Annotated in this window: 42 protein-coding genes, 1 tRNA gene and 1 pseudogene (1 of these 44 running past the window's edge); 26 read left to right on the top strand and 18 right to left on the bottom strand. The window is 41.6% G+C overall.

Annotation, left to right across the window (positions count from 1 at the left end; translation table 11 throughout):
• From FQ608_RS10995 to FQ608_RS10980, 4 genes are all read left to right on the top strand, one after another.
• Positions 1-363 carry the final stretch of a PIG-L deacetylase family protein gene (locus FQ608_RS10995; RefSeq protein WP_158858288.1) on the top strand. It extends 516 nt beyond the left edge of the window, so 363 of the gene's 879 nt are visible here — the last part of the coding sequence; its start codon lies off the left edge, out of view; it ends in the stop codon at positions 361-363.
• 84 nt (positions 364-447) lie between these two features.
• Positions 448-1,206, top strand: coding sequence for an SDR family NAD(P)-dependent oxidoreductase (locus FQ608_RS10990; protein WP_158858287.1), 759 nt, complete (start codon positions 448-450; stop codon positions 1,204-1,206).
• Positions 1,207-1,343: 137 nt separating this feature from the next.
• Positions 1,344-2,204 (top strand): fumarylacetoacetate hydrolase family protein, encoded by an 861-nt coding sequence (locus FQ608_RS10985; protein WP_158858286.1) that lies wholly within the window; start codon positions 1,344-1,346, stop codon positions 2,202-2,204.
• A gap of 123 nt (positions 2,205-2,327) precedes the next feature.
• Positions 2,328-3,881, top strand: coding sequence for a M81 family metallopeptidase (locus FQ608_RS10980; protein WP_234364171.1), 1,554 nt, complete (start codon positions 2,328-2,330; stop codon positions 3,879-3,881).
• Between the two features lie 5 nt (positions 3,882-3,886).
• On the opposite strand, the gene FQ608_RS10975 is transcribed toward FQ608_RS10980, so the two are convergent.
• Positions 3,887-6,382: a mechanosensitive ion channel family protein gene (locus FQ608_RS10975; RefSeq protein WP_158858285.1), complete on the bottom strand. Its 2,496-nt coding sequence runs from the start codon at positions 6,380-6,382 to the stop codon at positions 3,887-3,889.
• Between the two features lie 324 nt (positions 6,383-6,706).
• On the opposite strand from FQ608_RS10975, the gene FQ608_RS10970 reads away from it, so the two are divergent.
• The 6 genes from FQ608_RS10970 (at position 6,707) to FQ608_RS10950 (ending at position 12,066) form a co-directional block, all read left to right on the top strand.
• A complete protein-coding gene (locus FQ608_RS10970; protein WP_158858284.1) occupies positions 6,707-8,194 on the top strand; it encodes a Do family serine endopeptidase in 1,488 nt (495 codons plus the stop codon).
• Between the two features lie 111 nt (positions 8,195-8,305).
• Positions 8,306-9,841, top strand: a complete 1,536-nt coding sequence (amaB, locus tag FQ608_RS10965; RefSeq protein ID WP_158858283.1) for an L-piperidine-6-carboxylate dehydrogenase — start codon at positions 8,306-8,308, stop codon at positions 9,839-9,841.
• Positions 9,842-9,985: 144 nt separating this feature from the next.
• Positions 9,986-10,060, top strand: a tRNA-Val gene (locus FQ608_RS10960).
• A gap of 799 nt (positions 10,061-10,859) precedes the next feature.
• Positions 10,860-11,588, top strand: coding sequence for a RhuM family protein (rhuM, locus tag FQ608_RS10955; RefSeq protein ID WP_234364170.1), 729 nt, complete (start codon positions 10,860-10,862; stop codon positions 11,586-11,588).
• A gap of 2 nt (positions 11,589-11,590) precedes the next feature.
• The gene (locus tag FQ608_RS28035; RefSeq protein ID WP_234364169.1) at positions 11,591-11,812 is read left to right on the top strand and encodes a Fic family protein; all 222 of its coding nucleotides are present in this window, start codon (positions 11,591-11,593) and stop codon (positions 11,810-11,812) included.
• Positions 11,809-12,066 (top strand): immunoglobulin domain-containing family protein, encoded by a 258-nt coding sequence (locus tag FQ608_RS10950; protein ID WP_158858282.1) that lies wholly within the window; start codon positions 11,809-11,811, stop codon positions 12,064-12,066. The genes FQ608_RS28035 and FQ608_RS10950 overlap by 4 nt, the downstream gene beginning before the upstream one ends.
• Before the next feature lie 443 nt (positions 12,067-12,509).
• Here FQ608_RS10950 and FQ608_RS10945 read toward each other — a convergent pair whose 3' ends face one another.
• The 5 genes from FQ608_RS10945 to FQ608_RS10925 all read right to left on the bottom strand — a co-directional run bounded on the left by FQ608_RS10945 (position 12,510) and on the right by FQ608_RS10925 (position 19,553).
• A complete protein-coding gene (locus FQ608_RS10945; RefSeq protein ID WP_158858281.1) occupies positions 12,510-13,151 on the bottom strand; it encodes a hypothetical protein in 642 nt (213 codons plus the stop codon).
• A gap of 925 nt (positions 13,152-14,076) precedes the next feature.
• Positions 14,077-16,887, bottom strand: a complete 2,811-nt coding sequence (locus FQ608_RS10940) for a CHAT domain-containing protein (protein WP_158858280.1) — start codon at positions 16,885-16,887, stop codon at positions 14,077-14,079.
• Positions 16,888-16,914: 27 nt separating this feature from the next.
• Entirely contained in the window at positions 16,915-18,198 is a 1,284-nt protein-coding gene (locus tag FQ608_RS10935) for a S8 family serine peptidase (RefSeq protein WP_158858279.1), read from the bottom strand.
• 16 nt (positions 18,199-18,214) lie between these two features.
• Positions 18,215-18,970: a tetratricopeptide repeat protein gene (locus tag FQ608_RS10930; RefSeq protein ID WP_158858278.1), complete on the bottom strand. Its 756-nt coding sequence runs from the start codon at positions 18,968-18,970 to the stop codon at positions 18,215-18,217.
• A complete protein-coding gene (locus FQ608_RS10925; protein ID WP_158858277.1) occupies positions 18,963-19,553 on the bottom strand; it encodes an RNA polymerase sigma factor in 591 nt (196 codons plus the stop codon). Before FQ608_RS10925 ends, FQ608_RS10930 begins: the two co-directional genes overlap by 8 nt.
• 173 nt (positions 19,554-19,726) lie before the next feature.
• On the opposite strand from FQ608_RS10925, the gene FQ608_RS10920 reads away from it, so the two are divergent.
• A complete protein-coding gene (locus FQ608_RS10920) occupies positions 19,727-19,918 on the top strand; it encodes a hypothetical protein (protein WP_158858276.1) in 192 nt (63 codons plus the stop codon).
• 226 nt (positions 19,919-20,144) lie between these two features.
• On the opposite strand, the gene FQ608_RS10915 is transcribed toward FQ608_RS10920, so the two are convergent.
• From FQ608_RS10915 to FQ608_RS10900, 5 genes are all read right to left on the bottom strand, one after another.
• Positions 20,145-20,558 (bottom strand): GreA/GreB family elongation factor, encoded by a 414-nt coding sequence (locus FQ608_RS10915; protein WP_158858275.1) that lies wholly within the window; start codon positions 20,556-20,558, stop codon positions 20,145-20,147.
• Positions 20,559-21,774: 1,216 nt separating this feature from the next.
• The gene (locus tag FQ608_RS10910; RefSeq protein ID WP_158858274.1) at positions 21,775-22,599 is read right to left on the bottom strand and encodes a ZIP family metal transporter; all 825 of its coding nucleotides are present in this window, start codon (positions 22,597-22,599) and stop codon (positions 21,775-21,777) included.
• A 668-nt stretch (positions 22,600-23,267) separates the two neighbouring features.
• Positions 23,268-23,603 carry a hypothetical protein gene (locus FQ608_RS10905; RefSeq protein ID WP_158858273.1) on the bottom strand — a complete coding sequence of 112 codons (336 nt, stop codon included), beginning with the start codon at positions 23,601-23,603 and terminating at the stop codon, positions 23,268-23,270.
• Position 23,604: 1 nt separating this feature from the next.
• Complete coding sequence (locus tag FQ608_RS27235) at positions 23,605-23,775, bottom strand: hypothetical protein (protein ID WP_199856364.1); 171 nt, start codon at positions 23,773-23,775, stop codon at positions 23,605-23,607.
• 378 nt (positions 23,776-24,153) lie between these two features.
• Positions 24,154-24,657 (bottom strand): hypothetical protein, encoded by a 504-nt coding sequence (locus tag FQ608_RS10900; RefSeq protein ID WP_158858272.1) that lies wholly within the window; start codon positions 24,655-24,657, stop codon positions 24,154-24,156.
• A gap of 74 nt (positions 24,658-24,731) precedes the next feature.
• Here FQ608_RS10900 and FQ608_RS10895 point away from each other — a divergent pair, with 74 nt between their 5' ends.
• On the top strand, positions 24,732-24,995 hold the full coding sequence (locus FQ608_RS10895) for a helix-turn-helix transcriptional regulator (RefSeq protein WP_158858271.1): 264 nt from the start codon (positions 24,732-24,734) through the stop codon (positions 24,993-24,995).
• A 518-nt stretch (positions 24,996-25,513) separates the two neighbouring features.
• Here FQ608_RS10895 and FQ608_RS10885 read toward each other — a convergent pair.
• From FQ608_RS10885 to FQ608_RS10870, 4 genes are all read right to left on the bottom strand, one after another.
• Positions 25,514-27,214, bottom strand: coding sequence for a hypothetical protein (locus FQ608_RS10885; RefSeq protein WP_158858269.1), 1,701 nt, complete (start codon positions 27,212-27,214; stop codon positions 25,514-25,516).
• Positions 27,215-27,925: 711 nt separating this feature from the next.
• The gene (gene dnaA, locus FQ608_RS10880) at positions 27,926-29,356 is read right to left on the bottom strand and encodes a chromosomal replication initiator protein DnaA (protein ID WP_158858268.1); all 1,431 of its coding nucleotides are present in this window, start codon (positions 29,354-29,356) and stop codon (positions 27,926-27,928) included.
• A 108-nt stretch (positions 29,357-29,464) separates the two neighbouring features.
• Positions 29,465-30,382 (bottom strand): bifunctional metallophosphatase/5'-nucleotidase, encoded by a 918-nt coding sequence (locus FQ608_RS10875; protein WP_158858267.1) that lies wholly within the window; start codon positions 30,380-30,382, stop codon positions 29,465-29,467.
• A 5-nt stretch (positions 30,383-30,387) separates the two neighbouring features.
• Positions 30,388-31,152 (bottom strand): 5'-nucleotidase C-terminal domain-containing protein, encoded by a 765-nt coding sequence (locus FQ608_RS10870; RefSeq protein WP_158858266.1) that lies wholly within the window; start codon positions 31,150-31,152, stop codon positions 30,388-30,390.
• A gap of 94 nt (positions 31,153-31,246) precedes the next feature.
• Here FQ608_RS10870 and scpA point away from each other — a divergent pair, with 94 nt between their 5' ends.
• From scpA to FQ608_RS10830, 8 genes are all read left to right on the top strand, one after another.
• A complete protein-coding gene (scpA, locus tag FQ608_RS27890) occupies positions 31,247-34,498 on the top strand; it encodes a methylmalonyl-CoA mutase (RefSeq protein WP_158858265.1) in 3,252 nt (1,083 codons plus the stop codon).
• Between the two features lie 149 nt (positions 34,499-34,647).
• Positions 34,648-36,522, top strand: coding sequence for a DUF389 domain-containing protein (locus FQ608_RS10860; protein WP_158858264.1), 1,875 nt, complete (start codon positions 34,648-34,650; stop codon positions 36,520-36,522).
• A gap of 69 nt (positions 36,523-36,591) precedes the next feature.
• Positions 36,592-37,032: an OsmC family protein gene (locus FQ608_RS10855; protein WP_158858263.1), complete on the top strand. Its 441-nt coding sequence runs from the start codon at positions 36,592-36,594 to the stop codon at positions 37,030-37,032.
• A gap of 274 nt (positions 37,033-37,306) precedes the next feature.
• Positions 37,307-39,529, top strand: coding sequence for a sodium-translocating pyrophosphatase (locus tag FQ608_RS10850; RefSeq protein WP_158858262.1), 2,223 nt, complete (start codon positions 37,307-37,309; stop codon positions 39,527-39,529).
• Positions 39,530-39,933: 404 nt separating this feature from the next.
• Positions 39,934-43,095 (top strand): SusC/RagA family TonB-linked outer membrane protein, encoded by a 3,162-nt coding sequence (locus FQ608_RS10845; protein WP_158858261.1) that lies wholly within the window; start codon positions 39,934-39,936, stop codon positions 43,093-43,095.
• 230 nt (positions 43,096-43,325) lie between these two features.
• Positions 43,326-44,801: a SusD/RagB family nutrient-binding outer membrane lipoprotein gene (locus FQ608_RS10840; RefSeq protein ID WP_158858260.1), complete on the top strand. Its 1,476-nt coding sequence runs from the start codon at positions 43,326-43,328 to the stop codon at positions 44,799-44,801.
• A gap of 133 nt (positions 44,802-44,934) precedes the next feature.
• On the top strand, positions 44,935-45,360 hold the full coding sequence (locus FQ608_RS10835) for a hypothetical protein (protein ID WP_158858259.1): 426 nt from the start codon (positions 44,935-44,937) through the stop codon (positions 45,358-45,360).
• Between the two features lie 194 nt (positions 45,361-45,554).
• Positions 45,555-46,589 carry an N-acetylmuramoyl-L-alanine amidase gene (locus FQ608_RS10830; protein ID WP_158858258.1) on the top strand — a complete coding sequence of 345 codons (1,035 nt, stop codon included), beginning with the start codon at positions 45,555-45,557 and terminating at the stop codon, positions 46,587-46,589.
• Between the two features lie 33 nt (positions 46,590-46,622).
• Here the strand turns inward: FQ608_RS10830 and FQ608_RS10825 are convergent, their stop codons facing one another.
• On the bottom strand, positions 46,623-46,982 hold the full coding sequence (locus FQ608_RS10825; RefSeq protein ID WP_158858257.1) for an Hpt domain-containing protein: 360 nt from the start codon (positions 46,980-46,982) through the stop codon (positions 46,623-46,625).
• Positions 46,983-47,246: 264 nt separating this feature from the next.
• Here FQ608_RS10825 and FQ608_RS28030 point away from each other — a divergent pair, with 264 nt between their 5' ends.
• On the top strand, positions 47,247-47,402 hold the full coding sequence (locus FQ608_RS28030) for a 6-bladed beta-propeller (RefSeq protein WP_158858256.1): 156 nt from the start codon (positions 47,247-47,249) through the stop codon (positions 47,400-47,402).
• 394 nt (positions 47,403-47,796) lie between these two features.
• Entirely contained in the window at positions 47,797-50,067 is a 2,271-nt protein-coding gene (locus FQ608_RS10815) for a Tex family protein (RefSeq protein ID WP_158858255.1), read from the top strand.
• 238 nt (positions 50,068-50,305) lie between these two features.
• Here FQ608_RS10815 and FQ608_RS10810 read toward each other — a convergent pair whose 3' ends face one another.
• Both FQ608_RS10810 and FQ608_RS10805 read right to left on the bottom strand, forming a co-directional pair.
• Positions 50,306-51,418, bottom strand: coding sequence for an AEC family transporter (locus FQ608_RS10810; RefSeq protein ID WP_158858254.1), 1,113 nt, complete (start codon positions 51,416-51,418; stop codon positions 50,306-50,308).
• Between the two features lie 75 nt (positions 51,419-51,493).
• Positions 51,494-52,666 (bottom strand): pyridoxal phosphate-dependent aminotransferase, encoded by a 1,173-nt coding sequence (locus tag FQ608_RS10805; RefSeq protein ID WP_234364168.1) that lies wholly within the window; start codon positions 52,664-52,666, stop codon positions 51,494-51,496.
• Between the two features lie 307 nt (positions 52,667-52,973).
• Between FQ608_RS10805 and FQ608_RS10800 the strand changes: the two genes are divergently transcribed.
• From FQ608_RS10800 to FQ608_RS10785, 4 genes and pseudogenes are all read left to right on the top strand, one after another.
• Positions 52,974-53,222, top strand: coding sequence for a hypothetical protein (locus tag FQ608_RS10800; RefSeq protein ID WP_158858253.1), 249 nt, complete (start codon positions 52,974-52,976; stop codon positions 53,220-53,222).
• 2 nt (positions 53,223-53,224) lie between these two features.
• Entirely contained in the window at positions 53,225-53,992 is a 768-nt protein-coding gene (locus FQ608_RS10795) for an XRE family transcriptional regulator (RefSeq protein WP_158858252.1), read from the top strand.
• Positions 53,993-54,197: 205 nt separating this feature from the next.
• The gene (locus tag FQ608_RS10790) at positions 54,198-55,439 is read left to right on the top strand and encodes a helix-turn-helix domain-containing protein (RefSeq protein WP_158858251.1); all 1,242 of its coding nucleotides are present in this window, start codon (positions 54,198-54,200) and stop codon (positions 55,437-55,439) included.
• 532 nt (positions 55,440-55,971) lie between these two features.
• Positions 55,972-57,671 (top strand): annotated as a pseudogene (locus tag FQ608_RS10785) (hypothetical protein); the annotation flags it as partial.

Genomic DNA, 57,671 nt, shown 5'->3' with positions numbered 1-57,671 from the left:
TATTTTCAGGACAACTTTCAAAAACCCAACCCGTTTTCCGCTGATATTTCGGTGGATATTACCTCGGTAATAGATAAAAAAATCGATGCCATGGATGCACATGTATCCCAGTTTTATGAGTGGCTGCCCTGGATAGGAGGCTATGCGGATGAGGTGCCGGAAGGAACAGAAGAGCGAAAAGCTTGGCTTAGAGACAAACGTTGGAGCAGTGTAAGTCCGGCAGCAAAACCAGCTTTGGAAAAATGGTACGGTGCTTCGAAAGCGTCCCAAGTGAAGTATGCTGAATCTTTTGAAATCTGCGAATATGGTAGCCGACCAACAGAACAGGATATAAAACGGCTTTTTCCTATGCTGGGAAAATAGAGAGATTATCAATCAGAAAGAGAAAGAACCCTAATTCCCAGTGTCAATACTTTTATTTCAATTAACTCAAAAAAATAAACTTCAATGAACAAAAAAAACGTGCTGGTCACCGGTGGTGCCAGCGGGATTGGACTGGCTATCACCAAGCGGTTTGCCAAAGAGGGTGCCAACGTGTATATCCTGGATTATAACAAGGCGTCAGGAGAAAATGTAGCAAAAGAACTCCAATCCGAAGGCTATTCCATTTCTTTTTTTCAAGCAGATGTTTCCAATCAGAATCAAATAAAGGAAGTTGTTGCCCAAATTTCCGGCAACATTGATGTTTTGATAAACAATGCCGGAGTCGCACATGTCGGTAATTTGGAGCAGACCATAGAAAGTGACCTAGACAGACTTTACAGCGTCAATATTAAGGGCGTTTACAACTGCTCGCAGGCAGTAATTGGCCGGATGAAGGAACAGGGAGGTGGCGTGATCATTAATATGGCTTCCGTAGCTGCTACGGTAGGAATTCCGGATAGATTTGCTTATTCCATGACAAAGGGGGCGGTACTGACCATGACGCTATCTATGGCAAGGGACTATGTGGAGCATAAAATACGTGTAAATGCCATTTCTCCCGCCAGGATTCATACCCCATTTGTGGATGGTTACCTCACCAAAACCTACCCGGGAAGAGAACAGGAAATGTTTGATAAGCTTGCAGCAACACAGCCTATAGGAAGAATGGGAATTCCCGAAGAAGTCGCCAACATGGCGTTTTTCCTAGCCTCGGACCAAGCGGAGTTCCTTACTGGAGCGGATTATCTGGTAGACGGAGGATTCTCGCAGTTAAAAATGTAACTGATTGTAACACTATAAATTAAACCCTGAAATCGAGCATGACGAAAGTCGTCACACACTAGGATGATTATTGCCATGCGAGATTCCACCTGCCTGACGGCAGTCAGGTGTGACCTTTGAAAAACAATTATAATCATATGAAACTAATACGATTTGGAAAAGCCGGAAAAGAAAAACCGGGAATAGAAACCGCAGAAGGAAAGCGGCTGGATGTAAGTGCATTTGGAACAGACTGGTCGGAGGAATTCCTCGGGGACGAGTCTGGCGTACAAAAGCTAGCTGAATGGCTGGAAGCGAATCAGGCTTCCTGTCCTGACATTGCTCCTGATGAGCGATTGGGACCACCTGTTTACAAGCCTTCAAAAATCATCTGTGTGGGATTAAATTATTCGCTTCACGCCAAGGAGAGCGGGATGGATGTTCCGCAGCAACCAGTCTTGTTTATGAAAGCGACTTCTTCCCTTTCAGGGCCATTCGATACCATCGTTATTCCCAAAAATTCCGAAGCTACGGATTGGGAGGTCGAATTGGCCATCGTGATCGGTAAAAAAGCCAGCTATGTGTCCGTAGAGGATGCCTATGACCATATTGCTGGCTATGCTCTTCACAACGATGTGAGCGAGCGGGACTTTCAATTAAAACATGGTGGACAATGGGTAAAAGGCAAAAGCTGTGATACTTTTGCCCCACTTGGACCATTTCTAGTCACAAGGGATGAAATCCCAGATCCCAATAACCTGAGACTTTGGCTTAAGGTAAATGGAAAAACTGTTCAAGATAGCAGCACTTCTGACCTGGTATTTAATGTGCCCACCTTGGTGAGCTATATCAGTCAGTATATGACGCTGCTTCCAGGTGACATCATTAGTACGGGCACGCCATCCGGAGTAGGTATGGGCTTCAAGCCTCCGGTTTACCTGAAAGAAGGAGACGAAGTGGAATTAGGCGTTAAAGGCTTGGGTGTTTCCAGGCAAACTGTGGTAAATTACAAAGGCTAATAATCCTTTTCTAAAAATAAAGAGACATGTCGGAAGGCATGTCTCTTTTCAATTTAGAATGGTTTGGATTCTGAAACTATTTGAAATAGGAAATGAAAGCATGGAAAGCTAAATGGAAGGATAATGAGAGACGTTAATAAATATATGCCCAAAAATAAGGTTAGCCTCCTACCAAAAAGTCGAACCTCCGGCAAATTACGCATCGGTATTTTGGGTATTTACCACGAGTCAAATACGTTCTTACCATCCTCAACAGAATGGCCTGACTTTGAAAATGGTCACCTGTTAACTGGCAATAAAATTTGTGAGGAGTATAGATCTGCTTTTCATGAAATAGGGGGGATTTTGGAGGTGTTGGAGAAAGAGGATACCTTAGAAATAATCCCTATTTTGTATGCCGAAGCCACGCCTAGTGGAACGATAAGCTCCGGTACAGCGGATAAGCTGATGGAAACTTTACATGATCAACTGCTTAAATCTCTGCCTTTGGATGGGTTGATGGTGGTGCCTCATGGTGCGGCTGTAGCGGTTGGGATTCCTGATTTTGACGGGCATTGGCTTTCATGGGTTCGTTCTCAGGTAGGTCCGGATATGCCCATAGTTGGCACCATCGATCCGCATTGTAATTTGAGTCAGCAAATGGTGGATGCAGTGAACGCCCTAGTAGCCTACAAAACCAACCCGCATATAGATCAACGGGAAGTTGGCAAAGAGGCGGCTGGAATTCTGCTCGATGCATTGTCAGGTAGGCGCAAACCTAAAATGAAGGCGGTTCAATTGCCTATGGCCATAAGTATTGAAATGCAGCATACCGGTTCCAGCCCCTGCTTGGAATTATATCAATTGTCAGCACGTTTGGCTGCACGACCTGGGATCATGTCTACCAGCATCGTCTTGGGGTTTCCCTATGCGGATGTACCAGAGATGGGCAGCAGTCTGATAGTGGTTTCCGATGGAGATGATGCTTTAGCACTGGTAACCTTGATTGAATTGCAGCGGCATATGGAAAATCATCATTGCGATTTTTCCGGTAAAAAAATCGGATTGGAAGATTTGATTCCTGAAATAAGCGAAGCTGAAAAACCCCTGTTACTTTTAGATATGGGAGATAATGTAGGTGGAGGTTCACCGGGGGACAGTACTTTTTTATTAAAAATTCTTGAGGACAATGAATTGGGTAGATCCTTTGTTTGCATCTATGATCCGGAGGCGGTTGGATTACTTAAAGCATTTAAGCCCGAGGACAATATCTCGGTGAAAGTGGGTGGAAAAACAGACCGCAATCATGGTGACCCTGTACTGCTGAAAGGAAAGTTGCTGAGAACAGTGTTGGGTAAATTTACCGAGAATCAGCCCCGGCATGGAGGCCAGGTGAATTTTGATATGGGGGAGACAGCCATTGTTGAAACTATAGAAGGAAATACAGTTATGGTAACCTCCCGCAGGGTGGTGCCTTTTAGCCTACAGCAACTTATTCAATCGGGTATCAATCCCGAGGATTATCAGATATTAGTAGCTAAAGGAGTGAATGCACCTTTGGCGGCATATATGCCTGTATGTAAACAGCTGATTCGGGTAAATACCCCGGGAGTGACACGTGCCGATATGCAAAACCTGCCGTATAAAAACAGAAGAAAACCCCTCTTTCCCTTTGAACCGATGCCGCTTTCTTTATGAAATGTTTAGATTTCTTCTTTTGAATCAGAAGGCTTGTCAGATATGTCAGTTCTGACATGAATATCCCGCTGGGGAAATGGGATTTCGATGCCTGAAGCGTCGAAGGCTAAATAGGTATCCAGCATGACTTGATTTTTAACTCCGAGCCAGGTGTCGAAATTACTTACCCAAAAAAGCAGCCTGAATTCTACCGCACTGTCGGCAAAGTTGTGTACAAATACCCGAGGCTCTGGTAGGGAGAGAATTTCATTTTTTTTCATAACTTCCAAAAGGACTTCCTGCACCAACTTAAGGTTTGAACCATAAGCGACCCCGATAATGATTTCAATTCTCCTTTTCCGGTCAGAAAGCGTCCAATTGATCAAATGTTGGGACAGAAGATCACCGTTTGGGATAATTACCTCGGATCCGTCATAGGATTGTAATGTGCTGGAACGTATGCCGACTTCCTTTACAACGCCTGATCGGCCGCCCACCTCAATGGCATCTCCGATTTGTATGGGTCTTTCAAATGCCAGGATGATTCCTGATACCAGATTGTTAACAATGGTCTGTAGACCAAAACCAATACCCACACTGAGCGCACCAAGGACAATGGCCAGCTTGTCCAACGAAATCCCGGAAAATGTCAACGCTGCAAAAAAACCAACAATCAATACCGCCAACCGGATCAGCAGGATGGATGAGCCAAGACGCTTATCACGCAAGTCGGCTTTTTCACTGTCCTTAATGGTGGCAAAATAGGCGATATTTTTAGCGAGAACGGAAGCAACCCAAATGACAAGTATAAAAACTAGAATACTCCCGAAAGTAAAAGAACTATTTCCTATGGTGCGTTCTTCGGAAAGGAAGGTTGAAATGGTATTAAAAATATAATCATCAATGGAAAGATTTAACGTCAAAAAATAGACCCACATGAATACAGCTAGGGTTATAAAAATTTTGTTTAATCGGCGATATATGTTTTTGTAGTTGAGATAATTGGTGAATTCTTTTTGGTTGGACTGGGCTACTTCAGACTGAAGGTATAAGGCTTCCATGATCACCAGAACGAACATATACAAACTTATCGCCTGCATGGTACTCAAGGTAGAGGTTACGGCTAATAACTTCCCAAGACTAAACCTCCCGAACAGTTGAAACAAAACTGAAAGTGATTGCATTGAAAGGTAAAGGTAGATTAGGTAGATCAAATATTGGGGATAATGATCGGGCTTTTTGCTGATAAGGTGAAGTGCATTCAGTCCAATGGCAATGCCAATAACGGACAGGCCGATGAGATAAAACCTTTCTTGAAAGGAATGTTCAATCAACTGGTTGCTGACTCCAAAAATAACTAGGCTGAGCACCATAAAAACCCAAAGCCGAAACACCTTGGTAAATAGGACTTGTCTAAGGAGAATGGTAGAGCAAGCTGCCATTCCGAAGAGGCTTGAAAAAATCACCGTGTTTGGTGGATAGGGCAATATATATGGTGTCAAAGTTAATATGCTCAGGAAAGTACATATTAATGGAGAAAATGTAAGATAGTTGGTACGTTCAAGAATGACGGTTGAAAATTCTTTTTCTCTTGAAATGGTTTTTATTAGCCAGGTAAACCATATATAAAGTCCGATACCCAGAAAAATAATGAGTACAGCATAGGAAATATTCCGATTTAGGTAGCTCCTTAAAATAACCTTGTTCAAGGTAAGTGAATCCGTTAATAGGGATAAAATGGGGTCGGATTCGCCTGTGGCCTCTTTTTGCCAAATGTAGGGAGATTCTTTTTGCAATAGGCGACTTCGGATGAGTTGCCGCTTTTCCCTGACCTCGTCTTTTACATCATTGATGCCGATAACCAGACCTGACAATTTGCTTTGAAGATCAATCGCAAAGGAATGATGATGCCTATATACACTGTCAGTTTTGTTCAATCTAGTATATAGTAGGTCCCACTGGAGGTTTAAGATAGGCAGGGCGACAGAATCTACGAATGAAACTCTCTCATTATAACTATTTCGAATTTCTACAATGTTCCTACCTATTTCCAAGTAATTTTCAGTCCTCTTGTTTATTTCATTTTGCCATCGGTTTACTTGAACGCCATATCCGTCCATCAAATTTTCAAGTTCGTTGAGGTATTGAAGGTTGAAGCTTATTTCCGCAGATTCAAAACTTTCGTTAATGCGTTCTATGATGCGTTCAATGATGGGTATTTCAACAGATAAATATGTCGTGTCGTAAACCCTAAGCAGTCGGCTTCTTCCTACCTGGAGTTGTTCAAAATAAGTCTCATTGCGCCGGATTATTTCTTCTAGGGTCAGTGGCCGTTGTGTAAGGGAATCCGACATTATGACAGTATCTGTTTTGTCCAAACCGACACTGCTGATTAAATTGTCCAATGTTTGGGCTTCCGTAGAAGATGAAAGTACAAGAATTAAAATCCAAACCTTCGCAAAAAAGGAAAATAACTGTTTGGCATGGGATGAAAAAACCAACGATTGTGAAATGTGTTTCAAGAGATATAGGTAATTAACAAGAAAATTGCGCAAAAAATATTACATTTAGTAGTTATTTCTTAAAAAAGATTAGACAGAATTGTATGCGTTTAACATTTCAAAAATTGATCGTTGTACAATGTTCTCGAAAAACCAAACATGATGGCATGATTATGGTTCAATAGATGGAATGGTCGGTGATTAGTTGTGATTTGGCCAAAGTATTCCCCATGTTATGGTTAAAAGGTGTTAAAAACTTTAGTTAAACGGGAGGTGGCATCGTTTTGGAAGAACCATTTTCAAAATATTTCGTGGTAATAGTGAATTTAAAAGAAAGGTAAAAAAATGAGCAAAAAACAGTTTTTCTTAGGAATCGTTCTCGCTTCCTTAATAGGAGGGGTCGTCGCTTTATTGGGAGTGAGCTTACTCCAGACAAACCAAACCTCAACAACTGAATTTGCTGAGCGGCAAAGTGCGAGTTTTGTCAATTGGTTAAATGACGACAAGTTTATTGTTCCTGAGGGAATAAACTTTGTGGCGGCGGCTGAGGTGGTAACCCCTGCGGTAGTGCACGTCAGCAGCTCTGTTTCAGTTACTAGCAGGCAAGGGGGGGTAGATCCACTAGAAGAGTTCTTCGGCTTTAGATCTCCTTCACCGAGAGGTGAGGCACCTCCGAGAGAAGGCAGAAGCTCCGGTTCAGGAGTGTTAATTTCTCAAGACGGGTACATTGTGACTAATAATCACGTGATCGAAAATGCAACAAAAGTTGACATCACGTTAGAGGATAATAGAAGGTATGTGGCGAAAGTTGTTGGAACAGATCCAACTACCGATTTGGCCCTGCTGAAAATCGAAGAATCAGGACTTCCTTTTATTCCATTTGGTGATTCAGATATAGCTAAGGTAGGTGAATGGGTATTGGCCGTGGGAAATCCCTACGAGCTTAACTCTACCGTAACAGCGGGTATTATCAGTGCCAAGGCAAGGAATATCCGGATTTTAAGGGATGAGAATAATTTGCAGGTTGAATCATTTATTCAAACAGATGCCGCTGTAAATCCGGGAAATTCCGGAGGACCTTTAGTCAACCTATCAGGTGAAATAATCGGAATAAACACTGCGATTGCTTCCAGAACAGGAGGGTTTAGCGGGTATTCATTTGCTGTACCGAGTGCCATCGTGAAAAAGGTCACTGAAGACTTATTAGAATATGGAACAGTACAAAGGGGACTTATTGGAGTAAGTATTCAGGATATTAGTCCTCAATTGGAAGCTAGCGAAGGAATTAAAATAAAAGCCAGCCGTGGAGTATATGTGGCTGGAGTTAATGAAGGAAGTGGTGGAGAAGAAGCGGGTCTTCAGAAAGGCGACGTGATTATCGGAATTGATGGCTATAATACATATACCACTTCCGCGCTGCAGGAAAGAGTTGCCCGTAAGCGTCCGGGTGATACGGTAGACATCAAATTTCTGAGAGATGGAAAGGAAATGAATGCCACAGCAACGCTGAAAAATTTTTCCGGAACAACTAAAGTAGTTGTCAAAGAAGTGCCAAAACGCGAGGAATTTGAAGGAGTGGTTTTTGAAGACATCAAAAACAATGTGAAGGAAAGACTGGATATTGAGGGAGGAGCTTCCATTACTAGTATAGAAAATGAACAATGGACGGAAGCAGGGCTGAAGCCTGGATTCATCATCACGAAGATTGGTAGAATTAGGATCAACTCCGCGGAAGAAGTGAGCGAAGCACTTAAAAACTACAAAGGTGAGGAAGTGAGTATTTTAGGAGTTTATCCCAACGGGCAGCGATCGTATTACGATATCAAACCTTAATTAAACACGCATTTATTACTCTCTGACAAAAGGCCGTTCTTTAGGGAATGGCCTTTTTCATTCCTATTAGTTTTGACTATTTTTACGGTATCTACATTTTGATTAAGTCCTATGAATTTACTACAGGCGTTATTGTCAAATTTAGGGCTTTCCTCTGAAAATATGGGGACAAGTTCAGGGAAATCATGGTATCCGACTACTGGTGATTATCTTGAATCCTATTCTCCGGTAGACGGTAAGTTGATTGCGAAAGTCATCCAAACAGACTGGAAGTCCTATGATCGATTGCTCTCTGACCTACAAATGGCATTTACAACCTGGAGAGATGTTCCGGCACCTAGACGTGGTGAGATTGTCCGCCAGATAGGCATGGCCTTAAGAGAAAAAAAGGAAGATTTGGGGAGATTGGTTTCCTATGAGATGGGCAAATCCTATCAGGAGGGACTGGGAGAGGTTCAGGAAATGATTGATATCTGCGACTTTGCTGTTGGCTTGTCCCGGCAACTCTATGGACTGACCATGCCTTCGGAGCGGGTTAATCATACCATGATGGAGCAATGGCACCCGCTGGGGATTGTTGGTATTATCTCAGCGTTCAACTTCCCTGTGGCAGTTTGGTCCTGGAATGCCATGATTTCTTGGGTCTGTGGCAATGTATGTGTTTGGAAGCCCTCCGAAAAAACACCATTGACAGCCATTTCCTGTCAAAAAATAGCTGGCGAAGTATTTGCCCAAAACGGATTTCCAGAGGGAATCTCAGGATTGATCTGTGGAGGGGCCGATGTTGGAGCTTGGTTGGCGGAGGATACTCGGATTCAACTAGTGTCGGCAACAGGTTCTACAAGAATGGGAAAATCCGTAGCGGTCGCCGTGGCCAGTCGGTTGGGGAAGACAATTTTGGAACTAGGCGGCAACAATGCCATTATCATCACACCCAATGCCGATCTGGATATTGCAACACGCGGAGCAGTCTTTGGAGCCGTGGGTACTGCCGGACAGCGATGCACGAGCACCCGTCGGCTTATTGTCCATGAGGACGTCTACGAAGCTGTCAAGAAACGTCTTGTTAGTGCCTACGCTCAGTTGAAAATTGGGAATCCGCTGGAAGAGTCCAACCATATGGGTCCATTGATCGACCAGGAAGCTGTAGGCCAATACCTAGCTGCTGTGGAGGAAGTTGAAAAGGAAGGTGCTCAGGTAGTAGTTGCTCCTGGCGTACTGGACGGTTCGGGATTTGAGTCCGGCTGTTACGTACTGCCCTGTATTTTTGAGGTGGAGCCTCATTACCGGATGGTGAAGGAGGAGACCTTTGCTCCAATTTTATATCTGATGAAATATAGATCTTTGGAGGAGGCCATTCACATCCATAACGACGTTCCGCAAGGCCTGTCCTCGGCCATTATGAGTACCGATGTTCGGGAGTCATACCGCTTTCTATCCGCGGCTGGGTCCGACTGTGGGATAGCCAATGTTAATATTGGCACGTCCGGCGCGGAAATTGGAGGTGCATTTGGCGGGGAAAAGGAAACTGGCGGTGGCCGGGAGTCCGGTTCCGATGCTTGGAAAGCCTATATGCGTAGGCAAACCAATACGATCAACTACGGAAACCAGCTGCCCTTGGCACAAGGAATAAGATTTGATACTTGACAGATCAGATTTTTTCAAATGATATTCAGTTACTTGGATGGGAGAGTTAAAAAAATTAAGCGGTATTATTTGACATCAATTGAAATACTGCTACATTTGCAAACCTATTCAGGGAAACAAAACCAAATGAGGTTTTGAAAAATTGGGAGTTTAGCTCAGTTGGTTCAGAGCATCTGCCTTACAAGCAGAGGGTCGGGGGTTCGAATCCCTCAACTCCCACAGATTGAAACCCTAATTGTCTATATTTTAGATAGTTAGGGTTCTTTTTTTTGACTGTGGAGCTAATTATGGGGCTTGATTTTACTTTTTAGTTTCCCGAATTCCCCAGTTTACAAATTCCTTCAAGTCGGACGAGTTTAATTTACAGTTTAGACAAACCAATCAACTTCCGGGTTACATTCATAATTCCAGTCTATACTTTTTCATAAAGACCCTAATATCAGATACATTACGTCTCAATATGTTTTCATAAAGAATCTGAGGATACTGGAATTACCGTCATCAAGACCAATGCGGATAAATCTTTACTTATTTATACCATTATGTGCATATAAGAATATACGATTGGAACTACACAGGAAGTTTTCTATCCCAATAGGTAGATATTTTCATACCTATATTTATTTTTATGTAGATAAAAATATAATTATTCTACTAAATTACAATTCGAAAGCCGTTCATTAAATTCAATCTACAAACCGGAAATTCCGTTTTGGACAACACAAATCCGTTGTGCGTAGTCCTTGCAAGTTGTGTGTTTGTCCGATAAAAGCCTAATGGTTTTTTTCAACCAAACACGGACTCGCCCATCGCCTAAACTACGGCTTTGTAAGGGAGATTGGGAAAGAAAAATCCTCGCAACTCGGATTCTTTTAACCCACAGTTTATAGAAGCCAGTAGGTTTAAGGTGTTAGTTTTACAGCCTCCAAGTCAGCGCCAAATTAGTTAAATTTGGAAATAGCTCCCAAAATTGATGAAAAACATGGAGATTGCAGAATTTAGGGAATACTCAAAAATCATGGAAAGTAAAATCGAAATCTACCAAGGAAGTGATGGCCAGACTCAAATTGAAGTTTTGGTTGAGAAAGAATCTGTTTGGCTAAACAGAAATCAGATGGCTGTCCTTTTCGGGAGAGATGTAAAAACTATAGGAAAACATATCAATAACGTTTTTAATGATGGTGAGTTAGAAAAGGATGCAGTTGTCGCAAATTTTGCGACAACTGCATTAGACGGAAAATCCTACCAAGTAGACCACTATAATCTTGATGTAATTATATCAGTTGGCTACCGGGTCAAATCTGCACAAGGCACGCAATTTCGCCAATGGGCCACCCAGCGACTCAAAGACTACCTCGTGCAGGGCTACGTCATCAATGAAAAAAGATTGGCACAAAAGCAACAGGAAGTCCAAACGCTTAAGGACGGAATTAGGATCTTAAGCCGGGCAATAGAACATAAAGCTAATGATCAAAACTTGGATTGGCTGAACCATTTTGCGAAAGGACTGGAATTGCTGGACGATTACGATCATGAAAATCTAGATACAAAAGGCTTAAGTAAGAGAAATACTAATTATCCCGAACTTTCTGATTACCAAAATGTAATCTCATCTATGAAGTCCGAGTTTGAGTCGGGCGTTTTTGGAAAAGAAAAGGACGGAAGCTTTGAGAGTGCCATTTCACAAATCGGCAAAGGCTTTGGCGAAGAGGACTTCTACCCTACGTTGGAAGAAAAAGCTGCCTAATTGTGAAAAACCATGGTTTCGTTGATGGCAATAAAAGGATTGCCGCAGCTTGTTTTCTTCTCTTTTTACAGTCTAATAACCTATTGCATAACACTGAAGGGATTTCAATCATCAGCAATGATGCATTGGCTAGCTTAACTTTGTTTATCGCATCAAGCAAACCTGAAGAAATGGACACGGTGAAGAAATTGGTAATTAGTGTTCTAAACCGAAATAAAATATGACGCTAGAACAATTTCATTATCTAATTGACAATACCTCCTCCTACGGGATTCAGGACCTCGTAGACGTAACCAAGTCAATTAACAAACTGTCAGGCCAGACCCATGTGTTCACCACGGACATAGACCGGGGCACCATTCCGAAATCCGAATACCAGTGGTTTAACAACGGCGTGCCGCTAAATTCCCGGGACACGGCAAGCCATACCCTAACCGTCTCCGGACTGGGTTCCGGTGATTCGGGAGACTATTATTAAGAAATGAAGAGTTCGTTCGAAGGTTTCCCCAAAAAGTTGCTATAAAGAATTACTTTTCAAATTTAAAATCCGGAATTGAAATGTCTGATGAGGATATTTAAAGCTTTAGAAGTGCGGTAAAGGAATTGGCCGTAGATACCTTAAATTCAGGATATGATAAATTATTGGGTATTGGATACAAAGCTCTTTGATGTATTTATTGTCAATTAGGTCGTAAATAGATTTGCGCCATCCTCCTTTTTTACTTTAGAAGTTTTGGTTTTTTGCAATGCCTCAACCACCATGGTAGCACTGTATGTTACCCCATCATAGTCAAATCTAGATTCAATTCAAGCGACTTTAATTCAGAATAAAGGAAAATCGCTTTGGAAAAAAAAACCATCTATTGTTTTTTATACAATAGATGGTTGATAATTTCAAATAACTGCTGTGTAAAACCTGGTTTATTTAACAGCAACAATGGCATTTAAGGTTTTATTCTTGGGGTTGTAAACCACAGGATATTGGCCTGCGGGAATTGTTTTCCCGCTTACCCCCAGTACTTTTTGCTCTTCGGCGGACAGTAGCAGGCTATTTTTTAATGTGAAGCCCTTACGGTTGATGATCTCGTTCTCAGCATAAAACTGGATACCCACTACGTTTCCTGAAAGAGGGAAAGTCACGCCGTTGGCTTTTAGATTGATGATCTCCGGATTGATTCTTCGGAAATCCTCAAATATTTCTGCTGGAAAATACTTAAAGATGTCCGGAGGGCAACTTAGACAGAAATCGGGGGGCAGCTTAGGGAATTTAGGAAAACACGGAATGCTAACCCATCTTCCCGGTCTACGGCAAACATTCAAATAGCGATAAGTACATCCTCCAGATGCATTCCGAATGTAGTTGAACCAATAAACAGTCGGAATTAGGATCAGCCTACACCCAATCCTGGCGTTTGGGTCTGTATCGGTTGAGTCCGAAAGTGCCAAAAGCTCCGAGGGAGATTCCAAATTAGGAGTAGGATTTAGATCATTCTCATTATGGCAGGCGGCAAAAAGCAGACCGACCAACAGCAGCAATGGATAAATTAAAACTTTGGTTTTCATAATGATAAAATTTAGTAGAGTTTTACCCTATGTGTAAGTCTTGCCTACCTCATCACAGGGTTTACTGAGATAGGGGTTTGAAATAATTTTGGTAAGGAGAATGCAGACACTCATTATTTTTGTGAAATAGTTCCGCTAAATTCTCTTCAATATTGTAGTCGTAGATTTTATAAAATCGAAAACATTTTTTTAAAAAATTTTTAACCCGGATAATGTATTAGTGTTTGTTGCAGCCTGTCCCGGCCAAGTCGGGAAGGGTTTAAAATGCAAGAAAATCAGTCACTTTGGAGAGTCAGCTACCTCGACGGTGAGCCCCGACTTGGTGTAGTATCCACTACCCCCTTTTATTACTAACCTCCTTTGATGAGGTAATCCGTATCATGCCATTTTCAATGGCTTACTAAAGAGCTTCTTAGTAAACAAATGGCCGCAATTTTGACCACTTTCTGGCTGAGGTTTATAGACGGCCCCAAACCAACAATGGACTCATGAAAACCATGCCATTGAACTTTATCGAACTGAAATGATTGAAAGTAGAATGAATTATATTCATGATAGTCCGGTAGGGGCAGGAATTGTGGAAAAACCTGAAGACAATATGTGTTCAAGCGCAAGAAATCGAGCATGACGAGATCGTCGAATAAAGGAATGGTTGTAAAAGCGAGATTCCATCTGACCGTTAAAAATCAAATTATAAACAGATGAAATTATGCTGGATTAAAGGGTTTAATAGAGGTGGATTATTGGTAATTCCGTCCATTTCCAATTGCAAATTGGAACTAATAGAAGGGTGTAGTTGCAAACTACACCCAGCTGGGGAGGCTATTTGCCCAACTTGGTTGACTTGGATTTGTTTCATGCCCTTACTGACTTCTGTCTTTCAACAGGGAAATCAGAAGCATTATAAAAATTTCTACTCTTTAATTTAGGTGAAATAAATTTCACGAAGGCCTTTCCAGTAATTTCCCCTATAATAATACAAAAGAGCCGAAATAATTAAGATAAAAAGGATGTATCCGGCCATCAAATAGAGAAAAGAACTTCGATTGTTAGGTTGACTAATTTGGTCCGTTTTACCAATCAGAATAGTTGCTGCCCAAAAAAATGGAAGTTCATAGGTAATATCATTATTGTCAAGAAAATCCAGCTTTGCTTTTTGTAAAGCCTCGTCAATGGGTAATCCCTGGCTGATGTATTTTAACAATATTTCCGATAATTGGTAAGTGGGCTGCGTGTCAATCGGCCACAAAGTAGTAATGCTGGAGGGAACACCCGCCGCTGCAAATCCTCTGGCCAGACTGAAAACCCCTTCCCCTTTTATATTTTTGCCAATCCCCGTATTGCAAGCAGCTAATATGATCAATCGGGTAGATAAGCTTCCAAGTGTAGATAATTCGGAAACATGGATAAGCGAGTCCTGAAGATATAATATAGGCTCAGTTCCTATGCTGTCAGCACGGGCATGGGAATATAAATGAAGGATGGTATAAAAGGGCAAATTGTCCAGAAACTCCCTTTTGGAAGCAGATTCGTTTATCAGAAGTTTTTTGGATTGAAAATCAGATTGGATGTTTTTCAGTGAAAGATCGGCACCGGTTAAAGGTTGCTGTTGAAGAGAAGGGTGATAGTTGACGGGTGCGACTCCTAAGAATGCATTGGCTGGCATTGGCTGTTCCTCTTCGTGCTTAATTAAATAATCTGCTGAGTAGGTGTAGCTAAAGGCATGGTCGCGTAGAAGGAAACTACTTGGGTTGTCAGGATCAGTAAGGAGTATTTCAAAAGGAACAAAATGATCGTCAGGAGATATGATCACCTTTTTTGTGTGAACAGAAAGAGGTTTGAAAAAATATTCATAGATTTCATACGCTAACTGTCGGTAGCGGTTATAAGAATGGTTAAGCAATACTTTATCCGAGGTAAGTGTAAGTAACTCATTAGCGGAGTTGTTGTAGTCCTTATAATTTGATTTAATAAAAATGGTTGAATCCGGCATTATAGCCAGCATGTAAATGGCGCTGTCACCGTGGAAATATTCGATTAAAGACTGGTCCTCTTTGAGGATCTTTTCGCGGACTTCCTTAATCGTTGCATTTACAGTGTCATATTTATATTGATAATAAGCCGGGTACTTCCGCTCCATCTCTTTTATAAACATCTCCTGGTTTTCTCGGGCTTGGAATAAGTCATTTTTTGTTTGATTATACCTGGACTCATTTTCAGGAAGTGAGCTCAATTTCCCTTGAAGTGAAAAAATTTTTATCCGAAAATCCCGCTCTTGAACCATGTCAGATTTGGAAAGGGAGTTTTTGGCTCCTAATTCACTTAACTTGTCATTTAAAAGTGCGGCCCTGCTTTTTTCAAAAAAGAAGAACGCTTTTTCAGAATTATCAAGTAAAAAGCAGGTTTCTATTGCCTGTTCATACATTCTTTTTGTTTTTTCCCGCCAAAATAATTTAGATTGTTGTGTGTTTTGTTTCCACCTCATCTGGTCCACCGCTCTATCTGCGGCGGAAAAGGCATCTAAAGCAGCAGGAAGTAGATCGTTATTAAGTTCTTTCCTATATAACCCTAATATACTCTCACCTTTATTGGCAAGCAAGGCAGAAACAATATGATCATTGGTTACCAATTTGAAATTAGAAATAGTTGGGTTATTATACAGAGAGGTGTCATTAAATCCGATAGGTAAAACGACCAACCCTTTTTGGAAATAGTGTAATGCCTTAGAATATTCCTTCTGACCCCGATATAACTCACCTATATTGTTGTATACTACAGCTAGCTGATACAAATCTTTAGCATATTTCATTAAGGAAATGCTTTTTGTATAGCATTCTAAAGCTTTAGTGGGATTGGTTAAATTTTCGTCATAGAGAAATCCAAGATCAGATAAATCCCTGATACACTGCGAGATATTATTTTCCTGAAAATTTATTTTATAGGCCTTTGTATAATAATAGATTGACTCATCATAATCTCCTTGAACCTTCAGTAAATTCGCCAATACAGAGTAGCTGCTTGCGAGATATTGAGATGGCACATCAAACTGGGATAGTATCCGAATGGCTTTTTGAATACTTGCCTCTGCTTCGTTAAATTGAATTAATGCTAATTGTGCCTGTGCCTTTTGTACGTGAAGCATTGCTTCATATTCGGAACCAATCAAATCATTTAAACCCAAAAGGCCATAATCAGCAATTTCAATGCTTCGCTGGTAGTCTCCAGTCGTAAAGTAAGAAAATGCCTTCATCTCAATGGCTTTTATTTTAATTCTGTTTTTGTCAGAGTATTGCTGACCTATGGAAATGCAACTATCCAAATATTGGTTGGATACCTCGAAGATGTTAAGGTGGTTATAGAAAACCCCAAGATTATAATAAGAGTGAGCGAGAAAAGATTTTTGTGATGTTGGAAGTTTGGCAGCGTTAATCTCTATGGCCGTTTTGGTGAAACTGATTGCTTTATCATAATCCATTTTTTCACTTAAAAATGCCCCTAACCGATGAACAATTCTAGCGTAAATGCTATCCCTTTCCCCGTAATTTTCTTTATAGGAAGATTGAAGATACGCTAACTTATTTATTTTGGTGTCTAACTGATTAATTGTGTCTTCTTCAATTGCAATGATTTTTTCCAACCAATCATGGGCGGCTTGCGAATCCTGTGAAAAGGACGTATTACTCCATAAATATATAATCAGTATAAATACTCCTTTTAATGTTAGAATATCTTTCATACCAGAACCCTATAAAACAAGGTGTTTTCATTTAACAATAAATCTACCCTTTCTTATTCGTCCTGCTAAGTTTTTATCGACAAAGACGATAGGAGAGGAACTGGATTGTATTATGGCGTTAATTAGCTCCTCCTTATCCATATCATGTAATTCACTATACCTTTCTAAGGGTAAGGATGCGCCTATTTTTCCCGCAGCAATAGGCGTTGCATATGATGATCCAGTGATAAATTTCTCAGGGCTTAGAAATGGTATTTGGAAGAGCATATGATCTGGTTCTACCTTGTCGGCTTTAACCCCAAAATCCACATGTCTTCTTGAATAGTTCTGGTTGGGACTGATTAAGGAAATGCCGTCAGTCGTAGTTACTGTAATGACATTATTAGTTTGGTTACTTAAATAGGCTGGATAATAGCGGTTGTCATCTAAGTTGCGAATAGCGTTAGGATCATTGTTACCCGCAGCTGCAAAGAAAAGGATGCCTGATTCCGGTAGGTCTTGTGTTATTAAACTGTCTAGATAGGGGTGACTCCCAGATGTAAATTGCAATCCCCAACTGGCATTAATTATATTTGCTCCATTACTTTTCGCAAATCGAATAGCGCATATAATATCAAATAATGTTCCACTCCCGAGTTCATTATGAGTTTTCAAATTTATAATTTGAACAGCATTTTTAGCTGTAGCTGAAAATTGATTAATAATATATTGACTGACGTAGGTTCCATGAAGGTTAACATGATCATCTATTCCTGTTGAAAAACAATCTTTTGCTTCATTCCATAAAAAAGAGCTGTCTATTTTTTCAGGATCAATTCCCGTATCTAAGACAGCAATAACGATTTTGTCTCCTTCGGGAATAGTTCCTATGTCGTAGGCCTTTACGTCACGTGGAATATCTTTGGAAGGTTCAACGGGTAATTTGCTATTAATATTTAACGCATAATAAGCAACAAAATCGTCTCCTTCAAGTTTACTCGTTCTAGTACCAGACAATACTCTTTCTTGAATGAAAGTATGTATATTCTCCCCTTTCCATAGTTCCACATATCCATCACATTTACTACATGCCCTTATTGAATCAAAGGTTATCTCTGGTATTTCGTTCTTAATTATTATTTTTATTTTTTCTTGATTTTCGAGACTAGGGGGCCTGCTATAAATGACTATAAGTTCATTTTCTTTGTATTGTATTGAATCCTTTCCCCTGTCTTTATCTGGGATTCCTGTTAGTTTACCCTCTGGTTTACATGAGAATATTGTCAAGATAAAAACTAATAAAACAGTCAAATTGCTTAGATTTCCTTTCATGACATTTTACTTTTAGTTATAATTCATTGATCCATTTCGCAGCTTCTTTGCTTCCCGGAAGATTTTTGTTGATGACGTCTTCAAGAATTTCCTTCGCTTTTTCGGCATCGCCACTTTCGTCCCTTTTCATTAGCGTGACCGCCTTATAAAATGCTCCGGGATTGGCACGCAGATTTGTGAACTCGGATAGAACTTCAAATTCCCGAATAGCTTTGTCATATTCATCGGTAACAAGGTATAGAATTCCAAGATTTTTTATCGCCTCCGGAGCCAGCTTATCCTGATTGGCTAGAGATCGGAATATTTTTTCCGCAGAGACATAATCCTGTTGGTTAAAAGCACCTATTCCCAATTGCAGACTGTCTTGACTGGCATCCATTGGGACAGAAAGCATTTGAAGGTTATTTTCAATATAGGTGCTGGCCAACTGCTTTGGAGATGATTCGGTAAAGAAGACCATCCATCCAAGTAATAGAAGCAAACAGGCAGCTGTAAGTGTAATGTAGGTGCGTATATTTTTTAAAAAAGGCCGGGATTTAACCAAATCAGTTGCCCCTTTGTTTTTAGATGATCGTTCCTTATACATACCATCAAACTGGCGTTTCTTTTCGGCATGAAGTCCTTTTCGAATATTATCCCTAACAGAAATATATAAACCTACCTCTTCGGCAAATGCGGGGTCAACTTCGCATTTTCTTTCAAATTGGGCTTTTTCTTCATCCGATAAATTTCCCCTGAAATATTTCTCTATATATTCTATGGTGTCAATCATTTTGTTTTTTGGAAAATACCTTTTCTCTCAATTTCTCAAGGCAACGTAATCTTGTGGTTTTCACCACTTCCGCGGAATTATACTCCATCTGTTGTGCAATTTCCTTGTCGTTGTACCCATCTTCAAAAAGTAAAAGAAGCTTTCTGCATTTTTCACCTAGTTCTTCTACCTTTTGCATAAGTAAAAGCTTATCGCTTTTGTCTATCATTTGCTGCACAATACCTGCTGCTTTGTCTGGTAAATTAAGAATGAGTGAGTCAATTTCCTTCGTCTTGTTGTTCACCTTACCTTTATTAGTCGAATTTTTCCTCATTTCATCAACACATTTGTTCATGAAAATTCTATATGCGTAGGTTTTCAAAGATGATTTTGCATGATACCGACCTGTAACTACATTTTCTATCACATTAATGACGGTATCTGAATAGACACTTGCACATACATCTTCGTCTAAGCCATACTTCCAGGCCCCTTGTTTTATTAGGTAAAAGAAATGCTCATAAAGTTTCCTTTCAAACAATGGCCTTTTTATTCCACCTTCCAGCAAACCTGATAGTATATAAGTATCATCAATGTTTTTCACAGCAAATAATTTTGAAAATTGAAAAAATACGTAGAATTTATTTTAGTAAGATAACTAAGATATAACTGACTCAACGCAAAACCTGCTTATTGGAAAGATACAAATAAATAATTAAACACAGATGAAACAAGAGGAAACTTAATTGACCAAAAATACCGCGTCAGCTTTTAGTCTTGTCGTTGACGGTCCGATATTCCCTCCGTGCCAGGCATGAAGAAATGGGATTGTTGGAATATGTTATCCGTGATTTGGGGCAGCAGAAAGCCAAGGAAATCTATGACGGTATCGGAAAGACGCTGGAACAAATATCGGAATCGCCCGAGATTTACCGTGAATCCAAGTCTGAAAAAATGTTCATTCAGTAAACAGATATAAGAGGATGCTCTCCCTTCTTGTTTACGGTATCCAGTCATAGTTCAAATCTTAAAGTAGCCTCCATTTCATTTAGTTTTTGATCGAAAACCAAATAGTTAGGGCTGGGTTTTTAACTGTGGGGCTAATTATAGAGCTATTAGTTTTATTTTTTAACATCCAGAAATCTCAGATTTGCAAATTCCTGTAATTCGGATAAGTTAAAGGAAATTTCAAGCATCATAAATGGTAGTCTCCTGCAGATTCTGGCTGATATACAATTTTTTCGATAGTAAATTTAATTTTGCCGTTTTGTCCTGCCCATGCAAATTCACTACCCTGTGAATGACCGAACATAGAGGCTCCAATAGGACTAAATATAGATATCTTTTGGTTCGACACGTCAACGGCATCCGGATATACAAGTTCCAATTCAAAAGATTTATTAAGCATTAAATTTTTGACTTTAACTTTAGAGTTCATTGTGACCACTGTTGGAGGAACTTTCTTGGAATCCACAGGTTTGAAGTAAAGTTTTTCCTCCACAATTTTTAAGTTGTTTCTGAGCTCGAAACCATATTTATTTTTTGCGAAATAGTTTCGGATTCTAGTTTGGTCTGATTTTGTTATAATGATGTTGTCAATTGTCTTCATGGTTTGCAATTTAGATAGTAAACATTCACTAATTGATTTTAATTAATATTTTAATATTTAATACGAAAGGAAATATCGGAAATTTCTGGAGTAGAAGCTATAATCTTAAGATACAACGCTGCAAATGAATAAAATAATGGATAGGTTACACCATGTGTATGGAAAAAAGCCAGCCTTTCACGGCTGACTCTTATTACCAAGAAATTTATCTTTTATTTCGCTTCTTGTTTATTTTTTCTTCTATCTTTTTCAAAATTTTCTCTTGTTTTTTCTCTTTTATATTTTTAGTAGGTTCTTTTAAACTTTTTCCAAATTTCGCCATTATAATAATTTTAAATACACACAATAATACCTGCCAATAATATAGAGGTATTAGTTTGCCGAATGAATAATGATTAAGATGATAATTGGTCCTAAGTAAAAAGAACTTTATTCTACGAGTTTTTTACAATAGCAAAAAGGTGGCGAATAAAGTTAATAGGACAGGCTAGGCACACCCGTGGATGCCTGCAAGATTCGGAAAGATGATCTTATTTTTGATTGGTGGAAAAGAGAACCTGTTTCTGATCAATCTAAAATCAACGAAAGCTGAATATAAACCAAACATAAGTTCTATCATTTTCAAATATTTAGAAATTAGGGAAACCTAAATAAGGCTGATGCATATTTATCACAAAGATAAACAATATTTCTGTGGAAAGGAATTATACTTATTTTAAAAAGACAGTTTGCTTTATTTTAGGTGATTTTTACTTATTGGAATGGTACTGAAAGAATAGGTACTTTCATGTATGGGCAGACATTTATAGCAGAGATCATTAGCTTTCCCCGTCTTTTCCCTGTTACTTAGAAAAAAAATCCTTCCCCAAAGATTAAAATATTAAAAGGTAAATTACAGTAAACCTATGAGCTACTATCAAATCCAGCAAATAAAAAGTTATTTCTTTGGTCAATATCTTGGCGGCGGATTGAAAATCTCTTTGGGTATTTTATTGCCTGCTCTGATATTTGCGTGGTTCAATGATTTATCGAGCGGACTCATTCTTTCCCTGGGAGCTTTTTTGTCAGTATACCGGATCAGCCCGGGCCGGTAATACACAGGAGGAGCGGAATGCTTGTGGCTCTCCTCTTTATTTTTTTTACGGCAATTGTGACAGGCTTGATTAACCAGCATGTCTGGCATTTAGCCATTGAAATATTTCTCTTCTGTTTTGTCTTATCCCAACACTACGTCAAGTGTCATCATCACCAGAAACCCACCAATAAACCCAATAGTAGCAATATCTGAATTTTTATTTTGTTGTGCTTCCGGAATAACCTCCTCCACTACCACAAATATCATGGCACCGGCAGCAAATGCCAAGGCATAGGGGAGAATTGGTATGAACATAGACACCGCTACAGCGCCAATTACTCCTGCAATAGGTTCTACAAGAGCGGAAGCTTGGCCATATAGAAAGCTCTTTTTTCTACTCAAGCCCATCCGGCGTAATGGCATGGCTACAGCTATACCCTCAGGGAAGTTCTGGAGTCCGATAGCAATAGCTAGAATTACTCCATCAGAAATCGTAGCTTCTGAGAGACCTGCAGCAACCCCTCCAAAAATCACTCCTATTGCTAGCCCTTCCGGTATATTGTGAAGTGTGATGGCAAGAATCATAAGAGTGGTTTTCTGCCAGGGAGTCTTAATTCCTTCCTCCAGCTGAAAGTTGACATGCAGGTGTGGAAGAAGTTTGTCTATACCCAAAAGAAAGAAACTACCAATTAGAAATCCAGAAACAGCAGGGATAACCTTTTCAAAGCCGGTTCCTTCGCTCATGTCTATAGCTGGAATAAGTAAACTCCAAACACTTGCCGCAACCATTACGCCCCCCGTAAACCCCAGCATACCGTCAAGCGTGTTGTTGTTCATTTGCTTGAAAAAAAACACACATGCGGCCCCAAGTGCTGTTATAAACCAGGTAAACAAGGTGGCATATAAAGCGGCGAGTATGGGGTCTATGCTTTCAAGATAACTGACTGCGACGGAAAATAAGTCCATTGAATTACTATAAGTAAAAATTTGAATTGACCAATTCTCAATTTACTAACCCCCAAACTCCTTCAATGAATTTGGGATGCGCATTACTACAGGTTATAATTTTAAATCATATAGATACATCTGAGAACGTATAAAATACATCAGAATAAATCTTTTTTTCCTATTGGAGGTTGATTACGGCCATCCTTCATAAAGTCATCCGAGTATTCTGCAAGACTTTGTTTCACATTCTCCCAGGAGCTGGTTTTTGGGGAGAGTAATATTGAAGATCCTTTCGTGCGGATGGAAAATTGGATTTCAGGGGTATTGAATTTTTTCGGCATCCTAACGGCTTGACAATTTCCATTCTTTAATATAATAGCTGTCTTTTCCATGGTTGTGTAATATATACCTTTACGTATAGACAATAATACAAAATTTTATTTGAATTGATTTCCATTGATGGATATAATCCTTCCTTCGATAGCCTTTTTTATAAATACCTAAAATCCACATTACGTCGCTGTAATAGAAGCATACACGGGAACAATACCTCTGGGATAATGGAGGAAGAATTGAAAGAAAAAAGTTTGATCAAGTGTGGGGTCGGCAGTGTGGAGTTATTTCCAAGTTTTTGTAAATATTCTGTGACTTCGTTTATCTATGAATTAGATTGTTGGATAAAAGATTTAAGTTTTATTTTCCCCCTCAGCACCTTTTTGAATCTCGCTTTTTCCTAGGGACGTTTTGGCTTGTTCATCGAAATACACCCCGCCTGTTTCCATATCAGAGATGGTGCGTTTTAGTTTGTTTTTGTATTTTTCCCTGGTTTTTTCAGGTATTTCATCGTCGTCAAATAATGAACTCAGTACATTGAACAAGGCTGCTCTGGTAAAACCGGATGCCTTTTCGAACTCATAGGGCTTATCCTCCATTTTGGTGAATTCCTTGACAGAAGTTACAATAAAAACTACAAAGGATATTACCACTAATAATGTTAGTATAATTACGTCTATGTTTTCCATTTTACTTTTTCATGTTAAAGATGATTACAAAGCCCAAAATGGTCGGGCACCATAAGCCGATAAAAATGGCTTTGAGTGGTTCATTTGCTATTAAAAAATAGTATTCAGACACCCCAATCAGGACTACCACCAATAACATCAATACTATTTCGGATTTTTTAAACTTCTTCATGGATTTTACTATTGCTATATAAATTTCAAATTGCTAGGTAAGTAACCTTTTGTGGTTCAAAAATTCCAAATTGTAATTTGGGAATCTGGTTACCTTTTATTTGATAACCTACCTAACGGAAGAAAGTTTTAACGTTATTGTGATTTTAATCACTGGAATAGCATGTGACTTCACCTTTTTTATAACGATTTCAGGCTGTTGTACATAAATACTAGATTGTTAGAAAAAAGCCATCTTGAAAAAACCGGGATGACAATCTGGTTTAGCATGGATGTTGGCAGAATTGCTCTAGATCAAAGATTTTTGTTCATCTCAGGCTACGACAGCATCCACTGAATTTGCCTGGTAAGATATTAGTTTAAAAACAAACAGGACTTCTTAGAAAGGCAAATCTTCATCATCGCGATCAGGAAGGGGATCTGAAAAGTCGGTATCGTCATTCAAATGTTCTAGGCATGAGCAATATTCCTTAAAAACACAATCCGAAGGATCTCCATTGCAAAAATCGAAGCCGACAACACCACAGTTCGCAATCATGGTTTTGGTATCCAACAGTTCCACCAACATTTTGTAGGCAATCGGTACCGGCAGTTTCTCCGGAAAGCTGATGTCAAGGTTCCATGTGAACATCATTTTTTCAAAGGCCGTTGAAACCAGTTTCATGTCACTGATTGTAAGTTGATCCGGGGGTGGGAAATCCTCGGCTTTCAGCCCGCAGTAATAACCAAAAGTATGCGGCGGCTCTTCAGCACTTAACCACCTTTCCACCTCCTCAAAGTGGTCCTCCAAATCATCTCCGGAGGAATGGGTTTCTGCAAGAGGCCCGTCCTCCCGATGGGCTTTCATTATATCTTCCAAGAGATGGGGAATATAAGGGTGCATGGGGGTGGATTTTTTTGATCAGTGAAGATGGATATACTTTATTTACCGATTAAATTAAGGAATTCTTGGCAAAAATGAAAAAGTTATTTAAAGACTTCGGAACCCAATTGATCACTATTGGTTTGAAAGGGATTTCCCAAACAGACCTGGCCAAGAGGATGGGGAGACCTGTCAAGACCATCAACGAAATCATCCAAGGCAAGGCTGCCATCACACCGGAAACAGCCATCCAATTGGAATGGGCACTGGATATTCCAGCAAGCTTTTGGTTGGAAAGTGAAAGAAACTACCGGTTGGAATTGGCGAAAATTGATATAGCGAAACAGTTGATTAAATAATAGGTTGGAAGGCTAATTAGGTTGAGTTAGAAAGTTTTAGCCAAGTTTATACAATCCTGCAAGGATCTATGGTTCTTTTTGAGTTATTATGGGTATCTATTAGTTTTGCGAAAGCGGAAATATAATACATGATAAAATCCTTGCCTATTTGATGATACAGTAAGCAACAAGCCGAACCAATACTTTATGTAGTACTCAGTATAAAATTCCAAACAGCCAAATCGGAATTTTATTTCCAAATCCAACTAGGGTATTGTCTGCAAGAATATAGGCGTTTTCTAACGCTACGATCTGTTTGGAGCCTTTCTTACTACCCCCAACCTCAAAGGTATGTTTCCCCACCGTGAAGTCACCCATTTTCGGATAGTGAACCTCATGACCACTGTTGAAAAGCTGATTTAGGACAAACGTTTCCCGTAGATTGCCGACATCAGGTGTTCTGCTAAGCGCATAGGCGAAATTGGTATTTTCTAAGTAGAGTTTCCCCAGTTTATAAAAGGTCGAAATTTTGTCTTTCTTTACTCCGATGCCATCATGCTGGGATCAAAAGTCAACTTAGCCAACCGATAGGTTTTCTTACGTAGCCCATAAATCACCATTTCATGCGATCCTGTTTTTGTATTGACCGGAGTTATTGTCATTAGGTTATTGGCATTTTGAACGGATAGTGCGCTTCTCGTAATATTGCCCTCCTTGTCCAGTTTAACCAGGCTTATCATTTGGTCTTTCATTTGTATGGGAGTAAATCTTTCGACCTTCCCATTGCCATTATAACCCAGATTTTTCAAGTTGTCGTTAAAAATGAAATAGAGATTATTGTTAATCAAAGAAACAGAGTACGAAAAGTAAATGCCATCATCAGACCTGGAATACTGATCCTTTACAATTTTTGTCGCCCATTTTCTTTTTCCATTAGCATCAAATTCGGATATTACGATCCTACGGAATTCATATACAGGCAAATTGATGGTATTGTTGTTGTTTAAGCCAGCATTTCTGTTTTCGATTGGTATTTGTGAACTAGGTACGGCATTAGACGTTTGGAATCCTTTAAATTGGCTATCTCGTTCTTCCCCTATCAGTGCCACTGATCCATCTTCCTTGATAATAATTTCGTCGAGAAAAAAAGAGGCATCTTCGACAGATTTGCCTTTGTCAAGATTTTTCGACACCTTTTTTGCATCCCGATTTTTTAGTCCACTGGTAAGGAATGATTCCTCAAATTCTTCCATTTCTTGACTTAGGATTCGCTGATCGTTACCATTCAATTTTAATAAATAGGTTCCCCCGGTACTTCTATTGGACTTTGCTTGGGTGTAGAACCCTCCAAAATAAAGGTGCCCCTCCAAGTTTGCCTTAATCCTTGCATTAAAAATCTGATAATTGGCCAAATCCAGTTTTTTATGCAGTGCCTGGGGGCCGTTGGCTGGTATGCTAATTAAGGTGAAGTAGGAGTTTTCCCTCGATGTGATGATGCTTTTGTCAATCAAATCGTTGCTCAATAAATGTACATTACCATTACTGTCCAATATTGCATCCACCAATTCTATATTACTTGATTGAGCCAAAATATTTTCAGATTTGGTCAATACGGTATTGAAATCATGATCCAAAACCAATACGTGGATCAATTTTTGATTTTTCTCCGTTTTTGGCTCTTCATGAACTACGAGTAGTTTACCTTGCTCCGAAGAAGGGAAAATATGGAATAATGACTTGGTAATTTTGATATTTACTAATGATTTTAGGCTGATTGATGGTTTGACAGAATTTTTGCTGGATGGAAGTATGAAGTGGCTTTCACCTACCAAAGTAAGGGTTTTGGGATCAACGGCTATTCTGTAAAGACCTTCCTCCTTATTATTTCCTGGATCGGTAGTATAAAAAAGCCATAGTTGATTGTTCCAAACTACAAACTTTTCAAATTTTGGCTTTCCTGGCAGGTCATATTTTGAAAAATCCACCCCTTTCACCAGATTTAGATTTTTGTCATATTTTTCCAAAAATGGGAGTGTTTTTTCTGTGGCAAAACTAAAGCCCAAACTTCTTTTAATAAAATAGTAACCTGTCTCATCCTGTGCGGCTACTTCAATAAGCGTCATTTTTTTGTTGAACTTCTGTTCATTTCCCCATTTTACTTGGGTATTGTCGGGGAGCTTTTGCCCAAATAAAGCAAGGTGGGCCATCATGAGGCAAAGGAAAAGTGCTGTCTTTTTCATCGTATAAAGGTTCGGTGAATAATTTGGTTTGTTATATGAGTAAAATATGTTGTTGCTAAAAGCAGGTGTTTAATGTCTTGGGAATTCCTTGACGGGATGTAATAGTGGGAATAGTCGACCAAATGAAGGTGTCGGGTAATAAGTTCTCAGTAAATAATCGCCCTGGATTTTTTATGAAAATAAGACTATAATTTGTAGCTGTCTCCGAAAAGTGATTACTTATCTGGGTGAGGGATCTCCCTTTATTAATAAAAGCAGGCTGTCTTACCCAATCTCCACGTAGTACACAGCTTAAATCCGCTGCCAATAATCTCCCCCTTATCACCGTCTAATTAATGAATTACTAATTCAAAAAACAAATATAACGTAATAAAATACATTTTAATGGATATAAAAAATATTTTAAATTTTTCTAATTTGTGTATTGAATCATTTAGACACAAAACCTAGTTAGGAAATTCTCAAAAATGACCGCAAAGGAGGTGCTTACCCAAAGAATTTAAAAATGAAAAGCCACATAGAAACATAGTTCACATAGGTTTTTTTATTAGTACTCTATGTGTTTTAGCCCATTTAAAGTCGTTTCCCCACCGAGTTTTTTGTTGAGAACATGCAAAATCCACCACAACTATCAAAAAATGACCCATTTGGCAAACAAAAAATTCGTGTATTCGTGGCTATCAACTAAGGTGGTTCACTGTAGCGAACCGGTCAATACGACCGCATTTTGAATTTTTTGCGGAGCTCGGTCACGGCGGCCTTGAAGGTCGTATCCGTTTCTATCAAATCGTTGACGGTCTGTACCGCATGAATGACAGTGCTGTGATCCCTGCCTCCAAAGTGGTAGCCGATTGACTTCAGTGAGTGGTTGGTGAATTCTTTTGAAAAATACATGGCCACCTGTCTGGCCGTGACAATTTCCTTTTTACGGGTCTTGGCCTTAAGGTCGACTAGCTTAATATCGTAGTAGTCGGCACAGGTTTTTTGGATAAAGTCTATCCCAACCTCGGTCTCTATGTCTTTCACGATATTTTTCATGATGGACTTGGCCAAGCTAAGGTCAATTTCCACCCTACTCAATGAAGCGTGCGCAATCATGGAGATCAATACACCCTCCAGTTCACGGACATTGGTATCAACGGTGTACGCCAGGTATTCAATGACATCCTCAGGGAAGATGATTCCCTCACTCTGCATTTTCCGTTTGATGATAGCCACCCGGGTTTCAAAGTCAGGCATCTGCAGGTCTGTCGTAAGACCCCACTTAAAACGGGAAAGCAATCTTTCCTCCAAGCCCATCAGATCTTTGGGGGCACAGTCGGAAGTCATGACAATCTGCTTCTTGTTTTGATGCAAATGGTTAAAAATATGGAAAAACATTTCCTGTGTCCTTCCTTTCCCAGCCAAAAATTGGATGTCATCAATAATCAACACATCCACCTGCATATAGAAGTTGGTGAATGACTTGATGTTACCATCTTTGATTGCGTCCAGAAACTGATTCACAAACTTTTCGGAAGAAACGTACAGCACAAACTTGTCCTCCAGATTGTTTTTTATTTCGTTTCCAATCGCCTGTACCAAGTGGGTTTTGCCCAATCCTACCCCTCCATAAATCAAGAGTGGATTGAACGAGGTAATCCCGGGTTTGTTGGCCACGGCATATCCCGCAGATCGGGCCAGCCGGTTGCAATCGCCTTCGATAAACGAACTAAAGGTATTGTTGGGAATCAGGTTGGATTGCAGGGTAGTCTCTGAATCCAAGGTCGGTAAATCAAACGGACTCTGATCAGCACCCGCAATCACGGCCTGCTTATCTTTTACCCGTTTGGGGGCATTGGTTCCTTGGGGATAGCTGACTACATAGGGTTGGTTTTGGGAATTCCCCCTATCGACAACAACTGCATATTCTAGCTTACCATTTGGACCCATGACGGTTTTGATCGCAAGCTTTAGTACGTCTACGTAATTTTCTTCTATCCACTCGTAAAAAAACTGGCTGGGCACCTGAATAGTCAAGGTGGAACCGTCCATTCTAACTGGGCTTATGGGACTAAACCAAGTAGAAAAGCTCTGTTCATTTACGTGTTTTTCGATGACACGCAAACACTCCATCCATATAGCATTTGCCTCTGAACTCATTTGATAGTAAGCTACTAGAAAGTTATAAAAATCCTCCTACTCCTGAAGAAGGGAAACAAAATTGTTAAAAATATAATGAAATAAAAAATCCATTTTCACTTGACTTTTTTACTTTATCGCTAGATTCTCTGATAAAGCGGTTTTTATTTTTTGATTTTTTTTGAACTCGTAATTTAGCCTGCCCAACCGCAGCGCGGATCTACCCGCCTGATTGACTACAGTGAGGTGTCCACCCGGTCCTCTGACCTCTACAGGCTGTTCCAAAAAACTGTGGGTATGACCTCCGATAATAAGATCTATGCCCCCCACTTGGCTAGCCAACTTTTGATCGTCAATTTTCGCCGTTCTATAGGAAAAACCAAGATGTGATAGACAGATAATAAGGTTACACCCTTTCCCCTTTAGTTCCTGCACCATATCTTGTGCTACACCTACTGGGTCTAAATAACGTGTTTGACCATAACTTTTGTCAGGTACCAAGCCCCTCAGTTCTATTCCCAAACCAAAGATCCCTACTTTGATCCTGCCCTTTCGTATGACTTTATATGGTGCGATATGGTTGGCCAGTAGGGTTCGGCTAAAGTCATAATTTGAATTGATAAAAGGAAATTTGGCGTGGTGCAGTTGCTTATGAAAGCCCTCCAAGCCGTTGTCAAAATCATGATTACCCAATGTAGAAGCATCATAGCCGATTATGCTCATCAGTCTGAATTCCAGCTCTCCTCCATATACATTAAAATAAGGGGTGCCCTGAAAAATATCCCCCGCATCCAACAGAAGCAGATTTTTTTCCTTAGCCCGAATCGTTTCCACCATATTCCCAAGCTTGGCCATGCCGCCCTGATTGGCAAAACTCCCGCCATCATCTGGAAACGCATGAATTCTGGAGTGCAGGTCATTGGTATGCAGGATGCAAATTCGCTCCATCGATGGGGAGGCTGTTGCCTCTCCGGACAAAACTGACTGGCCAAGGCCCAGCGCACCGGAAGCCACCAAGCTTTTTTGTATAAATTTTCTTCTGTCCATGAGTGTCAGTTATATTTTTGTCTACCCTCGATTTCCGCGTCCAAAACAAGGCCGTCCTTACTTCGCTCTTTTATTTTGTAGATCATCAGGTCTCGGATCAGGTATTCTGAGGCAATTAAGCGTGTTTTGCCGGGCAGGAAATCCATATAGTCTCCACCATTTGCCAGGTAATCATTGATCGCCACCGTATACTTTTTAGCCGGATCAACGGCTTCTCCGTTTACCTCAAAAGCTACCAGCTTGTTATCTTCGGCAATCAAAGTTAATCCGGACAAGCCCAGGTTCTTTTTAGCAACCGCATAGGTAGCCAACTCGGCAATACCTTCCCCATCCAATTCCAAGAGATACAGGTAATTTTCAAAAGGGGACAGTTCATAAATATTACCTAATGTTATGTCACCTTCTGGGAGAGTGTTTCTCAATCCTCCGTTATTCATAACAGAAATATCCACCTGCGTGTCAAATTTTTCTTTCGCAAATTCTTTTTGCAAGTCGGCCACCAAATTCCCAAGTGTTGTTTCCCCGGTACCTTTGGTGTTTAGCTCCTTCCGTGACTGACCGATTACCGTATTCATTTCTTTTTCGAGATTTTCTTTGAAGGGTCTAATGAAAGCAACCAACTCTTCATCACTTGCCGCATTTTCCGAAACGGGGTGTATGGCGGCAGTATATCCCGTTGATTGATACCTGCCACAACCCAAAATCAGGGGAAGCATAAAAAGCAAATAGTAATGGGAAAGAGGCCTAGGTTTGTTGCAGCGTGGAGCCATGCTTGGAAAATTGATTTTCTATTAATCGGAATTGGCAATCAAAAGCCCTATTTTTGAATAAGGCATTTTTACAAAGATGCGGATAAATATACCTATGACAAAAAATGCCAAAGAGTGGTTTGCGGAAAAGACAAAAAAGGACTGGTTGGGGCTGATCCAACGAGAAGGCTTGCCAGAAAGTGCGCTGACCATAAAGTTGGAAAAGGATCTTGACATTCGCCCTTTTTATATTGCTGCAGAAGCAGTGGATTCCTTGAAGGTATTTGATAATATGTTAAATCGGAACTACTCCGAAGAGACCCAACGCCCACGGGACTGGGATAATTTGGCACCTATTTCTGTGGAAAGCGAAAGTGAGGCAAATCTGGAAATCCTGGAGGCGTTAAACGGGGGGGCAGATAGCCTTTATCTGAATCTATCCGGATCAGTGGACTGGAGTAAGCTTCTACAGGGAGTTTCAGTGGAGTATATATCAATTTGGATAGCTTTTTCTTCGGATGCGGAACACGGTATGCGTAATTTCTTGGAATATCTCCGAAAAGAAGAGTATAACTCTGAAAAAATCAAGGGTGGATTTATATGGCGGAAAGAACAACTTGAGGATGATCTCTTCAAAAGAATGTCAGAAGACTCTGTTTTTGGGGAATGGATGGCTTTTCCTGAATTTAGATGTCTGGGGATAGAGGCTTCTCAATCCGGCGGCATTCTAAATGAAGTAGATTTCTTGATTGGAAAAATGGTCCGATTAACGGAAACGTTGAAAAGCAGCTATTACCCGGTTGAAATTTTCAATAACTTCTGGTACCAATCCCCGGTTGGGTCTCATTTTACCTCACAAATAGCCAAGCTAAGGGCTATAAAGATAATCTATTCCCATTTTGCTTCCCACTACCGAATTAATTTTTTGCCAAGAGATTTTTATTTGATGGCTTTACCTCTTGCGCATGGTAAAGAAAATCAAGATCCCTATAAAACCCTTATCAGCCTAACATCGGCGTCGGTGGCCGCCGTGTTGGGAAGTGCGGACGGCATCCTGATTCGGCCAGTTGATTTTCAAGGGAAAAAACCCATTTCATTTGCAAATAGGATCGCCCGCTCTATCAGTTTGCTTTTAAAGGACGAAGCCTATCTGGACAAGGTCAATGATCCTTTGGCTGGGGCGTTTTTGTTGGAAAACCTCGTCGATGCGATCATCAGGCAAACCATCCCCCTTTTGAAAAAACATATTGAGGGGTTCGTTTGGAAGGAATTCCAACCTTCGAAAGACGTGGAGAATACCGGAACCACATGGGAAAGCCCGGAGGGAATTCCGATTCACTCCCAATTCAAGATAGCTGATATCAGCGTATTCACCTTTCTGGACTCCATTGCCGGGGTTCCTCCGTTTTTACGGGGCCCCTATGCGTCCATGTACCTGACTCGTCCCTGGACCATCAGGCAATATGCGGGTTTTTCAACCGCCGAGGAATCCAATAAATTCTACCGGCACAATTTGACAGCAGGGCAGAAGGGTTTATCCGTGGCCTTTGATTTACCGACCCACAGAGGCTACGATTCCGACCATCCACGAGTAACCGGAGACGTGGGCAAGGCAGGAGTAGCAATTGATACGGTAGAGGATATGAAGGTGCTTTTTGATGGGATTCCCTTGGATCAGATGTCAGTTTCCATGACCATGAACGGAGCCGTAATTCCAATTCTAGCCTTCTTTGTAGTGGCGGCGGAGGAGCAAGGCGTCTCTGCTGACAAGCTTACTGGGACCATTCAAAACGATATATTAAAAGAATTTATGGTCCGGAATACCTACATCTATCCCCCGGCTCCATCCATGCGGATCGTTGCGGATATTTTTCGGTATACCGCAGAGTTCATGCCCAAATTCAATTCCATATCCATCTCCGGATACCACATGCATGAGGCAGGGGCCTCTGCGGATTTGGAATTGGCTTATACACTGGCCGATGGGCTTGCCTATGTAAAGGCAGGGATAGAAGCCGGTTTGGACATTGATGCGTTTGCACCCAGATTATCTTTTTTCTGGGCAATTGGGATGAACCATTTTATGGAAATTGCCAAGCTAAGAGCCGGGCGGGTGCTTTGGGCAAAACTTATGAAAAGCATGGGAGCCAAACGTGACAAATCCATGGCATTGAGGACCCATTGCCAGACTTCCGGATGGTCACTGACACAGCAGGATCCCTTGAACAATATAGCCCGAACTACCGTGGAGGCATTGGCGGCGGTCTTGGGACATACTCAGTCCCTGCATACAAACTCCTTCGATGAGGCTATGGCTTTACCCACACCGTTTTCCGCTAAAATTGCCAGAGACACCCAGCTCTTTTTGCAGCAGGAATCCGGCTTGACGCAAACCATTGATCCTTGGGCGGGTTCTTATTATCTGGAATACCTGACGGGTAATTTGATCAAAAGGGCCGAAAAGCATCTAGAGGAAATAGAGGCGCTGGGCGGAATGCCAAATGCTATAGAAAAAGGGGTACCTAAATTGCGAATAGAGGAATCGGCGGCGAAAAAACAGGCAAGAATTGATGGAGGGAAGGACATAATAGTTGGCGTCAACCGATATAAGCAAAAGGACGGCGAGGATTTTGACCTGTTAGAGGTGGACAATGACCAGGTGCGGGAGACACAGCTTACCAAGTTGGAGGAGGTAAGGCGTATTCGTGATCCGAAAAAGGTGGCAGAGAAATTGGAAGCGATCACAGCGGCGGGAATTGCTAATTCTGGAAATTTGTTGGCATTGGCCATTGAGGCAGCAAGAGAGAGAGCTACCTTGGGTGAAATATCGGAAGCTATGGAAAAGAGTTTTGGAAGGCATAAAGCCACTACCCGGGTCTTGTCAGGAGCATATGCTGGTGAATCCGGTGATTCTTCCCTGGTCAAAAAGGCGCAACAAAAATCAGATGAATTTGCGGCTTTGGAGGGAAGGAGGCCACGCATGTTGGTAGCTAAGATAGGTCAGGATGGGCATGATCGGGGCGCGAAGATTATTGCGAGTGGGTTTTCGGATCTTGGCTTTGACGTGGATATTGGCCCCCTTTTTCAGACTCCCGAGGAAGTAGCCCGTCAGGCAACAGACAATGATGTGCATGTGGTAGGCGTCTCCTCCCTGGCAGGTGGGCATAAAACCTTGGTGCCGGCCCTGATTGATATCCTAAGAGAATTGGGCCGGTCCGACATCATGGTTGTTGCGGGAGGAGTAATACCTCCAAAAGACCACGCATTTCTGATGGAAAAAGGAGTAAGCGCCGTGTTCGGTCCCGGAACCAACCTCGGGGAAGCGGCCATACAGATCCTTGGAAAATTGATGGAGGAATCTATCTGATCAATGGTGCTTTTTCTTTATAAACAGTTATAACCATCCCTCTGTAGAGAGCGATGAAATGAGTCAAGTTAAAAAATCGCAGTTAGTACCTATGGTGCAAATTATAGGAAGTAACCCTGCTTCAAAACCTTAAGGAAAAACTGATTTTTATGAAAAGCATTGTATTACTCTTCGATGAAAAGGAAATCGAGCAAGTAGAAGAGGTCATTGTGCCTGCTTTACAAGAACAGTTAAAATTGAAATTGCCCTTCAACAATGACCTTATTGTCGAGCTGGGGATGGAAGATTTTGTGCTTACCTACTTGTCGGATGACCAGTTGAAGGAGCTACTTCCCATTGCCATGGAAAATAACTGGCGGCTCGGCCTCTTACCACATCCCAAGATGGTTCAGGCCAGACAGGGGTTTGGTGTGGAAGGAAAATTGAAATCTTCATTAGAACATTTATTGGCAGTTGAAGAAAGTATGGATATCGACCTGCTGATGGCAAACGGGAGACCTGTGTTCAATTCGCTGGTTATCGGGGAGTCATTTAGCATTATGACCGGGTCTATTCAGGAAACGGCTTGGGGTAAGTTTTGGGAAAGAATTGGGTATTTGTTTGGATTCTTTCGGGTCTTGCGTGCCCATTTATTCACCCTTGAAATGAAAGACCGAAAACCATTAAATACAGCATGCCTAGGCATGGTCATCGTGCAACATGGGCAAAGCAGCCTGCTGAGTAGAAGGGTACTTGAAGATTCATATATAAACGATGGGCGCATGCACGTCATTGCATTGGCACCCCGCAGTATCACTGGGTTACTTTGGTTTGGTATTACCAGTTTATTTCGTTTACAAAAATCAAATCAACTGCCACCCTTTGCAGGGCATATAAAGACTGGATCTATTAAAATTCTTAGTGACGAACCCATTAGCTACACCTTAGACGGTACGTTGTTGAGCTCCCAAGAATTGGAATTGGAAGTATTGCCTAAGGTTATTCGGATTGTGCCTGGAAAGTATTTGTCGGTAGAGAAGACACCATCCGTGAAGGATGTCTATAAAGTGGAAATTCTTCCCCGGGGAGAAGCTCGGGATGAACTTGTTGGCAGGCCATTGCCATTTATTAATCATGCCTCAACGGAGGAGTTCAAAGAATTGCTTACGGTTTTGCGGGCAAATGCGAAAGCAAGCAGCAGTTTTTTGGTGTTGATGGTACTTTCAACGTTTATTGCAACCTTGGGCTTGTTTGGGAATTCTTCCCCCGTAATTATTGGTGCGATGATTTTGGCACCATTAATGGCCCCCATCATATCTATGGCTATGGGAGTTTTAAGACAGGACCGCAAGCTTATCGTTGGCAGCTTTCAGGCCATTTTGTGGGGGATGTCATTTGCATACCTATGTGCGGTATTTATCACATGGCTTACACCGCTAAATATTCCCAATGATGAAATAATGGCCCGGGTCCGGCCCAATTTGTTAGATCTAGGTGTGGCGGTAGGTTCAGGAGTTGCGGGTGCCTATGCTCATGCCAAGGAAGAGGTAGCTAAAACCTTGGCTGGCGTTGCAATAGCCGTGGCCTTGGTGCCTCCGCTGGCGGTTTCCGGAATTGGGTTGGGTTGGGGTGATTGGGGTATTTTCTCAGGAGCCTTGCTATTGTTGATGACAAATCTGGCCGGTATGGTCTTGGCGGCTGCCATGGCCTTTCTGTTTTTAGGATTCAGTCCATTTAGGTTGGCGCGAAAAGGGATTTTATATGCGCTGTTTATCGTAGGATTGATCAGCATGCCACTTTTCTTTGGATTTATGGATATGGTCAAGGAAAAAGCAGTTATCTCCGAACTCAACGGACACCGCATAGAAAATGTAATTCTTCGGGATATTTCTGTACGGCAGGTGAGGCCCCTGAGGCTGGCTATCAAACTGGTTTCCGAAGAAAATCTGGACCAACAACAGATCCTAAAAATAAAAGAGGAGATTGAGAGTTTGTTAGAAGAAGAGGTAGAGTTGGAGGTTACGGTGGGGCTAAAAATCTATTGAAATTTTAGTTATTTACAGGTAAAATTTATAATTTTAACTTTACTACACACGATATAACTTAATCAAAAAATGAAAAGAAAAGCAACAGCTATTTGGAAAGGAACCGGACTCGAGGGCAAAGGTACGCTTTCTGCTCCCAGCGGTTTTTTTAATGAAACTCCCTATTCTGCCAAAACCCGCTTTGAAAATGAAGACGGCAAAGCCGGAACCAATCCGGAGGAACTAATTGCGGCAGCACATGCCGGATGCTTTAATATGGCGTTAAGTTTCCAGATTGCTGGCGAAGGAAAAACTGCCGACGAATTAAACACAGTGGCTACCGTGTCGATCGAAAAACAGGAAGCAGGAGGATTTGCCATTACGGGCATCGTCTTGGATCTAAAGGGAAAAGTATCAGGGATGGATGAGGAACAGTTTACCAAATTGGCCAATGTGGCAAAGGAAAATTGCCCCGTTAGCAAGGCACTAAAGGCCGTTCCGATTAGTCTGAATATTTCCTTCTCGTCTTAATAATAGCACAGATGCATTTAGAACCTGTCCGGGTATTTCCGGGCAGGTTTTTTTTTGTGATTTTTTGCCTTTCTCCTTTTAATCGGTAACTGCCGATTTTCAGGAAGAAATAGTATCTTTTCACTATGAGGGTCCTGTTTTTATTTGGTACCATGCATTTAAGGCACTTTTAGGTCAACAGATTCCATTTAAATCATTTCTTTATTGCAGACATAACGAATAATAATATATTTGTCGGATGTTAAAATTTTAAAACTTTCTTTAACTAGTCATTATGGAACAAGTATTTCTTTATTTGGTCCCCGTTCTGGGGATTATTGGCCTTCTGGTGATGGCTGTAAAATCGGCTTGGGTAAGCAAACAGCCTACCGGAGAAGAGAATATGGTGGAGTTAGCGGGGTATATCGCCAAAGGAGCCATGTCTTTTTTGAAAGCAGAATGGAAAGTAATGTTTTATTTTGTCGTGATAGCAGCCATTATCTTGGGATGGTCCGGCACCTTGTTAGAGCATTCCAGTCCGGTGATAGCTATCGCATTTTTGATAGGGGCAGTTTCTTCGGCTTTTGCCGGATATCTCGGTATGAAGATAGCCACCAAAGCCAATGTAAGAACTACGCAGGCGGCCAAAACCAGCCTGAAAGATGCGCTTAATGTATCCTTTACGGGAGGGTCAGTAATGGGCTTGGGCGTGGCCGGGTTGGCGGTGCTGGGAATGGGTTCACTGTTTATTGTGTTTTATTACATGTTTGTCACCTCTCAAGGCGGCGATGTCAATGGCCATGAAATGGTTACCGCGCTGGAAGTCTTAGCGGGCTTTTCTTTAGGTGCTGAATCGATTGCGCTTTTTGCCCGCGTTGGTGGAGGTATTTATACCAAAGCGGCAGACGTTGGTGCTGACTTGGTAGGAAAAGTTGAAGCAGGTATTCCTGAGGATGATGTACGCAATCCGGCAACCATTGCAGATAACGTCGGTGATAACGTGGGAGACGTAGCTGGAATGGGTGCTGATTTGTTCGGATCCTATGTGGCAACCATCTTGGCCTCTATGGTATTGGGAAGAGAAATTATTTCCGATGACAACCTTGGAGGAATTGCTCCTATTTTACTCCCTTTGGTAATTGCCGGTATGGGATTGATATTTTCTATAGTAGGTACCGTATTTGTAAAAATCGCTGATGATAACGGGAGTGTTCAAAATGCATTGAATAAAGGAAATTGGATTTCTATGTTGCTGACAGTAGCTGCATCCTATTTCCTTATTGATTATATGTTGCCCGAGGGGGAATTGGTCATGATGCGTGATCAGACAGTAGTATTTACCAAAATGGGAGTTTTTGCTGCTGTTTTTATCGGATTGATCGTTGGAGCTCTAATGAGTATTATCACGGAATATTATACCGCAATGGGCCGAAGACCTGTTAATTCCATCATCAAGCAGTCCTCCACAGGACATGCGACGAATATCATCGGCGGTCTGGCCGTAGGTATGGAATCTACTGTTTTACCAATACTGGTGCTAGCAGGTGGTATATTTACTTCCTATTTGGCGGCAGGGCTTTACGGTGTAGCTATAGCCGCCGCCGGTATGATGGCAACTACTGCCATGCAGTTGGCGATTGATGCTTTTGGTCCCATTGCGGACAATGCAGGCGGAATAGCTGAGATGGCTGGTTTGCCCAAAGAAGTTAGGGAGAGAACGGATATTTTGGATGCGGTTGGCAATACCACGGCTGCTGCCGGTAAAGGATTTGCCATTGCCTCTGCGGCACTAACCGCATTGGCATTATTTGCCGCTTATGTAGGTATTGCGGGAATTAATTCAATTGATATTTATAAAGCGGATGTGTTGTCGGGCCTTTTTGTTGGCGCGATGATTCCATTTATATTTTCTTCATTGGCCATTGCTGCCGTTGGTAGAGCGGCCATGGATATGGTAAATGAAGTAAGAAGGCAATTTAAAGAGATTCCGGGAATCATGGAATACAAAAATAAGCCGGACTACGAAAAATGTGTCGAGATTTCTACCAAGGCCTCCATTCGTGAGATGGTAGCCCCAGGCGCCATTGCCTTATTATCACCTATAGTAGTGGGCTTTTTATTTGGACATGAAGTATTGGGAGGTTTCCTGGCAGGTGTTACGGTATCCGGTGTACTGATGGGTATTTTCCAAAACAATGCCGGAGGTGCTTGGGATAATGCGAAAAAATCCTTTGAAAAAGGAGTGGAGATCAATGGCGAGATGTACTACAAGGGCTCTGAACCGCATAAGGCCTCCGTTACGGGAGATACGGTGGGTGATCCATTCAAGGATACTTCAGGCCCATCTATGAATATTTTGATCAAACTGTCATCTATAGTATCTATAGTAATAGCTCCGTTTATTCCGGGAGTTAGCCCACTGGGCATTGCTACAAATCCAGCAAAAGCTCCCGTGGAGAAAATCGTCCATATAGACCCAAGTCCGGTAACGGCCGTGGAAATACTTGAAGTCAATTAATTCTTCCATTTATTTCGTGAAACAAAAAAGGCTGTCAATTGACAGCCTTTTTTGTTTCATCCAAAAATCGTTTGCATCGATCTTCACGAGCATTGTCAGTGTTTTTAATTTGTATTTAAACCTTTTTTAAAGATTTCTGTTTTGTTTGAAATCCTATTTCGAGTTTTTTTCATATATAAATAGGTTTACTTCAGTCAAATATTGTCTTTTATTGTTTTGTTTTATGACATTTCCCATTTTTAGTTATTTATATATGGGATAATTCCTAATTTATTTAATTTTTATTTCAAATTGTTTTGAAACCATACGGGTACGAACTAAGTTTACGCCATTAGTTTGAGAATTAGGTTTTTATAGAGCCTTTTCCGAAATTTAAACTCATTATTAACCAAAACGATAAGTGCATGAAAAAAGGCTATACCAAATTTTTGGTAATATGTATGCTCTGCTTATTTTCCGTTTGCCACCTCTGGGCACAGGATATAAGTGTGACAGGAAAGGTGACCTCCCAAGATGACGGGAGCCCGCTTCCCGGAGTAAGTGTATTGGTTCAGGGTACCACCACAGGTACAGTGACAGATCTTGAGGGGGCGTATACCATATCAGTTCCAGCGGGAACCGAGGTATTGGAGTTTAGCTATATAGGCTTTAAACGACAGGCAGTGCAATTAAGGGACAGGAGTACGGTCAATGTGGCCCTAGTTCCCGATATTTCCCAGTTGTCTGAAGTAGTTGTAACTGCATTCGGTATTGAACAGGAGAAAAAATCCCTTATATCCGCCACGCAGGAGGTAAAAGGAAGGGAATTGTTTCTATCCCGAGAACCAAACATGGTGGATGCGCTGAATGCGAAAGTTGCAGGGGTGCAGGTCACCAGACAGGGAGGTTCCGCCGGAGCTGCGTCGAGTATTGTTATTAGGGGAATGTCCTCCATTTCGGGAGAAAACCAACCCTTGTTCGTTGTAGATGGCGTACCGATTGATAACAGTTTCCGTTCCAACTCCAGATCGGCAAGTGTCGATGTACCCAACCGGGCCATTGATATCAACCCCAATGACATCGAATCCATCAACGTACTGAAAGGCCCTGCCGCTACGGCACTTTATGGCTTGCAGGCAGGCAGTGGTGCTGTGATCATTACTACCAAAAAAGGTTCCCGATCTGAAACCCAAAACGTGGCGGTTAATTTCTCTTCAAACCTGTCAGTAGACCGGATCATGAATAATTTTCCAGGTCAAATGACATACGCACAAGGGGATCGCGGACTTTATACAAGAGGAACATTTGGCCATTTTGGTCCTCCTTTGAGTACATTACGATTTGATGGATCTAACAATGCCTTAGATAATCCCAGGGGTAATTTAGTAGATATGAATGACCCCTCTGCTATTGCAAGTGGGGAAATGATGCCTGTTAATAATCAGGATGCTTTCTATAGGGATGGAGTTACGTGGGATAATAACATCAGTATTTCGGCTGGAAATAAGCATAGCTCATTTTTTATATCAGCAGGGGATTACAGTCAATCGGGAATCATACCCGAAAACCAATATAATAGAAGAACCTTCCGGGTGACTGCGGAAACCTCAGTCAATGATAAATTGAGAATAACAGGCTCTGCTTTTTATGCGCATAGCACCAGCGCCCGGTTTGGGCGTGGGGACAATTTTGCCGACGTAGTTCAAGGTACTATACGGACTCCACCCAGCTTTGACAATGCAGCGGGATATACCCTACCAAATGGTCAGCAGCGCTCCTTTAGAAATAATTCCCCAGACAACCCATTTTGGACGGTTAACAACAATCCCTACACGGACGAAGTCAACCGGATATTGGGCTACATCCAAGCCAATTATGACGTTACCCCTTGGTTAAATATCATGTATCGCTTAGGTACTGATGTGGCTTCCGATAAACGTAAGCAACAGTGGGCAGTAGGCAGCTTTGGTGGAGATGCCCTTCCAGGCGGTAGAGTCCTTCAGGATACTTATAATGACCGGATTTTGAATTCGGATCTGGTGATTACGGCCAAAAAGGAAGTTGGCGATTTCAATCTGAATTGGATGGTTGGTAACAACTACTTTTCTAGAAACAATGAGCGGCAGTATTATGATGGACGAAATCTAGCCATCCCAGGTTTGTATAATATCTCCAACGTTCAAAGCAACTTGGTTCAGATCCAGAACCTAGATCGGAAAAAAACAGGGGCCGTATTCTCCAGGGTTTCGGTCGATTATAAAAACTACCTGTTCTTGGAAGTAAATGGACGTCAGGAATGGACCTCAACCTTACCTGTTCCAAACAATGCTTTCTTCTATGGCTCTGTTGGTTCCGGTTTTGTCTTTTCGGAGGCCTTTGACTTGGATGAAGGATTTTTCTCGTTCGGCAAATTGCGTGCGGCATATTCCGAAGCAGGTAGGGATACTGACCCTTATAGAGATAGGACCTATTATAATAGAGCTACCGTATCTGGTGTTTGGGGTGGAGGTTTGGTCTTTCCCCTTCCAAGCAATGTAGGCGCTGTTGCTCTTTCAACCAGTGCCGGAAACCCAACCCTAAGGCCTGAACGAAACAAAACATGGGAACTCGGTGGAGAATTTAGATTCTTTGACAACCGCCTCGGATTTGACGTTACCTATTATCGGGAACGAAACATTGATCAGATTATCGGCGTGTCCGTTCCTGGAAGTACAGGATTTGCCACGCAGTTTATTAATGCGGGAACCATCGAAAACAAAGGATGGGAAATTGTAGCCAATGTATCGCCCGTAACTGGTAGGGAGTTGAACTGGGATATGTTGTTCAATTTTTCCCGAAACAGAAATATCGTTCTAGACTTGCCTGTTGACCGAATAGCGCTGGGAGGATTTGGGAATCTACGGCCTTCGTTGATTGAAGGAGAGCCTTATGGTGTGTTTTATGGAACCGGGTTCCAACGGGATGGACAGGGTAATGTAGTTATTGGAACCAACGGCTACCCATTACTTGCCCAACCATCGGATGAAAACCCATCCGGCGAAGTACGATTGGGAGATCCTACACCTGATTTGTTGTTGGGTATCCGCAACAACCTGAACTACAAAAACTTCCTATTGACGTTCCTTTGGGACATACGGGTAGGGGGAGATGTAGCCAACGTCACTGCCAATTGGATGCGTGCACAAGGGGTGGCCGAATCAACTACCGATCGGGGAAGCCTCGTAGTTTTCCGGGGCGTAATGGCTGACGGAACTCCAAATACGACACAGGTTTTGATTGATGACGCCAATTATTACAATGCAAATACGGGTAATAGAAATATTGCGGAACGGTTTATAGAAGACGGATCCTGGGTGAGGTTGCGGGACGTGACACTTTCCTATTCCTTTCCAAATGCACTGGCAAACCGGCTCAGAATGAAGAGCCTCAATTTGAGTGCATATGGTAGAAACCTGTTGCTGTTTACGGGTTACTCCGGCGTGGATCCGGAGACCAACCTGTATGGGCCAAACAGTTCCCTCGGTGTGGATGCCTTTGGTACGCCTACGACACGCAGTGCGGGTTTGAGTTTGACTGCTGGTTTTTAAGATGTATCCTCTAAAAAGAAAGAGCATGAAATCGAGCATGACGAAAACACCTCACAGAGGGGTGATTATCAAACATGCGAGTTTACACCCCGACTGCTAGTGCGGGGCAAGTTCTGACCGTTGAAAAACAAAATATAAACAGATGAAATCGAGCATGACGCAGGCGACGCACGGAGGGATGATTATAATTGCGAGATTCCATGTGGCAACTGAAAAACAATTATAAACACATGAAATTACAAGTAAATATACTAAGAACCATTTTTGCATTCACCGCTTTGTTATGGGTGACTTCCTGTGAATTGCAGGAAGCAAACGAGAATCCCAATGCAGTTGGGGAGGTAAATGTGAACGTATTGTTGCCTGCGACGCAAGCTAATATGACTTGGGCAATAGGCGATTTTGCCTCGCAGTCGGCTAGTTCCTTTGTCCAATATATGACCGGAACATTAAATGTTCAGTTTAATATTTCGACCTATGGATATCTTCCGGCAAATTTTCAGACAACTTGGAACAATCATTACTATGCCGGAGCGATGACAGATCTCAAAACCATCATCAATTTATCCAACGAACCGGCAGGATCCGCACATTACGGAGGTGTTGCCAAAATACAGATGGCAATCCTTTTGGGTTATCTGGTTGATTTATGGGGCGATGTGCCCTTCTCTCAAGCCTTGGATCTGGATGGTTTTCCCCAACCCTCCTTCGATTCGGGAGTTGAATTGTATCAGGAAGTCTTCCGAATGCTGGATGAAGGAATAGCGGACCTGTCAGGAGAAAGTGCCTTTTCCCCTGCGCAGAATGACCTAGTATTCCCAGCTGCCAATGAGACAGCATGGAGAACTAATTCCAGACCAAGATGGATCAAATCCGCAAATGCGTTTAAAACAAGGTTTCACAATCATTTAAGTAAAGTGGATGCTATAGGTTCTGCACAACTGGCGCTGCAAGCCATTCAGGCCGGAACCTTTGTCAACAACGCAGAGGAGATGAAGGTGTCTTTCGGCAATACCCCGGATGCTGCCGGACCTTGGTTTGGGTATCTATTGGGCTCCTTTGGGCAAAATAATATTTCCGTAACCCAGGAATTTATCGACCTTCTGGAGGATAGGGTAGAAGTCGGAACGGATGATCCCCGGTTGGAATTTTATGTCAGCAGAAATAGTAACGGAGAATATTTGGGAACCCCCAACGGAGGTACAACCGTCACTAACAGGTCCATTTTGGGACCCTATGTAAATTCAGCGCAGGCACCTACCAACATCATCACGTATGCGGAAGTAAAGTTTATTGAGGCGGAAGCCAATTTCCGATTGGGTCAATTTGACGCAGCAGCGTCCGCCTTCAACGATGCTGTAAAAGCATCTATCCTTCGTGTGACCGGAGAGGCAAATGCAGCCTATGAGGCACAATTTGCCAGCGAAACCGGTGCTTCGATCCAAGTTGACGGATTGGAGAAAATCTTTACCGAGAAATATATTGCCATGTTTTTACAAACAGAAGCCTGGGCAGATTGGAGAAGAAGCATTCCCGCAGGTGCGCCTCCGACTACTTCCGGAATCCCTAACTTGCAACCGGCCCCAGGGAACTCAACAGATGACGCTTTTCCGCGTCGGTTCCTATACCCTCCTTCCGAATTGGATAACAATTCAGCGAACATTCCGGAGACTTCCCTGCTGGCAAAAGTATTCTGGGACTTATAACATTCACTTTAGATGAAAATCAACATGAAATCGAGCATGACGCAGACTACTTACAGAGGGATTATTATTGCGAGATTCCACTCCGACCTTCGGTGCGGGACAAGTTATGAACGCTGAAAAAAAATATAAACATATGAAATTTCAAAGCTATATATTCAGTTTCTTACTACTCATTGGTTTTACAGGATGTTTCAATGAGTATGATGAAGGGTATGATTTGATTGGCAGGGTAGCTACCATTCCAGTGCTTACTCTTTCGCAGACAGAGGCGGTGCCAGGAGCGGCTGTAGCTGTTACTTTCAGGTATTACTCCGAACATGAACCTGTTACAGAACTGCGGCTTATTCAGGTCGTGAATGGTGAGCGGACGACAGTGTCCACGAAAGCTATTTCCGGTCATAACCTACGGGATTCCTATCAGGATAGTTTTACCTACACTGTGCCGGCACTTAGTCCGGTTACGGTTACACTGAGGGTGGAGGTTGTTACAGCCAACTCCCTAGCGAATGGAAGACAGGCGAATTTGGACGTTGTGGAAGAAGAGGAAGAGGTTGAATAAGGTGATTTACTGAATAGGGGAGGGCATATAGCTCTTCCCTTTATTCTTAAACCCACAGTCCATCCATCTTTTATTGATAATCAGTTACTTGTTTAGATTTTTCCAGGTGAAACTGGGCGATTTATCTTCATAAATTAAAGGAAGTACCGCACCTTATAGGTATTTATATCAGTTTTTGTGTTTATTTTGAATATATGATTCTATTCCTACCAAAAGGGGGTCGTTGGACCCGCAGTGTTGTGCTTTTGTTGATCATTCCCATATTATTCTTGGTGGGTTGCCCAGAGAATACTTTCGGTCAGCAAAATAACGTGCTAAATGGAAAGATTATCTGCCTGGATCCCGGGCATGGAGGAACCGCGGCAACAGACAGCTATCGGGTAGGGCCTACCGGGGAGCGGGAAGAGTGGATCAACCTGCGGGTAGGAATGTACTTGAAAAAAATGCTTCAGAAGCAGGGGGCAACTGTATTGATGACCCGTGAAGCGGATGTGCAAGTTGCACTTGCGGACAGGGCAGAATTGGCAGTCAATGGAAAAGCGGACGTGTTTATTTCCATCCATCATAACGCCACTGCGGATCGAAGCGTTAATTTCCCCATACTGTATTTTCATGGAAGTGCCATGGAAAATGAGGCCAGTGTTTTGTTGGGAAAGTTGATCGCCAAAGAATTCAGAGAAACCTTATTTGACTCGGAGGGACCAGTAAGCCTGGTATCCGATTTCGCTATTTTCCCCAACGCTGGGGCAGGGGTTTTAAGGGGAACGTATGGCATCCCGGCTATTCTGGCAGAGGCATCGTTTTTCTCTAAGGCCGATGAAGAGAAGCGGCTGAAAAAAAAGAGGTATAACAAACAGGAAGCAAAAGCTTATGTAAATGCCCTCACCGTATTTTTTGAAAAAGAGGAAATTCCTCCAGTTCGTGAAAAATCCCAACCCCTGACAATTCCTCCTTTTCCGGTATTTCAGGAAGCGGAACGGATGAGGCCTGAGGCCTTATTGTGGAAGGAAAATTATTTGAAAGGCAAAGAGTTGGTGGAGCAGGGAGATCCATCTCTACTTGAAGAAGCGATGGAATACCTGGATCTTTCCGTGAGGTCATTTGCCGATTCTTACGTGGCTAGGGAGGCGCATTTGCTACGAAGCAAGGTGCTTCAAATGCAAGGAAAAAAGGATGAAGCCGCTACCGAAGCTTTGCGGGCCGAAGCCTTTTATGTTCCTGTTCCTTAATTAAAAGATTCACCTTGTATAGACAGATACCGATCAGGCGAAGTGATTTTCCAACTGTACCATTACCCGTCGCAGTAAGGAATTGGACTGGGAAATTTTCTCAGACAGCGTTGATGATTCAGGATTGTTTTCAGCCAAGTGTTCTACTTCCCTAATCCACTGGCTTAGATCTGTAATGCGGAAATTATCCACACTGGGTTTAAGCTGATGGGCCAGGTTTTTAATTAGAGTAATGTCATTTTCGGCGACCCCTTTTTCCAGTCCAGAGATGGAACTTGCGGCTTGTTCCAAAAACAAAATGATCATCTGACGGATAAAATCCTCACTGCCTCCGCTAATTTCCTCCAAATTACTCAGGTTGTATAGTTTTTCACTTTGTTCCTGGCTGTCCATCTCTTGTTTTGTTGAATATTCGGGTTTAGGTACCAAAAATACGAATTGTTGCCAAATTCATGCGTGTTTTTCAAATTAAAACATTAATTTCCTATCGGGTCTGAGTATTTTGCCTTCCCAACTATGCTGTTAAACTTCAACTGGATCAGTTTTAACGTCCTCTAGAATTTTTTATTAAATATTTGTTTTTACTCAACTTTTTCGTCCTCGCTTTAGGATGCTCCCAGGATAACGTTCAGTCGAGCCAAACTATTTCGGTTTTCATTGACGTATCCAAAGGCATTGATTGAACTTTACTGTTATTTTTTAGAAGTTTCTATTATTCCTCTGGAGACTAGCGACGAGATCTTACTTGGGAGTGTCGATGATTTGTTGTTTTCTGACAGATACATATTTGTTTTGGACCGGGTAAAGTCATAGTGTGTGAACACTAGGAAATAAAAGAAAAAACAAAATAGAGTCTAGTTGAGCAGGTTGAGATTGATTTGAGTGAATGATTGACGGCAGGATCTGGATCACAATGACAACAATGCAGATCCTCATCACCCATACTTGGGTTTTTTACAAAATCTTCAAATTAACCCTGACGGTAATCCATACTGTTTATATATAAAATGAAACTCTCACTGGATTTCTAATTTCTACCTACAGCTCGCATTTTTCAGAAAAATAGCCCCCAATGGATTCAAAAGTACAAACCGTTCTCGAAATTTCCCGCCTGCGGTTTTTTTAAAGTTTTTTCTGCGGGACAGCGATTTTAAACTTAAATTGCGCCCGAATTCAATCCAACTGATTATCCGTTACCTTTTGATTTATGACTAATTTGAATCACTATTTTAAAATTGCCGAAGAAATAGGCGTATTGTTAAAACAGGTGGACAGCACTGTCGCCTTGCTGGATGAGGGTGCTACTGTGCCCTTTATCTCCCGGTACCGCAAGGAAGTGACCGGCAGTCTGGATGAGGTCCAGGTAGCCACCATTAGGGACCGGATACAGCAACTGAGAGATTTGGACAAAAGGAAAGAGGCTGTGCTCAAGTCCATCAAGGAGCAGGGCAAGTTGACCCCGGAGTTGGAGAAGAAGATTGAAGCTGCCGAAACTATGTCCATCTTGGAAGACATCTACCTGCCTTATAAACCAAAGAGACGGACCAAAGGAACCATTGCCAAAGAGAAAGGATTGGAACCATTGGCAACGCAGCTCTTCGAACAAGTTGCGGGCTTGAATCCGGAAGTACTGGCTGCTGAATTTGTGGATGCGGAAAAGGAAGTGGCAAACGTAGAGGAAGCCCTACAGGGTGCCAGAGATATCATGGCCGAATGGATCAATGAGGATGCTGAAACACGAAAAAAGGTAAGACAACTTTTTATAGAAGAGGGGAAATTCACGAGCAAGGTCATCCCAGGCAAAGAAGAAGAAGCAGCCAAATACCGGGATTATTTTGAGTGGTCCGAACCGATCAAAACTGCTCCTTCGCATAGGGTTCTTGCTATGAGAAGGGGCGAGAAAGAACTATTCCTGATGTTGGACACCTGTCCGGAGGAAATGGATGCCATCGCCGTAATCGAAAAACAGGTGATCACCGGACACGGTGCTACTGCCGAACAGGTGAAGTTGGCTGTTAAGGACAGTTATAAAAGATTACTTAAACCTTCTATGGAAACCGAAGTTCGGTTGTATTCTAAGAAAAAGGCAGATGAGGAAGCCATACGGGTATTTGCAGACAATCTGCGGCAACTGCTATTGGCAGCTCCTTTGGGCGAAAAAGCGGTGATCGCCATTGATCCCGGATTTAGGACTGGATGTAAGATGGTTTGCCTCGGTCCCCAGGGACAGTTTTTGGAATATGAAACCATATACCCCAATGAACCCCAACGAAAGGTTGCGCTTTCGGCGGCAACTATCCTGCAATGGGTCAAGAAATATGAAGTAAAAGCCATCGCTATCGGAAACGGTACTGCGGGCAGGGAAACGGAAACTTTCGTCAAGGCTATCGGTTTACCGAGTGAGGTAATTGTCGTGATGGTCAATGAAAGTGGTGCCTCAATCTATTCCGCTTCAGATGTGGCAAGGGAAGAATTCCCTGATTTTGACCTGACAGTTAGGGGAGCGGTTTCTATTGGAAGAAGACTAATGGATCCCTTGGCGGAGCTCGTAAAGATAGATGCCAAATCCATAGGTGTGGGGCAATACCAGCATGATGTGGATCAGCCTGCACTCAAAAACTCCCTGGACGATACCGTTATGAGTTGTGTCAATGGAGTAGGGGTAGAAGTAAACACAGCGTCCAAGCAGTTGCTGACCTATGTCTCAGGATTGGGGCCAGCGTTGGCTCAGAATATTGTACAATACAGAAATGAAAACGGTCCCTTCAAAAGCAGGGAAGAAATCAGAAAAGTGCCCAGACTGGGAGACAAAGCTTATGAACAGGCAGCAGGCTTTCTTAGAATAAGGAATGGGGCCAATCCACTGGACTCGAGTGCAGTGCATCCGGAAAGGTACGTACTTGTAGCCAGAATGGCCAAGGACTTGGGCTGCCAGGTGAACGAACTGCTTCGTGAAAAATCCCTTGCGGAAAAAATTCCCTTAAAAGACTACGTCAGTGAGGAAGTAGGTCTACCAACGTTGAAGGATATCCTTGAAGAACTTTCCAAGCCGGGTCGAGATCCCCGAGAGACCTTTGAAGTTTTTAGCTTCGAAGAGGGAATCAACAGTATGAAAGATCTAAAGGTGGGAATGAAACTGCCGGGACTCGTCACCAATATCACCAAATTTGGTGCATTTGTGGATATAGGTGTGCATCAGGATGGATTGGTACACTTAAGTCATTTGGCCGACAGATTTATTAAAGACCCTTCCGAGGCAGTGACTGTGAACCAAAAGGTTGAAGTCACCGTAATGGAAGTGGATATAGCAAGAAAGCGTATCGGACTAAGCATGAAAGCAGATCCATTTGCGGAAAAAGGACCTGGTACCAAAAGAGAAGGCGGCAAACCGAACGCAGCTAGGAGAGTAGCCAAAGAACCCGAGCCAGAAGGTGACTTGGCAGCAAAATTGGCCTTGCTGAAAAACAAGTTCCGATAAAAAAGGTAATCGTTTCAAGAGAGCCGCTGTGTAATTCCAGCGGCTTTTTTTATTCCTACTAGCAGCTAACTAAGCTGTCGATAATTCCATATTGACCTTTCTAAAAGAAAAGAGCCGTATTTCTACGGCTCTTTTCAAGGGTTTTGATAGGCAAGTTGGTGATTCTTCACTTTTTTAATCCAGCCATTCTCAAAGGTTTGTTAGTGGTTTGTTGTCTTGAACAAGAAAGAAATTTTAACTATTGACTTTCTTTTTCCAATGTGGGGTTATATTCAATGATATTGAACCATGACAGTACGGGTTTGATAATTCCAAGGGCAATCAATCCGAAACCTACACTAAATAGGGTGGTAGTCGTTGCGAACAGTTCTCCAAAGGAAAAGACCGTTAGCATGATAATAGTTGCGAATGGCAACGAAACACCGATAATGTTAACAGCCAACTCCATATCAAAGGTTTTTCTCTTTTGAATTTCAGATTTTTGTTCCATGGCGGAAATGGCGGCCATATGCGCAAACGGCCAGAAGCTTACCGCACTTTGTGGAAATACTACCAGCACCATAATCGCCGCATAGGATAACTGCGGAGCGAATACCAAAACGATACCACTGAGTAAAAACGTCAATCCCGCACGGACCATAAGTAAGCCGGCAATTTTTCGAATTTGTTTCCAGTTAAATATCACGGCGATACCAATAAATATCAATACCAAAGGTGTCATTAAGTTGCTCAGCGTGTTGATTGCCGAAGAAATAAAGACTGGCAAATCAACCAAGTGAATGTCCAGGCTAAGCAAAACCAAGGCTAGAATAATGACAATATTTATCGGTTCGTTGATTAAACTCAACAATAGGGATTTGATTTTATCACCGTTTCCTGCCTTTATCTCCGTATTGATCTTGTAATACCAGCGCATGGCGATCATATAGGCGATAATTAGCACAAATATTTTGTTTCCAATATCAGCCAATGCACCCCAGGCCAAGGCGTCATCACCCAAGTATTCAATTAGGAATGGAAAACAGGAAAGACCCGGTGCCAGGGAAGGAAACAGAAGTAAGTAAGTTCGGTAGGTACTGGTATCCTTTTCTATTCCGAATGCGGGTAAAGTATACTTCAAGATAAAGTACAGAATGACATTAAATGCTATTGCTAATATGGGCAACATGATAAGGTCAGGCTGTACTTCTGCTTTTAGCAAGGCTACAAAGATGATAGCAGGTAAAGCAATCGTCAATATCAGTGTTTTTAATCCCTTCTGTTGGGCAGGATCCTTTAGTTTCCCTCTTAACAAAAACCCAATAACCAATAACAATAGCAAGGAAAGCGTCTTTTGGACTGCTATATTCATAAGTTGATTTTAATTGTTGTGGTTAGTATATGAAGGTTATTTGGGTTTACTGTTTATTGGTTTGGGAATACGAAATTAGGTAGTAGCTACTTTCAATGCATCCACAAATAGCTTCATCTCATCCATGGTACCCATACTTACACGGCACCAAGGAGAATCAGCAATGGAATATGCCCGAATACCTACACCTTGATCCATCATTTTTTTGGAAAAGGCTCTTCCGTCTTCCTGAATAGGGAAAATCATAAAAGAGGTGTGGGAAGGGATTTCTTTGAAACCCATTGCCTGAATTTTGTCAGAAGTAAATTCTCTGGATTCTTTGTTCCACTTTCTGCAGTTAACAATGAATTGTTCATCCTGAAGACTGGCAATAGCGCCTTTTAAAGAAGTGACGCACAAGCCCATAGTTCCTCGTACCATTTTGGTAATAGAGTTGATTCTTTCTTCTGTGGCTACCAAATATCCAATTCTCAATCCAGCCATTCCATGAACTTTAGAGAATGTTCTTGCAATCATGACATCGTATCCTTCACTTACCAAGTCTGCCATGGTGTTATCTTCTGGCTTGTCCATAAATTCCAAATATGCTTCGTCAACGAAAATTGGAGTTTTCTTGGAAGCAGTTTTGCAAAATTCCTTCAAAGAACCAGCTTCAGTGATGGCACCCATTGGATTGTTTGGGTTACATACATAAACAAGTTTTGTATCGCTGTCTATGGCTGAAGTCATGCCGGGAAGATCGTGAGAATAGTCAGCTTTCAAAGGAACTGCTTTCCAGCTTCCACCTACTGCTTGTGCAGTGTTTACTAATGACATATATGATGGATCCGCAGAAACCACATTTCCTCCGTCTTTGCACAGAACAATCGCTGTTTTTTCAAGCAAATCTGTTGAACCTGGACCCAACATGATGTTTTCCGGCTTTACGCCTTCTTTTTCAGCTATGATGCTAATCAGGTATGCTGCATCAGCATGTCCGTAGCGGTTACCGGTATTAATGGATTCCGCAATTGCCTTTTGCACTTTTGTAGAAGGCCCGAATGGATTTTCGTTCGCCAAAAGCCTGGCTTTCATTTTAACCTCATTATATATAGGGTTCAATTCCCAAAGCATGCTTTCCCTGCTCCAGGTTGCAGTTGCGTTGGCGGCGCTTCCGGATTTCGCCAAAAGATTTCCGGATAATAAAGACATTGATCCAAGGCCCAAAACACTGGTTTTAAGCCAATCTCTTCTGTTGATGTTTTTCATAAGTAGTATAAAGTGAGTTATTGATTCTTATTGGTTATAAATTTAGCTGAAATAACTTTCAAAAAAAATATCTTTATCAAAAATAGGTTTTAAAAACACCTATAAAATTTAAAAATGGTATGAATTTAAATTAAATAGGTATAAAAAGCTACCTATGACTTGAATTATGTGATTCAAACTAAAGTATCTGGTTTATTTTTTAATCAAAATAATACTTAGTTATATTTGTTTATAAAATAAACATCACTATATTAGCATTGTTTATTTTGTAAACATGTCCCAATTGGCTAATTCAATCAACATACCAATGAGAACCATTACCTACACCAGCAAAAAGTTGGATTCGGGGAATTTGCAAATCAAATTCTATATAGATGACAACGAAAAATCCCGCTATGGCTACCTTTTGACTCCCTCAGGAAAAAGTGCGGATGAAATTGTTCAGGAAATCCAAGAGCGCATTCAATTCAGGGAGTCCGCAAAACACGACTTGCTTAGATTTTCGTTTAAGGAAGGTTGGAAGGACGATTATAATTTTTTCCTTTATACGGCTTAACGATGTATCTGGGTAAAAACATAAAACTCCTTCGTCAGCAAGCGGGTTTGACACAGGAAGCGCTTTCTGAGCACTTGGGTGTGCAGCGAACTATGATATCCGCCTACGAGGATGGGCGCTCGGAACCAAAACTACCCTCCTTAACTATCCTTGCTGAAATTTTTGGTGTTTCCGTGGATAGGCTGCTTCGGCATGACCTGTCAAATGGAAATCAGATTCAGGTAAACTTGGATCCCGACAAGATCCTGACCGTCGCCGTAGATAAGGAGGATAATGAAACTATTATCCTAATTGGTCAAAAGGCATCTGCCGGATATCTGAATGGCTTTGCCGATCCGGAGTATGTAGGGAATCAGCCCCAGTTCCATTTGCCCCACCTTTCCCGCAATCAAACCTACAGAGCCTTTGAAATTAGCGGGGACAGTATGTTGCCAATTGTTCCGGGGACTGTGATTGTAGGTTCGTTTATAAATAATGCCAAAGAGATAAAAAATGGCAAAACCTATGTCTTGGTTACCAAGAGCGAAGGAATCGTATACAAGCGGGTGTTCAATTATTTGGAGGATAAGGGGAAGCTTTTTCTGGTTTCGGACAATGATCGGTATAAGCCGTTTGAGGTCTTTGGGGAGGATATAGTAGAAGTTTGGGAAGCAAAGGCCTTTATCAGTCTGGAATTTCCCGAACAGCCGGATCAGAAAAAGGAGGTTACGCTAGAGGATATTGCTAAAATGATACAGGAGCTAAAGACGGATATTTCCAGTGCGAGGTGATTTTTTCCGCTTGTGCTTTTTTATAAATTGAAAAGTATGGGATTACGGGTTTTTTCTCAAACGGTAGCTGTTGTCTATAATAGTTCCGAAAAAATTAACTTTCCAAGAAAATTCTCCTATTTGTTCAATTTATTTTCTAAATTCAGTCATTAATAAGTTACAATTGTAAAACTTTTAAACATTTACCCAATGCCTATTTAGAATTATGGAGTTTTATTTGCTGTTTGTCATCGTAATTTTCGCTGTTGCTACTTTCAATAGCTTTGTCTTGGCGGTCAAACGAGAAAAACATATTGGTGGATATAGGTTCCTTTATATTTCGTTGTTTTTTTATAATTTCTGTTTGGCCATCTATTATATTTGGTTTGAGGCAGGATTTATAATTGAAGTACCACAATTATTGAGGACTTTCAGTCCGTTGATGTATCTGTGTGCGCCATTTTTCTACTTTTTTATAAGAAATACGATCTTTAGATCAACAGGATTCCGGAAAAGAGATTGGATTCATTTTCTTCCTGCCCTCGTCCATTTATTGGATTTGCTACCTTTTTATTTCGAGTCTGCCGAAGTTAAATCTGCGTATGCCGAATTATTAGTATCTGATCATTCCAAATTTAATTTCGAAGCTGGTGGATTAATTCCAATTCAATTCCATTATCTGTTTAGAATATGCCTTCAGACCGGCTATTTTGCCTATTCAGTATATTTAGTACATAGGTTGCGACCTGAGATTTTCAATACTAGTTTAAGTAAAAGGCAGAATTATGATATTACGATCGTATTGGCAAGTATAGGTTGGTTAGTTGTATTTCAATTTGCGTATGCTTTTTTCGAGGTTTTGATATATTTTGGGTCAGCTGACTTGTTAGTGGAGAATTATTTTTTAAGAAGAATTTCTCTAATTGGACTTCTTGTTCTGAACCTTTTTGTCAATTTTGGAGCTGGATTTATGAAAGTGCGTGGCGGTAACAAAGACTCAAGATTTGCCGAAGTGGATAATGATCAAATCCGTGGCCTAAATTCCCAAGAAGCAGACCAACCTGAAAAGAATAGAAAGTCATCTACAGGACAACTGGACGCTATAGGACGAATGGAAACAGCCCAAATTAAAAAGGAGATCCTATCGATAATGGAAAAAGAGCAAATTTTCACCGAAATAGGGTTGACATTGAACAATTTTGCCAAGCGTATCCATAAATCTCCCAAGTTGGTGTCATTGGTAATCAATAATGAATTTGATAAAAATTTCAACGAATTTTTAAACCAATATAGGATAGCATATTCCATTTCCAAGATAGAAGATGGGTACCTTGATTATTATACGTTAGAAGCATTGGGGGAGATGGCGGGATTCAATTCAAGAACTACCTTTTTCAATGCCTTCAAAAAGGCAAAAGGATGCAGTCCATCTGAATATTGGAAAAATTTCCAGCAAATCCCATCATAATTCCGAAAAGAATTATTTGCGGCATAGCGTTTTTTTTTTACTAACCTGTGCTTCCTTATGGAGAATTGAGCATTAAAACTGATAGGATTTTTGTATTAGAAAAATGTCTCCATTACCAATTATGGTGTCTTTTTTTGATCATATAAATACTCGAAATTCATATGAATTATTAAACGTATTTGAAGTTCAAGGCAAAAATTCCACTTATCTGACAAATTTCATTTTTTAGCCTCACGCTTTTATAATCTGATTATTGAATTTTAAAGGTAGGTAAATCATGTTTAACCAAAGCACGTTTCAAAATAGGTTTTTGAAACATACAAATATTGAATAGGGGCTTAGAATTGGTGTGCTTTACAAGAAAAATCAAGAGATAATTTATCAACAGCTAATTCAACTTCGAAGCTATTTCTTAATTTAAATTTAATCTTTTAAGTGCCCGCACAGCTATCATTATTCAAATGTTTAGACAGTTGTATTATTAGACATTCTGTGTGTAAAAAAATTATCTCAAATAAATTTTTAATGTGATATGGAGAAAAATCTACTCTTGTTAATCTTTTTTTTAATTATCCCTTATTTCCTCCATGCTCAGGTAGGAATAGGAACTGAGAATCCCCATGCGTCTGCGGCATTGGAAATTCAATCATATGACAAGGGACTTTTAATTCCTCGGTTAACGAATACACAAAAAAACGATATTCCGAATCCATCCGAAGCTTTGCTTATTTATCAAATTGATGGTGATTCCGGATTTTATTTTTTTAACGGAAATAGCTGGTCTTTAATTAATAATTCGGCTCATAATTACTCAGATTGGAATGCGGTTAGTGGTGATACCCAGATTTTAAACAAACCGAATTTATCCAAAGTTGCACTAACGGGTGAATTTACTGATCTGATTAACATTCCAGCGATCCTCTACGCTGCTGATACCTCAAAAATGTTATTGCCTTACTTGACACTTTCGAAGATTCAGCCGTTTCTCGATTCAAAAGTAGATTTATCATTATTTGAATTTGAAATTGCTAAAGCAGTAGCTGCCGAGGATAAGCTAAGTGCCGATCTCATTGCCGAAACTACCCGTGCAACGGATGCCGAAAATATCTTATCCACAGACCTTATAGCTGAAACAGCGCGGGCGACTGCCGCGGAAGGAGTTTTGCAGGACAATATTGACGCCAACAAAACGGCCGCGGAAACTGCCATTGCCCTAAAGGAGGATTCCGCCAACAAGTCCACCGACATCACCCTTTCGGACGCCACCAACACCAGGTTCCCGACAGAACTTGCCGTGAGAACCTTCGTCAACGCATCCGCAGCGGAAGGCAGCGGGGCCCTTGCCGGCGAGGTTGCCCGTGCCACGGCTGCCGAAGAAAAGCTGGCCACAGACCTTGCCGCTGAAACGAACAGGGCAATTGATGCGGAAACTACACTATTTGGAGACCTTGCCGCTGAAACAACCCGGGCAACTACCGCCGAGGATAAGCTAAACGCCGATCTTACTGCTGAAACTACCCGGGCAATGGATGCGGAAAGCGTCTTAACCACAGACATTATAACCGAGACAGTCCGTGCGACTGCAGCGGAAGAAGTTTTGCAGGTCAATATCGAGACGGTTCAAGACAATGTGGACGCCTACAAAACGGCTGCAGAAACTGCCATCGCCCTAAAGGAGGACGCTGCCAACAAGTCCACCGATATCACCCTTTCAGACGCCACGAACACCAAGTTCCCGACAGAGCTTGCCGTGAAAACCTTCGTCAACGCATCAGCGGCGGAAGGCAGCGGTGCCCTTGCCGACGAAGTTGCCCGTGCCATTGCGGCCGAAGAAAAACTCGCCACAGATCTTACTGCCGAAACCAACCGTGCAATTGAAGCGGAAACCACAATATCCGGTGACCTTGCCGCGGAGGTTACCCGTGCAGTTGATGCCGAAAATTCGTTAGCCACTGACCTAGCCGCTGAAACAATTAGGGCAACTACCGCCGAGGATAAGCTAAGTGCCGATCTTATTGCTGAAACTACCCGTGCAATGGATGCCGAAAGCCTCCTATCCACAGACATTTTAGCGGAAACAACCCGTGCGACTGCCTCGGAAATAGTTTTGCAGGCCAATATCGGGACGGTGCAGGGCAATGTGGATGCCAACAAAACGGCTGCAGAAACTGCCATCGCCCTAAAGGAGGATGCCGCCAACAAGTCCACCGATATTACCCTATCTGACGCCAC

The organism is Lunatibacter salilacus (assembly GCF_009797935.1).
Taxonomy (GTDB): Bacteria; Bacteroidota; Bacteroidia; order Cytophagales; family Cyclobacteriaceae; genus Lunatibacter; species Lunatibacter salilacus.
Note: the sequence above shows the minus strand (reverse complement) of the source record. Positions and strands in the feature narration are given on the sequence as shown.

Coding starts and splice junctions, on each gene's coding strand:
- FQ608_RS10990 (WP_158858287.1), top strand. CDS start 448: ATGAACAAAAAAAACGTGCTGGTCACCGGTGGTGCCAGCGGGATTGGA.
- FQ608_RS10985 (WP_158858286.1), top strand. CDS start 1,344: ATGAAACTAATACGATTTGGAAAAGCCGGAAAAGAAAAACCGGGAATA.
- FQ608_RS10980 (WP_234364171.1), top strand. CDS start 2,328: ATGAGAGACGTTAATAAATATATGCCCAAAAATAAGGTTAGCCTCCTA.
- FQ608_RS10970 (WP_158858284.1), top strand. CDS start 6,707: ATGAGCAAAAAACAGTTTTTCTTAGGAATCGTTCTCGCTTCCTTAATA.
- amaB (WP_158858283.1), top strand. CDS start 8,306: ATGAATTTACTACAGGCGTTATTGTCAAATTTAGGGCTTTCCTCTGAA.
- rhuM (WP_234364170.1), top strand. CDS start 10,860: ATGGAAAGTAAAATCGAAATCTACCAAGGAAGTGATGGCCAGACTCAA.
- FQ608_RS10950 (WP_158858282.1), top strand. CDS start 11,809: ATGACGCTAGAACAATTTCATTATCTAATTGACAATACCTCCTCCTAC.
- FQ608_RS10945 (WP_158858281.1), bottom strand. CDS start 13,151: ATGAAAACCAAAGTTTTAATTTATCCATTGCTGCTGTTGGTCGGTCTG.
- FQ608_RS10940 (WP_158858280.1), bottom strand. CDS start 16,887: ATGAAAGATATTCTAACATTAAAAGGAGTATTTATACTGATTATATAT.
- FQ608_RS10935 (WP_158858279.1), bottom strand. CDS start 18,198: ATGAAAGGAAATCTAAGCAATTTGACTGTTTTATTAGTTTTTATCTTG.
- FQ608_RS10930 (WP_158858278.1), bottom strand. CDS start 18,970: ATGATTGACACCATAGAATATATAGAGAAATATTTCAGGGGAAATTTA.
- FQ608_RS10915 (WP_158858275.1), bottom strand. CDS start 20,558: ATGAAGACAATTGACAACATCATTATAACAAAATCAGACCAAACTAGA.
- FQ608_RS10910 (WP_158858274.1), bottom strand. CDS start 22,599: ATGGACTTATTTTCCGTCGCAGTCAGTTATCTTGAAAGCATAGACCCC.
- FQ608_RS10905 (WP_158858273.1), bottom strand. CDS start 23,603: ATGGAAAACATAGACGTAATTATACTAACATTATTAGTGGTAATATCC.
- FQ608_RS27235 (WP_199856364.1), bottom strand. CDS start 23,775: ATGAAGAAGTTTAAAAAATCCGAAATAGTATTGATGTTATTGGTGGTA.
- FQ608_RS10900 (WP_158858272.1), bottom strand. CDS start 24,657: ATGCACCCTTATATTCCCCATCTCTTGGAAGATATAATGAAAGCCCAT.
- FQ608_RS10895 (WP_158858271.1), top strand. CDS start 24,732: ATGAAAAAGTTATTTAAAGACTTCGGAACCCAATTGATCACTATTGGT.
- FQ608_RS10885 (WP_158858269.1), bottom strand. CDS start 27,214: ATGAAAAAGACAGCACTTTTCCTTTGCCTCATGATGGCCCACCTTGCT.
- dnaA (WP_158858268.1), bottom strand. CDS start 29,356: ATGAGTTCAGAGGCAAATGCTATATGGATGGAGTGTTTGCGTGTCATC.
- FQ608_RS10875 (WP_158858267.1), bottom strand. CDS start 30,382: ATGGACAGAAGAAAATTTATACAAAAAAGCTTGGTGGCTTCCGGTGCG.
- FQ608_RS10870 (WP_158858266.1), bottom strand. CDS start 31,152: ATGGCTCCACGCTGCAACAAACCTAGGCCTCTTTCCCATTACTATTTG.
- scpA (WP_158858265.1), top strand. CDS start 31,247: ATGACAAAAAATGCCAAAGAGTGGTTTGCGGAAAAGACAAAAAAGGAC.
- FQ608_RS10860 (WP_158858264.1), top strand. CDS start 34,648: ATGAAAAGCATTGTATTACTCTTCGATGAAAAGGAAATCGAGCAAGTA.
- FQ608_RS10855 (WP_158858263.1), top strand. CDS start 36,592: ATGAAAAGAAAAGCAACAGCTATTTGGAAAGGAACCGGACTCGAGGGC.
- FQ608_RS10850 (WP_158858262.1), top strand. CDS start 37,307: ATGGAACAAGTATTTCTTTATTTGGTCCCCGTTCTGGGGATTATTGGC.
- FQ608_RS10845 (WP_158858261.1), top strand. CDS start 39,934: ATGAAAAAAGGCTATACCAAATTTTTGGTAATATGTATGCTCTGCTTA.
- FQ608_RS10840 (WP_158858260.1), top strand. CDS start 43,326: ATGAAATTACAAGTAAATATACTAAGAACCATTTTTGCATTCACCGCT.
- FQ608_RS10835 (WP_158858259.1), top strand. CDS start 44,935: ATGAAATTTCAAAGCTATATATTCAGTTTCTTACTACTCATTGGTTTT.
- FQ608_RS10830 (WP_158858258.1), top strand. CDS start 45,555: ATGATTCTATTCCTACCAAAAGGGGGTCGTTGGACCCGCAGTGTTGTG.
- FQ608_RS10825 (WP_158858257.1), bottom strand. CDS start 46,982: ATGGACAGCCAGGAACAAAGTGAAAAACTATACAACCTGAGTAATTTG.
- FQ608_RS10815 (WP_158858255.1), top strand. CDS start 47,797: ATGACTAATTTGAATCACTATTTTAAAATTGCCGAAGAAATAGGCGTA.
- FQ608_RS10810 (WP_158858254.1), bottom strand. CDS start 51,418: ATGAATATAGCAGTCCAAAAGACGCTTTCCTTGCTATTGTTATTGGTT.
- FQ608_RS10805 (WP_234364168.1), bottom strand. CDS start 52,666: ATGAAAAACATCAACAGAAGAGATTGGCTTAAAACCAGTGTTTTGGGC.
- FQ608_RS10800 (WP_158858253.1), top strand. CDS start 52,974: ATGAGAACCATTACCTACACCAGCAAAAAGTTGGATTCGGGGAATTTG.
- FQ608_RS10795 (WP_158858252.1), top strand. CDS start 53,225: ATGTATCTGGGTAAAAACATAAAACTCCTTCGTCAGCAAGCGGGTTTG.
- FQ608_RS10790 (WP_158858251.1), top strand. CDS start 54,198: ATGGAGTTTTATTTGCTGTTTGTCATCGTAATTTTCGCTGTTGCTACT.